Raw genomic sequence first — 57,671 nt, 5'->3', positions numbered from 1 at the left:
CGTGTGATTAACCCAGAAGGGGCAGATAAGACTAAGTCTCGCATTTCTTTGCCTTTGTTCTTACATCCTCATTCTGAGGTTGTACTATCAGAACGTCATACCGCTGGCAGTTACCTACATGAGCGTCTTGTTGAGCTAGGTGTAATCTAAGCTGATTGATCTGGCTTAATTGCCATTAAGTTGGTAAACAAAAGTCCTTTAATACTGAGTATTGAAGGGCTTTTTTATTGCCCTTAATTTAGTGCGTTATCAAGCCATAAACCAAAAGGTGAAAATATCGACGGTATTTAAAGCGCCAAAACTTATTTATACTTTGTTTTGTTGCCTGATTTTAACCAGAGATTGCTAAGTAACATGAGCCTTAAAGAACAAAATAGTGGTGAGTTTAAGCCTCTCTATCAAAAAATAGAGCAAGTAATTACCAATAAGATAATTGCGGGAGAGTGGAAACCAGGTGAAATGCTTCCTAGCGAGTTTCAGTTAGCGGATTCACTTAATGTGAGCCAAGGTACCGTTCGTAAAGCGTTAAATTCCCTAGGGGAAAGTAACATTGTTTTTCGCCGCCAAGGGGTTGGCACCTTTGTATCTGAAAACACCTTGAAAGACATGCTCTTCCATTTCTTTCATTACAAGGCCAATGATGGCGAAGAGAAAGGCTTACCCAGTGCTGAGCTCATCGATATCAAGCTCATTGATGCGAGTGCAGAGCTAGCCTGTCAGCTAGAACTTGCCCAAGGGGATTCTGTTATTAAGATAATACGTATCCGAAAACTAGCTAAAAAGCCCTGTATTGCTGAGCAAATATACTTACCTCAATGCTTTTTTACTCAGTTAGACATAGCAGGGGATTTACCAAACTCCCTTTATCATTACTATCAAGAAAGCTTTAACATCACCATAAATAAAGCAGCAGATAAAATACGTGCTGTCATAGCGGATGACACTGACTATGAATTGATTGGTGTTACCCCAGGCATGCCTTTATTGGAAGTCTCGCGCCAAGCCAAGGCATTAGACGGCCGCTTAGTTGAGTACCGAATTAGCCGCGTAGATAGCGAGCAACTTCACTATCTAGTGGATCTTAATTAGCGCTCTTGTAGTGAACTACCAACCTTGTATGATCAGACTTATCCCAGACGCCAGTAATATGCCATAAGCACAACGGCGCATAGTATCGACAGAAATAGGAATAGGGTAATAGCGGGCAGCTAACGCCGCTAACACGACAGCAGGAAAGCCAATAGCGCTGAGTAAGTAGGTTTGCATGCTCACCTCTTGCGTCGCCATAACAAAGGATAAGCGCATAATTGAGGTAATAGCGAACACCAATAAAAGTGTGGTTCTAATGGTTCTTAAAGTATCTGGCTGTCGATACATAATATAGGTTAAGGGTGGACCAAAAGTAGAAAACAGACCACCAATCAAGCCTGATGAGAGGCCACCTAATAAAAAAACAGGAATCGAAGAGCCTTTCTTTGCCAAATTCGTCTGTAACATCATGACTAAACTACTGCCCACAATCGTTACACCTAAAATAATCTTAAGTATATTTAGCTGATTTTCACCTAAAAAGACTAATAGCCAAATGCCAACAAAGGTTGCCGGCAAACAAGGGATAGAAAAGTATAGGATGGCTTTAAAGTTTGCTTTGCGCCATTGTCCACCTTGCAGACCTATCATGGAATTCATCAAGCTTAGCAAGCTCACCACAAAGGCTGTAACTTCAATTGGTGCTAAGCCCAAGGCCGATATACTACTGATAACAATCAAGCCAAACGCAAAGCCAGTGCTCGCTTGTACATAGCTACCTATGGCGAATACCACCAGCAAAAACAAGATGTTTAAATCGAATACCATGCTTCTTCCCTAAATAGCTCTTAAGTACAGAATTAGTCTTATATAAGACTAGTTTTTGCACTATACGCTCTAAAGAAACGAAGAGATACGCTTTGTTCGACAAAAGACTTAAATTAGCCAGTAAAAGAAAAAAGCAGTTTTTACTCGAAAGGCTGATCGGATACCCAAAGCACCCAAGCATACATATTGATACTGTAATCGGTACGATCGACCGATTCATATAAGACTTGCACCGAACCCTGTTTCACCTTAGCTATTTTAGCTTCTGGTATTTGGATCGAATAAAAATTAGCGGCAGAACCGACAGCGGTGACAGGTTTCTGATTGAAAAGTAAGACCCCGTACAAAGGTTGATCGACAACAGGGTGATAAAGCCTCACTTTCTTAGCGCCATAAGTTAATGCATGGCTAGCAGAATCAGCGAGACTGGTGTCATATATAGAGCCGTCGGGGAGGGTTTCACTGTAAATAGACGTCCAAATAATGGGGGACATAGGCGTTGTTTGAAAGGGAGGTTCAAATTCACCCGGTACGATTTCAAATGACTTATCTTCAGCCATAATTTTGATATCTTGGCCTTCCAGTTTGGCGCTTTTATAAGGGCCGAACATGGCCTCAAAATCAGGCACGGCCACGCAAGACGCCAAAGACACCAACAACACACTCAAACAAATAAAACGCAATACAGCAGAAACAAACATCACACATTGCCCCTCTAGATACCCAGTACTCCCATTCAACGAGTAATTACACAGAACCTTACTCTTATCTTTCAGTTATCGACCGTTTTTTAGACAAAATTAGGCCTAAGCTGACTAACGACATATGAAATAGCTCAATTGTTTTATATTTCAATAAATTAGCATTATGGAATATTGATTAAGCTTTTGATTAAACAAGAGTAGCTTGCAGCTAATAAGCAAACTATTTGCATAAACTCAGTAAGTAAAAAACTCGAGTTACCTAAATCAACAGGAGGTAATGGGAAAACAAGGTATGGAGCGGGAGAGATTGTAATCAGATCTAAGCGCTTTACGGTTTGATCACGCTTAGACCCTCTTTGAGGCACTTTTAGTGCTTAGTTGTACTTGGGTTAGGTACAAATTGAATAACACTCGCTTCCGTTTCAGGCTCACTCACATGGGGCTGATTAACACGCGTTGTTAATTCGGTTGGTTGAGCTTGAATCACGGTGGATTGCTCGTCAGTGTAGCCACAAGACACACATTCACGATATTGAACTTCTAACTCATCATCACGCCAAGCGCGCAACTTATCCATCTCACTACAGCGTGGGCACACAGCACCCGCGATAAAACGTTTAACAGTCATAGCTATTTTCTCAAGCGCAAAACAAATTCAAGCCACATATTAACATATCCCACCTCTAAGCTGGGTACAAAAAAGGGCTAATGGATAAATTAGCCCTTGGTAAAGCACTTTATAAAGCGTTTGGTTTAAGCTGCTATGCCGTTGTGGCGAAGTAAGGCATCTATGCTAGGTTCGCGGCCTCTGAAAGCAGAGAAAAGCTCCGCAGCTGGGCGTGAGCCACCATTTTCTAGCACTGTACTTCTAAAAGCTAAACCTGTTTCAGCGTTAAAAATACCCTCTTCTTCAAACTTAGAGAAAGCATCGGCAGATAGCACTTCAGCCCATTTATAGCTGTAGTAGCCAGCCGAGTAACCACCCGCAAAGATATGAGAAAATGCCGTCTGAAAGCGATTAAATGCAGGCGCTTTAACAACAGCGACATTTGAGCGTACCTCATCTAGTAATCCCTGAACATCTGTACCCTCTTGATACTCTCTATGTAGTCTGAAGTCGAAGAGTGAAAACTCTAACTGTCGTACCATTTGCATGGCTGCATGGAAGTTTTTCGCTGCCAGCATTTTTTCAAGCAGTTCGGCAGGTAAGGTTTCACCGGTTTCATGATGGCAAGCAATGAAGGCTAATGCTTCTTCTTGCCAACACCAATTCTCCATAAACTGACTTGGTAACTCGACAGCATCCCAAGCCACACCTGAAATACCAGATACATCTAATACTTCCACTTGTGTCAGCATATGGTGCAGGCCATGGCCAAACTCATGGAATAAGGTCGTCAGTTCATTGTGAGTCAAAAGCGACGGTTTGCCATCAATTGGAGCGGTAAAATTACAGACAAGGTAAGCAACAGGCAGCTGTAAGCGACCATCTTCCATACGATAACGACAACGACAGTCATCCATCCAAGCGCCACCACGTTTGCCTTCTCGGGCAAAAGGATCAAGGTAGAAACGCGCCACATCCACACCAGACTTACTGACAGTGAAGAGCTTCACGTCTTCATGGTAAGTATCAAATTCAGCTTCTTCACGTATTTCCACATCAAATAGGCTATTAGCCACTTTAAAGAGACCAGCTAACGCCTTATCAATTGGGAAATAAGGTCTTAACACTTCTTGAGAAATGGCGTATTTATGCTCGCGAAGTTTCTCTGAGTAGTAGCCTACATCCCAAGCTTCTAACTCGGTAACTGCAAACTCATTCTTCACGTAATCACTCAACTCAGCTAAATCTTGCGCTGCAGCGGGTTTAGATTTAATCGCTAGATCTTCAAGGAAATCGATAACTTGCTGACCGTTATCCGCCATCTTAGTCGCGACCGATAACTCGGCGTAATTATCAAAGCCTAGAATGCCTGCCTTTTCTTTCTTAAGCGCCAACATTTCATCTATAAGAGGTGCATTATCAAATTCGTTAGCATTTGGCCCTTGATTAGAAGCGCGAGTAGAGAAGGCTTGATACATTTCAAATCTTAACTCTCGATTATCCGCGTAACTCATCACTGGCATGAAAGATGGAGCATCCAAGGTAAACAACCAACCGTCTAGCTCTTTTGCTTGAGCCATTTGTTTAGCTTGTGCCAGAGCAGACTCAGGTAAACCCGCTAACTCCGCCTCATCTGTGATCAGCTTAGTCCAAGCGCGAGTGGCATCTAAAACATTCTCACCAAACTTACTGCTTAGCTCTGATAAACGAGTACTGATTTCGCCATACCTTTGTTTTTCGTCGCCTTCTAACGCCACGCCAGATAATTCAAAAGAACGAATATTTTGACGCAGTGCTTCTTTTTGAGCGGTATCTAAATCGGTGCCTTGCTCAGCTAACGTTTTATAAGCTTGGTATAAGGCTTTATTTTGCCCAAGGTCAGTAAAGTACTGAGTCAGCTTAGGTAGGCAAGCGTTATACACATCTCTTAATTCAGGTGTGTTTTGCACCATATTTAAATGACTTACTGGTGACCAGAATTGGTTTAGTTCATCACTTAGGATTTCCATCGGGGCTGCAAAGTTTGCCCAGCTAATTTCGTTCAGTTCACGCTTAGTCAAAGTTTCTATTTTATCTCGGTTTGCAGCCAGAATAGCGTCTAGCCCTTGTTCTACTTCAGCCAATTTAATGCTGGAGAACTCAGGTAGTTTTGTTGCGTCCCATACTGATACAGACATAAACAGGTATCCTTATTTGTTTGGCTTTATCGCATTAAAGCAATATGTAAAAATTCATTATCTAAGATAGATTGGTGATAATTTTCTATTTTCAACGGCTAGTGTGATTTAAAATCATAGTCAAGAATGCCAATCTGCTCTTGATATTGAGACAGAAAGCGCTAGAACCCTTTATTAGAGAGACAATTAACATGGTGATGAAGTCCTTTCGTGGTAATACCCCCAAGCTTGCAGAAAGAGTCTGGGTGGATGAGTCTGCCGTTCTTATTGGCGATGTTGAAATAGGCAAAGACAGCTCAGTTTGGCCACTCGTAGCAATTCGTGGCGACATGCACCGTATTCGTATTGGCGAACGCACCAGTATTCAAGATAACTCTTGCCTGCACATCACACATGCCAGCAGTTACAAGCCAGACGGCCATCCGCTAGAAATAGGCGATGACGTAACCGTAGGTCATATGGCTATGCTGCACGGCTGTAAAATTGGTAATAAAGTCCTTGTTGGTATGGGCACGACAATTCTTGACGGTGCAGTCGTTGAAGACGAAGTCATCATAGGTGCAGGCTCATTAGTGCCTCCAGGGAAGCGTCTCGAATCTGGCTTTATGTATCTTGGGTCACCCGTTAAAAAGGTAAGAGCATTAAAAGAATCTGAAATTACCTATTTCCAATATGCTGGCCTTAATTATGTGAAGCTGAAAGACGAATACCTAGCAGAGCAAGCAGCAGACAAGTCATGATAGATACTTACAAAATCGTCTCACGGGGCCGTTTTTTATTCTTTTTTGTTGCATTAGTGGTACTTGGGGCTTGGGTCATTAATAAGGCTTACCAAAAGCACTTTAATAGCATCAACATCAGTGTTGAAGAACAAGCCGAACTTGGCATCTCCTTGTTAGAGTTTCCTCGTAATATGATGCCTATTGAAGGTTTAGTGGCAGAAAAGTGGGCGAGCTTTTATGTTCAGCCAAGCCAGTGCGATACTTTGTGCGTACGTACTTTAGCGCAACTAGAGCAAATCAAATTAGAGGCAAGCGGTTCTGAAGAAGCAAAAGAGCAAACTCAAGCAGGCTTAGCAATACAGATTATTACGAAAGATATGAAAGGATACAGTGATTACTGGTCTTTAATTAGATCCGAAGGTTACGCTAACCACTTTGATCGTATCTTGATGGTCAATAAGTCAGGGCAGTTTGCCGGAAGCATAGTTGCCCCTTATGACTTAAAACATTGGCAAGCTCTCGATAAACGCTTGAATCAATAGGTTTTTTTTAAAGCTTACAGGATTAATTTCTGCGCTTGCCTCCAAAAGGCAAGCTGTAAGCAAGTAAAAATAAAACAGCTGCACACACAACCACACTTGGCCCTGCTGGCGTATCCCACTGATAAGACACATACAAGCCACTCGAAACCGCTAAACAACCAATAAGGCTGGCAACCGAAGCCATTTGTATCGGTGAACGCGACAGCTTACGTGCGGTAGCAGCGGGAATAATCATCAAAGAGGTAATCAGTAAGACTCCCACTATTTTCATCGCTACAGCAATAACAAGCGCCACCAAGAGCATTAGCAAAAGGCGGATAGCTTCGACAGGGTAACCCTCAACTTTAGCCAACTCTTCATTCACTGTTACTGCTAACAAAGGCTTCCAGAAAGCAACTAATAAGGCTAAAACGAGAAAACCACCACCATAAATCCAAAACAAATCCTGCTGACTAATGGCGAGTAAATCACCAAACAAATAGGCCATTAAATCGATACGGATATTATCTAAAAAGCTGACAGCCACTAAACCTAAGGACAAGGAAGAATGGGCAAGAATACCTAACAAGGTATCCGTAGCGATAATATGTTTCTTTTGCAAAGTCACTAATACCAAGGCTAAACCCACGCAAAGTACGATAACAGCAAGGTTGAGGTTGATATCAAACAGAAGGCCCAGAGCCACACCTAATAATGCCGAATGAGCCAAGGTGTCACCAAAATAGGCCATACGTCGCCACACCACAAAAGCACCTAAAGGGCCAGCTACTGCAGCCACCCCTAAACCGCCTATTAAGGCTCTGAACAATAGATCAAACATAACAAGTTATTCCAAATATAAGTCGGTTACTTAGTGATTGCAGTGAGAATGCGAGTCATTCGGCATCACCTTGCCATGCTCATCATGGGTGTGATCATGATGGTGTGAATAGATGGCGATAGAGTCTTCAGCACCAGGTACACCGAACAAAGCTTGGTATTCTGGGTGCTCTTTAACATGTTGAGGAGAACCTGAGCAGCACACATGTTGGTTAATACATACCACAGTATCTGTTTTCGCCATGACTAGATGCAAATCATGAGAAATCATAAGCACCCCACAACCTAGCTCATCTCGAATAGAGGCAATAAGGTTATATAGCTCAATCTGGCCATTCACATCCACCCCTTGTACTGGTTCGTCCAGTACTAACAAGCTAGGACGATTAAGCAGCGCTCTCGCTAACAGCACCCTTTGAGTTTCACCACCAGATAAGAAGTGTACCTGTTTATTTGCCAGCTTATTTATCCCTAAACGCGTCAGTACAGCTGGAATATCCTGCTTCTTAACGCCTTTAACCAAACCTAAAAAGTGGTTCACACTTAATGGCAAAGTTGGGTCTATATGCAGCTTTTGAGGCATGTAGCCAATACGTAATTGAGCGTGGCGCTGAATACGCCCAGAGGTGGCTTGTTGTAACCCAAGCAAGGTTCTAATAAGCGTACTTTTACCACTGCCATTAGGGCCGATAAGGGTAACTATCTCGCCCTTATGTATGGTCATATTGATATCACTCAGTAAAGTACGACCATCAAACGCTATGCCGATATTATCAAAGCTAACCAAGGCATTATTTGCACCTGCTGACATTAGTGTCCTGCCTTATCAAGGTTCTCTGGGGTTGGCTCTTGGCTTAAACAAGATCCGCATAAGCCTGTTAGCTCTATGGTATTGGCTCTAATTTCAAAACCATGCTGTTTTGCTTTTGCTAACAATGAGTTATGAATGTCTTGATACTCTAACTCCATCACATTATGACAAGCGTCACAAATCAGAAAGTAGCCTTTATGGGCTTTATCCGCATGGGCACAACCCAGATAAGCATTCATAGATTCAACTTTATGAATCAAGCCTGCTGACAATAAGAAATCGAGCGCTCTGTAGACAGTCGGCGGCGCAGAGTTAAAACCTTCTTCGGCTAACTTTGCTAATAATTGATAAGCACCTAAAGGTCTATGACTTTGCCAAATTAACTCTAATGATCGACGTCTCACTTTAGTCAGCTTTTGCCCCTGACTTTTGCAAATGGATTCAGCCGTTACTAGCGCCGATTCAATACAGTCACCATGGTTATGATCATGGCTATGGGTTTCTGTCATTAAGCATCTCCAAGCCCATCGCTCTTTGCGGGCAGGCGGTAAAAATATATTACTTCTATGTTATAAGATAACAAATAGTGCCACAAGAAAAAGCCAGTGAGATGCCTTATCTCACTGGCTTTAATCAAAAGCGATAAAACGGTTTAATCGCAGGTTCCCTAGCCTTGAACCAAAGGTGTTAAAAACCCCATTACCCCGCTCATAAAAATTTGTGCCGCCATGGCAGATAGGACTAAGCCGGTAATTTTACTCAAGATATTTAATCCTGTTGGCCCTAATAGTTTTTCTATCAAAGAGCCGGAGTAGAGGATAATACCGAGAGATAAAAGGGCTAAAAATAATCCCATCAAACCTATGAGTAAATCCCAGCCCTGAAAGTCTGCACCATAAACCAAGATAGTACCTATGGTGGCAGGCCCAATAATTGTCGGGACTGCCAGAGGCACGACAGAGATATCTTCTCTTTGCTCATTAGGCATACCAGTAGCGTGGTTACGAGTACCATCTTTTACTAGGCTTAGAGCCGACATAAAGAGCAATATACCAGAGCCAATACGGAAGGAATCCAAGGTAATGCCTAACACAGCGAATAAGCTGCCGCCAAAAAAGATTAAGACAACTGAAATTGCCGCTGCAGCAATAATCGCCTTATTAGCAACTTGTCTTCTTGATTTAGTGGTTTCGCCTCGGGTTAAGGCTAAGAACATGGATAACACAAAAAAGGGAGCAAACAGGAAAAAGAACTTAATCCAAGTAGCGAATAGCAAACTCATTAGTACAACTCATATCGAATTTCATAAAATACATACCTAGCTTATGGCTAAATATCTGACACTATTTCATCCATGAAATCAGACTCTATGGATAATAGAGCCTGTCATATAATTCTTAGTAGTGATAACCACTAAGAATTAAACTTTTAAGACTCTTGTAACGCTAAACGTGTACCAAAGCCTAATAACAAGGTACCGCTCAAACCATCAATTACACGAGAGACTTGAGGTTTTGCTAACCAAGTTTTCGCTCTATGGACCAATAGCGCCAACACACCCTGCCAAATCATAGCAATAGAGAAGTGCATAAACGCCATAAACAAAGACTGTTGTAAGGCAGAATATTCAGGGTTAATAAACTGAGGTAAAAATGCCATATAAAAAATAATTGGCTTAGGGTTCAATACGTTAGATAGCAGACCTTGTCTAAAGGCTGCGAAATGACTCAAAGCAGACATACCTTCTTGAGACACAATTAAGCCTGTCGGTCGTGCCGCACTTTTTAAACTTTGATAACCCAGATAAATAAGATACGCCGCACCAGCAAGTTTCAATGCAGTAAACATGCTAGCTGAACCCAATAAAATAACCGACAAACCTAAAGCAGAAACTGCAGCATGGCCAAATAAGCCCAAACAAATCCCTAAGCTGGTTAATAATCCTTTTTTATAACCCGCAACAGCAGAGTTACGCATAACGATAATAGTATCGACACCAGGACTCATGGTCAGTAGGGTGATTGCCGCTAAAAAAGGTAACCATTGGAATTGTTCTAACATAAGCATTTCTCTTTAAACTTGCAGTGAATTACTGCGCTTATCGACTACAAAAAACCTGCTGCCAATTATGACTGTCTACAGGCGGATTTTCGAGTGTTTTTACACTGCAATTCTTCGCCAGCATGCCATTAATTTGAAACTTCATAGAGGACTGATCAATTGCGACTCTTTCACTTGGAATAAATGCCAGACTTAGCCCAGTTGTTTGTAAATTAACAGGCTCAGCTAAGGACACGCCAAATTGCATAGAAACGAGAGAGTCGAATACATTTACCCGAATCGCCGTAATGGATTCAGGCTTAATCTTTAACGTCTCGGCTTTGAGATGAAGAAAGTAATCTTGGGGCTCAAATTGCTTCAACATAGCAATTAATTCCACTTTTTCTTTGCCGCTAAATCTGCCATCTGAGTTAGTGTCGTAGGCAATCAATAGGCTAGTGCTCGCACTCTTATTAAAGTACCAACTTATTTCAAATGCCTTAATTTGCGCTTTATTCACACTGATATCGAATCCAGTGCCCAAAGTAATCAAGGGTTGGGCCTGAATAAGAGAAAAAGAGAGCAAGAGTGCAGTGGTTAAAAAATATCGGAACATAAGTTTGTATCCTTTATTTACTTTTAACTAAAACTGCACCTAAAGCAAAAATGAAATAAATTAGAGTGCAGGTGAAAAGTCACATCTGGCTTGTAAAATACGCTTAAACTCTTTTGGATCATGTTGCTGTGCAAGACGCTCAGGGTCATTGATCGCACCATACCAAGCTTCCAAACGAGATAACCAAAAGCGCATTGCTGCCACTTTTAGCATATGATCCCACGCATCAATTTCATCTTGAGATAGCTCACGTTCAGCACGATAAGCCGTAATTAGCGCCTGATACTTGTCCATATCTAGCTCACCAGTCGCTCTATCAGTACACCAGTCATTAACCACAATGGCAAGATCGTACATTAACCAACTGTGGCAAGCATTGTAGAAATCGATAATGGCAGATAAGGATTCACCTTCAAACAAGGTGTTATTAAAGAACAAGTCCCCATGAATAGTACCCATTGGTAAGGTATTCGCTTTCTCCAGGAAGGCATCAAAGCTGGCCACTTGTTCTGATAACAGCTTAGCTTCATCTTCAGGCAACTGAGCACTTAAAGATTGGCTAGTCGATTGCCACCATTCAACCCCACGGTGAGACGGTCTTTGATCTGGGAAAGATTGACCAGCAAGATGAAGCAAGCCCAGTTGCTTGCCCATTTGACGACACGCATCAGTAGAGGTTTTCGCAAGTTCATCACCATTAAAACAATCTACTAGAATTGCTGGCTTATTTTTAAGTGTTTTAAGGCGCTCACCCTGTTTATCGAAAATAGCAGCAGGTACATTAAATCCACCTTGCTTAAAGTGTGCGACCACATCTAAAAAATAAGGTACTTCTTCTGCTTCAAACTCTTCAAAAATAGTTAAAACATATTTACCTTGCGAGGTGTTCACAAAGTAATTGGTGTTTTCGACTCCTCCCGAAATGCCCTTAAATGACACTAGGTCACCTAAATCATAATCTGCCATTAAGGCCAACATGTCATCTTGTGTGAGGGAAGTGTAAACAGCCAATTTGTTACCTATTCTAGTGTCGAAGTTAAAAGCATTTATCGCCCTAAAAAATGAACGAAAGCCCAGAAGTCGCCTATGCTCCACAATCTTCTCCTAAAGGTCAATCAAGAAGCTCTATTTCCTACTGCATATTGCCTATAATTTTGTTTTATCCTTTGCATATTATAAAAGCCAATAATCACATCAGCTTGCTACGTCTTACACCCACGCCTGTGTTAACCTAAGCCCCAATATTTTTAAATTATTTTCTTTTTGATTAGCACCCTGATGGAGACAGTTTCCATGTCGGCCGAAGACAAAGCCTCAAAACCTGCAACAGCCCCTATGATCCTTGTGGATGGGTCGTCTTATTTATATCGTGCATTTCATGCCATACCACCTTTAAGTACCAGTGATGGCCAGCCTACTAATGCCATTCGTGGTGTGACTAGCATGATTAAAAGCTTGATTAAGACCTATGCGGACTCTCCCATAGTCGTGATTTTTGATGCTAAAGGTAAAACCTTCCGAGACGACATGTATCCTGAATATAAGGCTCAGCGTCCTTCCATGCCAGATGATTTACGTCTACAAATAGAACCTATTCATAGCATCATAAAGGCAATGGGATTGCCTTTAATCAGTATCGGCGGCGTAGAAGCAGATGATGTGATTGGTACCATTGCTAAAATTGTTGGTGAAACAGGTCGAGAAGTAATCGTTTCTACTGGTGATAAAGACATGGCTCAATTGGTTACAGATAAAGTAACCTTAGTAAATACCATGACAGATACAGTAATGGATATTGAAGGTGTTAAAAATAAGTTTGGTATTGGTCCAGAGCTCATTATCGACTTCCTTGCACTTATGGGAGACAAGGTAGATAACATTCCTGGTGTGCCTGGTGTCGGCGAAAAAACAGCACTGGGCCTACTGCAAGGCCTAGGTAGCCTAGAAAGCATCTACTCTCGCCTTGATGAGATTGCTGGGCTAAGCTTTCGCGGCGCAAAAACACTGTCTAAGAAAATGGAAGATAACAAGGACATGGCGTTCTTGTCTTATCAACTGGCAACCATTAAATGTGATGTTGAATTAGATTTTGATTCTACCACTTTAAGTAACTCTCCACGAAATAAAGAAGAGTTAAAAGAATGGTTTAGCAAGCTTGAGTTTAAAACTTGGTTAAAAGAGCTAGATAAACCAACAGCGGATGAAGAAGGCGGCGCCGAAGCAGAAGAAGCCAAAGTTGAAGCGGTCGAGATTAGTTATGAGACTGTGTTAGATAAAGAACACTTCGCTATTTGGCTTGATAAAATCCAGCAAGCACCTCTTTTCGCCTTAGATACCGAAACCTCCAGCCTTAACTATATGGCTGCAGAACTCGTTGGCTTATCTGTCAGCGTTGAAGCAGGCAAAGCAGCCTATATTCCTGTTGCCCATGATTATGAAGGTGCGCCAGAGCAGCTTGATAGAGATTGGGTATTGGCACAAATTAAGCCGGTTTTAGAAGATGCGTCTCAATTAAAAGTGGGCCAGCACCTAAAATATGACGCCAATGTTTTAGCTAACTATGACATTGAGCTTAAAGGTATTGAGTTCGATACCATGCTTGAGTCTTATATTTTTAACTCAACTGCAAATCGTCATGATATGGACAGCTTAGCGAAGAAGTTCCTTTCCCATAAATCTGTCAGCTTTGAAGAAATTGCAGGTAAAGGTGCCAAGCAAAAAACCTTTAACCAGATAGATCTAGAAGAGGCGGCTTTTTACGCTGCTGAAGATGCTGATATTACTTTTAGATTACATCAGGCAATTTGGACAAAGTTAGAAAAAACACCAGAACTAGTTTCTGTATTTAAAGAGATAGAGCTACCACTGGTACCCGTTTTGGCTAAGATGGAGCAAACTGGCGCACTGATTGACCCAGACCTGCTACATGAGCAAAGCAGTGAAATCGCCACTCGTCTTGAAGAGTTAGAAATTAAAGCCCATGAAGTGGCTGGACAAGCGTTTAATCTAAGCTCACCAAAGCAGTTACAAGAAATTTTATTTGTGAAGTTAGAGCTGCCGGTACTAAAGAAAACGCCTAAGGGACAGCCTTCTACAGCTGAACCTATCTTACAAGAACTGGCATTGGACTATGAGCTACCACGTTTGATCATGGAGCACAGAAGTCTGTCTAAACTGAAATCGACTTATACTGACAAGCTACCTGAAATGATCCAAAAAACAGGCCGTATCCATACTTCCTATCATCAAGCGGTAACAGCTACAGGTCGTTTATCCTCTACGGATCCAAACTTGCAGAATATCCCTATTCGTACTGCTGAAGGGCGTCGTATTCGCCAAGCCTTTATTGCACCAGAAGGCTATAAACTAATCGCTGCCGATTACTCTCAAATCGAACTGCGTATTATGTCGCACCTGTCGCAAGACCCTGGTTTGTTAGAAGCCTTTGCAAATAACAAAGATGTGCATAAAGCCACAGCCGCTGAAGTCTTTGAGGTCGCTCTAGATGAGGTAACAGGTGAACAAAGACGTAGAGCTAAAGCCATCAACTTTGGTTTGATCTATGGCATGTCTGCTTTTGGTCTTGCTAAACAATTAGGTATAGGTAGACCTGAGGCCCAAAAGTACATACAGAGATACTTTGAGCGTTACCCAGGAGTAAGAACCTATATGGAAAACACACGTGAAATGGCACGTGAAAAAGGCTATGTTGAAACCTTATTTGGTCGCCGTCTATATTTACCAGATATTAAAGCCAGCAATGCCATGATGCGCCAAGCAGCTGAAAGAACAGCGATTAATGCTCCTATGCAAGGTACAGCAGCTGACATTATTAAGCGCGCTATGATTGAGATGCATACTTGGTTAAAAGACACCGACCTTGATATCAAAATGATTCTTCAAGTACACGATGAATTGATTTTTGAAGTCAAAGAAAGTGACTTAAGTGCCGCACAAGAAAAGATCTTAGACATAATGGAAAACACCAGCAGTATAGATGTCCCCCTATTAGTCGAAGCAGGTATTGGTGACACTTGGGATCAAGCTCACTAACAGGCTAGGCATTGAGTTTTAGGAGCCGGATTCGTCCGGCTTTTTTACGCTCAAAAAGCACCACATTATGAAAGTTTTTTGAACGTTGAAAGTTGGTGAATTTAAGTAAAAATTAATAGAATTTTTACTTGTTTAGATACAAAAAACCACATAACCTACACGGATAATACAACAATAAATTATCCAAATAAGTTATAGCGAAATAAAACCGAGTGAATCCTATTAGATTCCTTGAAATAGGTAAGTATTTCAATTCGATAGAGCATTATTGTCCTTTGCTATGGATACTAACGGGAGCTTAAATGTCGCTTTCAGATCTCATATCTATTGGTATGACCCTAGGCACAGGCATTATTATTTTGGCCAACATTATTCTAATGAACCTAGTGGCTTACTATCGTGAAGAACAGGATAGCTTAAAAGTTTTCTGCATCTCCTTTATGATCTTTGGCGTTGCCTGGGTTTTATATATCAGCCGAATCTTCGACTTTTTTTATGTGCCTATCTCTCTCGCCGCAGCCTTTTATTACGCCGCCATTATTATCTACTATATTGCAACAAGCCGCTTTCTCAGACACGCAATCAATTATTATTTGATTGCCGCGACACTGTTAGCTTACTGCATTATTTATTGGTCACCAGGGGCCAGTGATGACATAAGCTTACGCAGTTATGGCCAAGCATTAGTCTCGGGCTGCATCCACAGTTACTTTGCGTTTATCTATTACAAACAATTCAAAAAAGAAAAGAACATTGGGCATTTCATTACCTTGAGCGCCCACTTCATTATCTTGTTAATTGAAATATTACGTTGCTATTTACTTCTTGAATCGATAGAACCCATGCTGATCCTTGGCATAGTGGTGGTAGCTCATACCATATCCTTAATTCTTAATAACATTGGCATAATGACAGCGTTTAGCTTTAACCACTATAAAGCGGTAAGAAGCTTAAGTAAGAAAGATTCACTAACTGGTCTCTTAAACCGACGAGGCTTTTTCGAGCTCTATCAAGCTAAGTCTTGTCGTTACCAAGAAGTGGCGATTATTTCCTGCGACATCGATTATTTCAAAACCATTAACGACAACCATGGCCATAGTTATGGTGATCAAATACTGGAACAAATAGCACATGAGCTGAAAGAGCATACCAAGCTTAACTTCACGAAAGAGAGCTTGGTTGCAAGATGGGGAGGGGAAGAGTTTGTTATCGCCTTATTTGATTGCTCGATTAATCAAGCCCATGCCTTAGCGGATACATTAAGGGAAAACATTCATAATAATGAGTATGAAATTAACCAAGATAGCTTCCGTATTTCTTTAAGCTTTGGCGTTGCTCATCATCAGGTGAACGCCAATGGGATAGAGCACTTAATTCGTCAATCAGACAAGGCACTCTATCAAGCTAAATTACTTGGCCGTAACCAAGTCGCATGTCATACCTAATGGTCCATTAGGTATGCTGCAACATTTCATATAAATATTCCTTATCAGGAATAACAGCTATAACTTCTCTATTCATAAAAATGCTAGCTACACTCTATAGAACAATTAGATAAATTGATTCTCGGAGGTTAACTATGGCAACTATCCTGTGTTATGGCGACTCTTTAACTTGGGGAGCATCACCTAATGGCGGACGTTTTCCAACTCACTGCCGCTGGCCAGAGATGCTTAATGAATTATTAGGCACTCAGCATAAAGTTATTAACTTTGGTTTACCTGGTCGAACAACCATTTGGGATGACCCCTTTAATGAAGGTCGAAATGGTGCTCGCTTTGTACAATCAGCTATGGAGATTTTTGGCCCTGTTGATCTGCTCATCATAATGTTAGGAACGAATGACCTAAAACGTTATTTCAATGCCAGTGCCTATGAGGCTGCGAAAGGGGTAGAGCAGATTATCAAGAAAGTAAGAGAACCAAATAACCATCAATTTCCTAATCCACATATCATAGTAATTGCCCCGCCGAACATTTTATCCCCAATAGGCGAAGCTGCTGATATCTTTAAAGGCGGAGTAGAAAAGTCTCGTGGCTTCCACCAAGCCTATCAGAAGGTTGCATTGCAGAATGACTGTGTTTTTGTGAATGCGGCTGGCCTGCTACAGCCTAGTGTTCAAGACGGTGTTCATCTAGATACTGAGGGAAATAACACCTTAGCCGCTACTTTATTTCCTATAATTACCGACTTAATTAGAGCCTAACTCTTTGTTTTTCAATCCTAGAGTTAAGTTAGTGAGAATGAAAACGAACTTGCTTTCATTCTCACTAACTTAAGCGTTAAAAATTATAATGTTTCTTTATAGCCCTCAAGTAACACTTATAAGTGAGTACTTACCGTTAAGCTTTTATGCTAGAAATCTTACTTTCAATATTTTACCCGCCGATTAAAACAAAACTCATATGTGTATATTTTTTGTACTAACAAAAAATTTCGTTAACATTTTTATCCACAGGCAAAGTAGGCCTACTTTTTGCGTAAGCTTGAATCTTTTAACACAATAACAAGGCACGATTGATCTCAATAAAAATAGCTAGATTGCTTTCATTATGTTGAAGTTTGCATTCAAATTTGCAAAGTTTGCTTATATGTATGCCATAAAAATCAGTGAAATAAGCCCTTAGCATTTTACTCTTTTATCCCTTTTCTCAGTCAGATCTCAACTAGCTATAAACACATAAAAATACAATATGAAGCCATAACAAAACGGATTAGTCTGAGAATAAATAAATAGTGATTAGGTCTGATTTTTAGCTTATTTTTCTTATTAGTTGCAAAATCTGACGCTAAATTGAATAAAATGAGACTCTTTCAGTTTTTTCCAAAATATCTGTAAAGCCTTTAATCATCGAACCTTGGCACACCTTATTCATTCTTTCTATTCATTATCTGCATAGCGCATATCGTTATTTCGATTGGTCTTGGCGATGGGCTTAAGTAGTCTTCGAACAGGCCTTAGATCTTGCCTCTGCATAGGAGAGGTTAGATTTAGGCTAAAGAGGGCTCAAGGATGAGAGCTTTACCACCCTGCTTTGTATGTCGAAGTGCTGAGCAGGGTGCTTTAGTTTAAGTACAGGGCGAACTTCCTTCTATAAAAATACATATCAAAAGTAATACCTGATTCGACTTCTTCGTTTTTCACATAATAATAAGTTTTGGAGATAGAAAATGAAAAAAGGGTTAACAGCATTGTCGCTGGCTATTTTAGCCTCCTCCGCAATTTCAACATCAGCAAGTGCAGCATCTACCTTCGTATATTGCTCTGAAGGTAGCCCAGAAGGTTTCAACCCAGCGTTTTACACAGCGGGAACAACTTTTGATGCGTCATCAAAAAGTATGTTCAACCGCTTACTAGAATTTAAACTAGGTACGACTCAAACAGAACCTGGTCTTGCTGAAAGCTATGAAGTTTCTAACGACGGTAAAACCTATACTTTCCACCTACGTAAAGGTGTGAAGTTCCATTCTTCAAAATCTTTCAAGCCAACCCGTGACTTTAATGCAGATGATGTAATCTTCTCATTCGCTCGTCAGTGGGACACAAACCACCCTTACCATAAAGTATCTGGCGGCTCTTATGAGTACTTCACAGGTATGGGTATGGATAGTTTGATCAAAGACATAGTACGTGTTGATGATTACACAGTGAAATTTGAGCTTAACCAGCCAGAAGCGCCTTTCCTAGCTAACCTAGCAATGGACTTTGCATCTATCTTCTCTGCTGAGCAAGCAGATTACTTGATGAAAAAAGGTACGCCTGAAAAACTAGATATTGACCCAGTAGCAACAGGCCCTTTCCAAAAAGTTCAGTATCAAAAAGACTCTTTGATTCGTTACACAGCTTTTAAAGATTACTGGAAAGGTAAAGCAAAAATTGATCGTCTAGTGTTTGCTATCACACCTGATGCTTCTGTTCGTTACGCTAAACTGAAAGCGGGCGAATGTCATGCTATGCCTTATCCAAATCCTGCTGATTTGGATCAAATGAAAAATGACCCAAGCATCAACTTGATGAGCCAAGAAGGTCTGAACGTAGGTTACCTAGGTTTCAATACGCAAAAAGAACCTTTCACTAACCCGAAAGTGCGTCAAGCCTTGAACTACGCAACCAACAAGCAAGCTATTATCGATACCGTTTTCCAAGGTTCTGGTAAAATTGCTAAAAACCCACTGCCACCAACAATGTGGTCATATAACAATAAAGTTATTGATTACAACTATGACCCAGTGAAAGCCAAGCAGTTGTTGAAAGAAGCGGGTTATGAAAATGGCTTCGATACCAATATTTGGGCAATGCCTGTTCAACGTCCTTACAACCCAAATGCGCGTCGTATGGCGGAAGTTATGCAGGAAGACTGGGCTAAAGTTGGCGTTAAAGCTGAAATTGTTTCCTATGAGTGGGGTGAGTATCTAAACCGTTCTAAGAAGGGTGAGCATGATACCGTACTACTAGGTTGGACTGGTGATAATGGTGACCCAGACAACTTCCTATACGTACTACTTGGTTGTGATGGCGTAGGCGGTTCTAACCGTGCACAGTGGTGTAACACTGACTTTGACAATCTATTGATCAAAGCTAAGGAAACCTCTAACCAAGCACAACGTACAACTTACTATGAAGAAGCACAGCAAATCTTCAAGCAAGAAGCGCCTTGGATCACAGTGGCACACTCTGTTGTGTACGAGCCAATTCGTAAAGAAGTTAAAGGCTACAAGATTGACCCACTTGGCGGTCACCACTTCTATAACGTTAGTTTAGAGAAGTAGTAGCAAGAATTCTGGGGAATCAAGCGTGGGGCTTGGTTCTCCAGTTTTTTTATTATCCCTCCTTTTTCTTAGAGATCAGTTTCTTACAAAGAAACTCACCATCTAGAGATTCACTATGTTTCAGTTTATTTTCAAACGACTCAGCTTAGTAATACCAACATTTATTGGTATCACATTACTGACTTTTACCCTTATTCGACTTATTCCAGGCGACCCTATCGAGGTTATGGCTGGTGAGCGTGGCGTTTCAGCGGAGAGACACGCCAAATTGAGTGCAGAACTTGGCTTAGATCAGCCGCTCTACATTCAATACTTCCAATATGTAAAAGGGATTTTTCAAGGTGATTTGGGCAATTCACTTGTTACACGCGAGCCAGTCTTAAGTGAGTTTTTAACCCTATTTCCAGCTACGGTCGAGCTGGCTTTTTGTGCCGCTATTTTTGCTATCCTAGTCGGTTTGCCTGCAGGCATTATTGCGGCAGTAAGGCGAGGCACCTTATTTGATCACTCGGTGATGACGTTCTCACTTACTGGGTATTCCATGCCAATTTTCTGGTGGGCATTGCTTCTTATGCTGGTGTTCTCGGTTAATCTGGGCTGGACCCCAGTATCGGGGCGCATAGACGTCGTTTTCTGGATAGAAGATGTCACCGGCTTTATGTTGATTGACTCTCTATTGTCTGATGAAGAAGGCGCATTCAGTTCAGCCGTTTCTCATCTCATATTACCTAGTATCGTACTCGGCACCATCCCTATGGCGGTAATCGCCCGTATGACACGTTCTTCTATGCTAGAGGTTCTGAGCGAAGACTATATACGTACCGCTCGCTCTAAAGGCATAGCACCTTGGCGCGTCATCGTCATTCACGCGCTACGTAATGCGCTTATTCCTGTGATAACCGTTATCGGTCTCCAAGTCGGCATACTGTTAAGTGGCGCGATTTTAACGGAAACTGTTTTTGCTTGGCCTGGTATCGGTAAATGGTTAATTGAATCTATTGGACGTCGTGATTATCCCGTTGTTCAAGGAGGCATACTGATCGTTGCCACCATCATTATCATAGTCAATCTGTTAGTCGACCTGACCTACGGCATCATTAACCCGCGCATTCGACACAGTAATTAATTACGTATCAATGCAATTAGGAAAAGTCACTAGGAATAAATGATGAATCAAACACAAACATCTGACAGTGCAAGCACAAAAGAACAAGATGCAGCTTACGATAATGCACCCGTACCTATGACGCCATTTCAAGAGTTTTGGCATTATTTCAGTGCAAACAAAGGCGCACTCGCTGGTTTTATCTTTATTGTTTTTATCTGTTTTATCGCCCTTTTTGCCGATTGGATCGCGCCCCACACGCCATCCATACAAAACCGCTCGGCGTTGCTACTGCCTCCCGCATGGCTAGAAGGTGGAAACTGGCAATATATCTTAGGTACTGATGACGTTGGTCGTGATATTTTATCGCGTCTTATGCATGGTGCCAGATTGTCACTTTCTGTCGGACTAGTTGCAGTATCAGCGTCTTTGGTTGTCGGCATCTTTCTTGGCTTAATCGCCGGTTATAACCGTGGCATTGTTGATACTGCCATTATGCGTATTGTTGACATTATGTTGGCGATGCCTAGCTTACTTTTAGCAATCGCTATCGTTGCGATTTTAGGACCAAGCATAGTCAATGCTGCACTAGCCATCTCGGTGGTCTCTTTACCTCATTATGTCAGGTTAACGCGTGCCGCAACCTTGGCAGAGATGAGTAAAGACTATGTCACCTCTTCACGCGTATTAGGTGCAAGCCCGCTTCGCCTTATGTTTGTATGCGTTTTACCTAACTGTTTAGCGCCCTTAATCGTACAGGCAACCCTTGGTTTCTCCAGTGCCATTCTAGATATGGCAGCCCTAGGCTTTCTAGGTTTAGGTGCACAGCCTCCTATTCCTGAATGGGGCAGTATGTTGGCGGATGCTTTGCAGTTCGTACAACGTGCATGGTGGGTCGTTACCTTCCCAGGTCTTATGATACTTATCACAGTATTAGCCTTTAACCTCATGGGCGATGGTTTACGCGACGCTCTTGACCCTAAGTTGAAACAGTAGGAGGTTGTGATGTCACTGTTACAACTCGAAAACCTTTCCGTCACCTTTGGTAAATTCAAAGCGGTAGACAATATTAGTTACAAAGTAGAAGAAGGCGAAGTATTAGGTATAGTAGGTGAGTCTGGCTCAGGTAAAAGTGTTAGCTCCTTATCTATCATGGGCTTGATTGACTTCCCTGGTAAGGTGGAAGCGAAAGAGCTGAGCTTTCAGCAGCAAGATCTACTTAGTATGCCTGAGAAGCAGAGACGTCAGCTTACTGGTTCTGATATTGCCATGATATTCCAAGACCCTATGACAAGCTTAAATCCTTGTTTTAATGTGGGTTATCAAATAATGGAAGCGTTAAAAACCCATCAGGGTGGCAGCAAAAAAGAGCTCAAGGCACGTACTATAGAGCTACTTACTCAAGTGGGTATTCCTGCCCCTGAGACACGTTTAAGCGCTTATCCGCATCAACTATCTGGCGGTATGAGCCAACGTATTATGATTGCTATGGCGATTGCCTGTAATCCTAAACTTTTGATTGCTGATGAACCGACCACAGCCTTGGATGTTACCATTCAGGCACAAATTATTGACCTCTTGATTGACCTGCAGCGCAAAAAGAAAATGGGTCTGGTTTTGATTACCCACGACCTTGCCCTCGTTGCTGAAGTCGCTCATAAAGTCATCGTTATGTACGCTGGTCAAATTGTTGAATCAGGCCCAGCTAGCGAAGTCTTTAAAAGTCCTAAGCACCCTTACACTCAAGCTCTTTTGAAGTCATTACCTGAATCATCTAGTGGTGCTTCACGCTTAGAAGCCCTTCCAGGTGTGGTGCCTGGCCAATATGACAGACCTAAAGGCTGTCTTTTGAGTCCACGTTGCCCTTATGCAAGCGCAGAATGTCGTGAAATCGAACCGGCAACACAAGGTGAACTTGATCGCCAAGTTAAATGTCACACACCTCTAAACAATGAAGGGAGACCAAGTCTATGAGCCAGTTAAATACATCGGCTGAGGTCATCCTTAAAGCCAGCGAACTAAAACAGCATTACCAAGTTAAACAAGGACTGTTTAAAGACGATGCTGTCGTGAAAGCGGTAGATGGCGTTAGCTTTACTTTGGAGAAAGGACGTACGCTTGCCGTAGTAGGTGAATCAGGTTGTGGTAAATCGACTCTAGGTCGCATGCTTACCATGATAGAAACACCTACAGCAGGCGAAATCGACTTTGAAGGAGCTGATCTACTTAATTTGAATAAATCTGAGCAAGAAAAGCTGCGTCAGAAAATTCAGATCATATTCCAAAACCCTTACGGCTCACTTAACCCTCGTAAAAAAATTGGTGCGATTCTAGAAGAACCTCTCGTTATCAATAGCAATATGGGTAAAGCGGAACGTAAAGCTAAAGCCTTGAGCATGATGGCGAAAGTAGGACTTAAGCAAGAACACTATGATAGATACCCTCATATGTTCTCTGGTGGTCAGCGTCAACGTATTGCGATTGCTAGAGGCCTGATGCTAGACCCTAACATTATCGTCGCTGACGAGCCTGTGTCAGCCCTTGATGTATCCGTACAAGCTCAGGTACTCAATCTGATGATGGACTTACAGCAAGAGTTTGGTTTGAGCTATGTGTTTGTTTCTCATGACTTATCAGTTGTTGAGCATATCGCTGATGATGTCATTGTCATGTATCTAGGTAAGGTCGTTGAGCAAGGTAAAAAAGAGGATATCTTTAGATCGCCTAAACATCCTTATACTCAAGCACTATTGTCTAGTACACCTCAACTCAATGCTGATAAACGCCGTACTCGTATCAAACTTGAAGGGGAGCTGCCATCGCCACTGAATCCACCTGCGGGTTGTGCTTTTCATGGTCGTTGTATGCATGCTAATGACAAGTGCAATCAAGAAGCACCTGTTTTAAAAGCAGCAGAAAACCAAATGATTGCCTGTCATGCAGTTGAAGAAGGTCGTTTAGCAGAGTTTGTTTAATACCAGCTTAGATTGAAAAAGTGCAGACAATAAAAAAGCGGCTTGTTTAATACAAACCGCTTTTTTTATACCTTGAACACCTGAGACTCTATTTAGGCTTCTTCTGACGGGCGTGGTAGATAGCAAAACCTTGCGCACGATTAAGACGGGTATGCGTACCTAAAGCCGCATCTATGATAGATGGATAACGTAAGAAATCATTGGCGACAATAAACAGCTCACCATTTAAAGTTAAATGCTGCTTCGCATTCATAATGAAATTCTCAGCAATCGAATAGTCTGTATCAGTCCCTTTATGAAAAGGAGGATTAGAGAAGATGTAGTTAAATCTGCCCTTCACTTCAGTCAGCCCATTAGAGCCTAAGAAGGTCATTTTCTCTAACACGCCATTGGCTTCACAACTCATTTTAGTTGCTTCAATCGCCAAAGCGCTATCATCCAATGCCGTAATGCGGGCATTAGTATGCATGGCTAACCAAATAGAAATGATACCGTCGCCACAGCCAAAATCTAGCATGCGAGCATCGCTCACTTGGCTCATAAATCGGTGTTGATCAAGCTGCTCTAAAAAGAGCTTAGTACCTAGATCCAACTTACCGTGGCCAAAGACACCAGGAAGACTCTTTAGAATGATGCTTTTACCCGCAACCTCTTGAGTCCAAGTTTTCACCCAGCTCTCATAGTTAAAAGCAGGGGACTCTGCTTGTTTATCCCCCACATATAATAGGCAGTGTTTCGCACCTTCTACCTTGCCCACATTTTCTAGACCGGTATTTAGCTTCTTATAAGCCGACTTAACACCACTTTTGTTGTCTCCAACTAACCAAACCTGTCCACCCATTTTTAATAGAGGTAAACAAACCGCAAGCAGGAAGTCTAAAAGCTCTTTCGCTTTCGGTTGATAAATAATGATATGGTCAAAATCGGCTGTGTCATGCTCCCAAGTGGCTGCAAAAGCCATTTTGCTCTCATCCATACCAGCACGAGACAGTTGATTAAACACTGTCTTAGATTGGCACCAAGCAAAGCAGTCAGCTTGATCGAGGAGAGTAAGTGGGAAGCTGTCTTCCGGATTGGCAAATAACACCTTGCCTGTAAATTGCGAAGCAGAACGCTCAAGCAATAAACTGGTTGAATTAAGACTCATAAGATACAGATAACTCTTGTTTAGATTTTTTAGTAACAGACTCTAATAGCGAAATAAAGTCATTGGTATTCAATTCTGGTTGAACTCTAGGATAGCGTGGGGCTTGTCTATCGTTTATCAAAGGGTGGTGCCAACCTTTTGTGAGAGATAAGAAATCTTGCACAAAGCTTTCACCTAAGGACAAGCAGCCAGACAAAATCACATCAACATAACTCAAAGCAATGGGGCAATCTTGAGTCGGTTGAGCGATTTCGTGACTATGATAAATCCAGATAGTCCCTTGAGGTAAACTTTGCCCTTGATATGCAGTCAGTTGCTCTAAACTCACTTGAGAGCGTTCATAACCCCTTTCTCTTTCATCAAAAGAAGGGATTTCTGACTCATCAATTTCAATCAGAACACCATTACAATAGGCGTCTTTCACAGGAATCACTGCCACAGAGCTCATACCATACTCGGTTGACATAACCGACCAATTTCTTTGGTAACCCGCAATTCTCACAGGCCACACTTGCCCTGTTTCACCTGTTTTTGCTCGACTGGTAGCATTGATCAAACTGCCATAGCCAAAAATAAAGTGTCGATTCTTATCTGTCATGGAAACTATCTACTTTCTAACGATTTCTAGGAAGGAGTATTTAAGCTGTTTAGCCAGTATAAATTGAACAATTTGCTTATTTCAGCCTCTTTTCAATGGCTAATGTATATAAGGCCCATCATACGCGTTTACTCTGCAATAAGGGATATCTAGCCAAAAAATAGTCCAATAAGGGCTTAAAGCCTCAAAATTAACGCACTTAAAAAGTGCGTTAGCATAAAAAAGCCCTGATGCAATATCAGGGCTTCTCATACAAGCACATACCGAGTCTAGGTTAGTGGTTCATAGAATGGTTAGCGTGCTTGTCAGATGTTGCCGCTTCTTTAATATCTGCAGGCATAACAATATCCGCTTTAACCATCATGCTTTCACCATTAGCAAGATTCAGCTGAATGGTTACTTGTTCACCCGGTTTCAAGTTTTGAGTTAAGCCAATTAGCATGACATGATAGCTACCTGGCTTGAAAGATAAGCTCTCACCTGCTGCTATCTCTACGCTAGGTACTTTACGCATACTCATAGCACCATCAATCATCAAATGATTATGGAACTCAGTTACCTTAGATACATCACTTTTAGCACTCACTAGGCTAATTGCCTCTTGCTTATGATTCATCAAGGTAAAGTAAGCTGCACTATTTTTTGAGCCAGGAGGCATAGCTCTCGCTTGTGCGTCCATAACCATCACACCCATGTGACCAGCGGCTACAGCATTAAAAGTTAAAAGGGTACAGGTTAATACAGTTACAAAGGTAAGCATTTGCTTAAACATCTTGTTTTATTCCTCTAAATATTAAAATCAAAATTTGTTAAACCCTGTAAGGAACTAGCTGCGCCTATCATAACTTAGTTTGCCAAAGAGGCTTGTGTTTATTTGAATCAGATTCACAACTTTTTGATAAAGATTACCTTGCTTACAACAAAAGCCAGTTGGTTTTATCGTCTGCTTTCCTCTAACTCATTGGACTCTAATGAGAAATACCTATTTAGATAAAAAATACAAACTCATTTAAATACTTAATACCTAAGTAATAAATAAACAAAGTAGTAATTTTTTGTTCTATTTCACTAGTATCATCATTTGTATCAAATCTGATAGACCATGACTTTTATATAATAAAAAGCAACTTGTCATATTAATTAAATATAATCCAAACCATTGTTTTTTAATAAATTGGAAAAATAAAAATAACTAATCGTGAATACTAATTCACAATAAATACATTGAGTTACATTTATTCTCATGCACAAAAAATGTGCATTTAAATGTATTTATTTCCCTTATTAAAAGTAATGAAATTTAATGAGTTTAAATTTTTAAGAACAAATTAAATAAGTTTAATTCTAATATAAGCTCATGTTTTTGTTACAGAATTTATCACTAAAATAATCACTATATAAATAAAATATTACTCAATGATTTTAAAATGGCTTATAAATTGCCTGACTAAAGATGTCAATAAATTGAAATATTTTATCCGTATAAATGATGTAGACGATTTATTACCCAAAAAACTTAGTCTGACAACGAGTCAAAGGATGGAATTATGAATAACTTTACACCTATCGCTCTAGTAACTGGCGCTATTGGCGGAATAGGCAGCATTACATGTAAGAAGTTAATCGAAGAAGGCTATCAGGTAGTCGCTATATGTCGTCAAAAACCTGCTGACGTTTTATCACAGTGGTTGAGCGATTATGACATTGATAAGGAGAGTGTAAAGTTCGCCTTTATGGATGTAACTGATAATGAAGAATGTTCAGTTGAGTTAGAAAAACTTTACAAAGAGCTAGGACGTTTTGATGTATTAGTCAATAACGCAGGTATTACACGTGATACTCAGTTTAAAAAAATGGACTATAAACAATGGCGTGATGTTATTGATACCAATTTAAATAGTTTATTTAATGTTAGTCAGCCAGTTTTTAATGTTATGTGTGAAAAGGGTTATGGCAGAATAATTAATATCTCTTCAATAAATGGATTAAAAGGTCAGTTTGGTCAAACTAATTATGCAGCTGCAAAAGCAGGCATGATAGGTTTTACTAAAGCACTTGCAATGGAAGGTGCTCGTAAAGGCGTTACAGTAAATGCTGTAGCCCCGGGTTATACAAAAACCCCTATGGTTGAAGAATTAAAAACCAGTGTAATCGAATCTATTACCGCTCAAATTCCAGTTAACCGTTTGGCTGAGCCAAAAGAAGTTGCGGCAGCCGTTGCTTATTTAGCAAGCAAGGATAGTGGTTTTATCACAGGTGAAACCTTATCAATCAATGGCGGACAATACATGCATTGATGATAACCAGTTTGGCCTGTTAAACAGGCCAAAACCTTTCTTGGATTAGGTATCTAGGTCTGGCCAGCATTAATCGAAAGAATAATAACCCTCTGGACCAGATCAGCCTACATACCAACAAGAAAGATGATTTATGGAACAAGCAGAAATTAAGTAGCAAAAACCATCGTATACCAGCAATTAGGAGTGATTCAGTATGTATAGCGAACTATTTAAAACATTTTCTTCACAAACAGAAAATATGATGTCCCCTTTTACTAGCTACAACGAGATGTTAGTAAAAAACATCGAAGAAACCACTAACTTACAGCTTGAAGCTATGAAGAAATACGCTGATATTGGCATTAACCAAATTAAGAACGCAACGGCTGTAAAAGACGTTACTAGCTTAATCGAGTTTAATACCAAACAAGCTGAAACCTTCACTGAGCTGAGCCAATCATTAATTGAAGACGGCAAACGTATGTCTGAAATCGCACAGTCATTCAAGGGCAACCTAGATGAACTAGCGGCAACAGCTATGAAGAAAGCAGCACCAACTACTTAATCTAATCCCGTGTGGGTGATGGGGCAGCAAAATTTGTTGCCTATCACCTTTTTTCAAGATGAGCTGCACGCACAGCAAATCAGGAGGTGCAAATGTTCAGCCCAAATATGTATGGAGAGATTTTCGAGAAACTGTGTGAGTGCAATGCTGCCATAGTTAAAAATATGCAGCAAAAGCCCGTCAACAACCCCATGCAAGAAGCCTTAGTTCAACTTAACAGCCAAGATTTAGGTCAGTGGGTTGAAGAAGCAGCACAAAACCCATTAAAAATGATGGATACACAAATTCAGTGGTGGCACGATCAAATGAACATTTGGCAAACCTCCCTGATGCAAGCAGTTCACCCAGAAATAGATGATGCCATTAGCATTGAAAAAGGCGATAAGCGCTTTGATGACCCAGCTTGGAAAGAGCAGGTTTTATTCAATGTGTTAAAACAGTCCTATCTACTCTTTAGCCGCAATATGCTGCAAATGATAGATAATTCTAACGGACTAGAGAAAGCAACCAAAGAACGCCTTAACTTTTTTACTAGGCAGATGATTAATGCACTTTCTCCTACTAATTTCCTTTCAACCAACCCAGAGCTGATCCGCTTAACCTTTGAATCTAAAGGTGAAAACCTAGTGAAAGGCATGTCTCAATTACAAGAGGACATGAAAATCAGTGCGGATGTATTAAAAGTACGCCTAACCAAACAAGACGCCTTTAAAGTCGGTGTTGACCTTGCTTCAACACCAGGGGAAGTCGTGTTTCGTAACGAACTAATCGAGTTGCTTCAGTACCACCCAAGTACAGAAACGGTTGCTAAACGTCCTATTTTAATCGTGCCGCCTTTCATCAATAAATACTATGTGATGGACATGCGCGAGCAAAACTCACTGGTACGCTGGCTGGTAGCCCAAGGCCACAGTGTCTTTATGATTTCTTGGGTTAACCCAGATGAATCACTCGCTGAATACGAGTTTGGCCACTATGCTACTCGTGGCGTGATTCCTGCCCTAGAAAAAATTGAAGATCTAACGGGCGAGCAACATGTTAATGCTATCGGTTACTGTGTAGGCGGTATGCTGCTTTCAACAACAGCAGCTTACATGGTCAGTAAGCGAATGAAGCAGCGTATTAAGAGCATGACTCTCTTAACCACCATGCTTGAATTCAGCAACCCAGGTGAAATTGGTGTTTTCATCAATGAGCCAACCATTACGGCGATAGAAACCCAGAATAAGATACGTGGCTATATGGACGGTCGCCTGATCGAATCTACCTTTAGCTTATTACGAGAAAACAGCTTGTTCTGGAATTATTATGTGAAGAACTATCTCAAAGGAGAGAGTCCGCTAGACTTTGATCTTCTCTATTGGAACAGTGATTCCACTAATATTGCAGCCGCTTGTCATAACGATATTTTGCGAAAACTCTACCTAAATAACCTGCTAAAAGAACCTAAAGGGTTAGAAATTGACGGTGTTGGTATCGATCTTTCTAAGATCAAGGTGCCTGTTTATTTCCTCTCTGCCAAAGATGATCACATTGCAGGTTGGGAAAGCACCTTTAGCGGCAGTAAATACCTTAAAGGCAAGGTTACCTTTGTACTTGGCGAGTCTGGCCACATTGCTGGTGTAATTAATCCACCCGCTAAAAACAAGTATGGCTATTGGGCAGGTGGTGATATCAATGCCCAAGATGCGCAATCTTGGGTGAAATCAGCAGACCATCACACAGGTTCTTGGTGGACTCACTGGCAAAGCTGGAGTGAAGAGCAAGATACGGCAGAAAAAGTACCCGCGAGAGAGATTTCCAAAGATATCTCATTGGCCGCGGCACCAGGTTCTTATGTATTACAAAAGCTTCCAATAGAAGCCAGTATGGATAAGGTTGGTTAAGCTAATTAAAAGTGCCGGGGTAACTCGGCATTTTTTATTTTTGTTGTAAAAAAATGCTTAGCTGCTTCTCTGCAGCCGCTAATATAGTATCAATATCTGTTTTGCTAGGCTCAGTAAACCCCAATACAAAGCCTTGTTTTATATTGTTTTTTTCAAAATAATATGGACTAAGAGCAGAAATATGCATTCCCTTTTCTAATAAACTTTCCATCAAGGCCTGATCCAAACAAGCTAGTTTATTGTGCTCTAACTCTCTCCACTTTTGTGTCCATTTTTCTTTTAAATAAACAAGTGTATGCATGCCACCGTTTGGCTTTTGCCAATCACAATATTTCCCTAGATAGTGGTTAATTTGTATCTCTAGATAATCACGTTTATCACGATAAAGTCGCCTCATACGACGTAAGTGCGCATTAAAATGGCCATGCTCCATAAAGTCTAACAAGGCTGACTGCATAGGCAGAGAAGCACTTGGACCTAATTGCCTTTGGCTCTTCTTAATACGCTCAATATGAGCTTTGGGAGCAACAATATAGCCTAAGCGTAAGCCTCTAAACATAATCTTAGAAAAGCTGCCTAATAAGAATGTTCGCTGGCTCTCATCTAGATTCATCAGAGGCACACCGAGCCGACCTTGATAATAAAACTCATTGTCGTAGTCATCTTCTATGACCCAGAGTCCGGCATCTTTCACCTGAACCTTACCTTCTACGTGAGAGTTAACCTGAGATAAAAGCGTTAACCATTCTTGTCGCCTTAAAGAGCTCATCGCCATACCTAATGGATACTGCCGATTAGGTGTAATCAAGGCTAGGTGCAGATGGTTAGGCTTGGCATGTGTTAGCTTAGGTGTCGCAGCCCCTTCTTGATCAACAGGTAAAGGCTTTAAGTCTCGCCCAAGCCATTGAAAAAAGCGGGACATAGCAGGGAAGCAGGGGTTTTCTAGCCAAACTCTGGCCTCATCTTGATAATCAGATAATAGAGCATGGCTCATAATGCTTAATGCATCTCGATTACCTGATGTGATAATAATTTGTTCTTGATCGCACTCTAATCCACGCACGTTGGCGAGGTAGTCCGCTAGATACTCTTTCAATCTAGGTAGACCGTTATGATATTCCCCTTGAATCACACCTATATCTGGATTTAGCCAGCTACGGCGCATCGACGCTGCCCATGCCTTATGGGGAAAAGCACTCACATCTATGCCTGACCCTAATTGAATAGGTTCATTCAACATCGATTTTTTATTTTTTGCTCGCTTAAGAGGAGGGCGCTTAGCTAGTTCAAGCTCACCCGGTAACAAAGCTGCCATATGGGCAACATACAAGCCTTTTTTAGGCTGGCTTACTAGGTAACCTTCACTGATTAATATGTCATACACCTTAATCGTGGTAGAGCGAGAAAGCCCTAACATAGAGGCAAGTTCACGGCTGGAAGGGAGCTTGTCTCCTTCTTGCAAATACTGGCCACTAAAAAGCCCTTTAAATTGCTCCAGCAACTGGCGATACCTAGCCACACCTGATTGATGATCAATTGTTAGCCTTAAAGTTGCATTTGATTCATTCAATCTGGTATGCCTTTTTTTATTTATTCTGGATATTTTTAATATATCCAGAAGTTCATATTCTGTTCAAGTCCTTTCATCATTCAATTTAACAGGAGGTTTTATGGCTACCCAGATTAAAAGTGTCACGCAAGATGAGTTAAACCAAGTGACAGCCCTATTTAACCAATACATGATTTTTTACAAAAAAGAGTCCAATCCAAACAAGTATCGCACTTACCTAAAAGAGCGTTTGGATAACCAAGAAGCAGACATATTTATTGCCTATGACGAGAACCAAGAAGCACAAGGTTTTGTCTTGAATTACACCACTTTTTCATCGACGTCTTTAGGAAAGATCATTGTTTTAAATGATTTATTTGTTATGCCTGAACACAGAAAAAAGGGTGTTGCAGAAGCTTTAATCTCCAGAGTCAAAGAATTTGCTTTAGAACGCGGAGCTATCCGAGTTGATCTGAGTACAGCTAAAGACAACTTCAATGCCCAAGCCTTATACGAAAAAATAGGCTTTGAGCAAGGTACAAAATTCTTTAGCTACAGCTTAAGAGTCGAATAGTTAATAGATACAAAGGGGGATAAGTATGTGGTTTGAGATAGACAAGCTTGAAGATGATTTTTTACAGCTTGAGAGACTAAAGCATCAACATAGTCATGAGATTGCAGAAGCTGTCTCAGATCAAGATGCAGAGCAGCTCTGGTTCACCAGTATTCCAACTAAAGCAAAAGCAGCCACTTATGTAGAAAAGGCTCTTTCTGCGAAGGACCAAATTTGCTTTGTGGTTCGATTAAAAGAGACAGGTGAACTAGTCGGCTCGACTCGTTTTTATGATATTAAGGCTGAACATAAAAGGGCCATGATAGGTTACACCTGGTACCTAGAACCAGCCCGTCGAACAAGTGTTAATACTCGTTGTAAGCTTTTGCTGTTACAGCATTTGTTTGAATCTAATCAAGCGATTGCTGTGGAGCTTCAAACCCACTTTATGAATCAGGCTTCAAGAGCAGCGATCGAAAGATTAGGCGCAAAACAAGACGGCATACTACGTAATCATCAAATCATGCCAGATGGCTCTTTAAGGGATACGGTTTGCTATTCCATTATTCAAAGTGAATGGCCAGCAGTACGTAATCAGCTACAGGCTAAATTATTAAAATACGCGACACTAGAACGCAGATTAGGGGGATAGCATGAGCCAGTCTGACGAATTAAAAACAGAGAAGAGCAAGGTTAGGCGTGGGGCAAAACGAGCAAGTTACGATAAAGAAACTATGTTCGAAATATTGGATGCCTCTCTTATGTGTCATGTAGCGCAGAGCATCAATGGTCAACCCTTTGTTGTACCCACTTGCCATTGGCGTGATGGAGATTACTTTTACTGGCACGGTCTGGCTTCGGCTCGCAACGTCAAAAATGCGGTGAATCAAGCAGTCTGTATCAATGTGACTCACTTAGATGGCTTAGTAATGGCTCGCTCTGCTATGCATCACTCAGTTAACTATCGTTCTGTAACCTTATTTGGTACCCCAGAAACGATTACTGATCCAATTGAAAAAGAGCGCCAACTTAAAATCTTTCTCGATAAGGTGTCTCCAAGTCGTTGGGAAGCCCTAAGACCGGTGAACGAGCAAGAACTTAAAGCAACAGGCCTAGTCAGGATTCCAATCAATGAAGCCTCAACAAAAGTCAGAGCTGAACCTCCAGTTGACGATGAAGAAGACTATGACTGGCCCGTATGGGCTGGAGTGATTCCCTTAGAGCAATCTTGGGGCCAAGCTGAAACAGACCCAAGGCAAGTAGTGGATTTTGAACGGCCAAAACTCCCTGACGCATTTTGATCACCGCCTTTCTAACATCATTAGGGAAACTGTCTTCCCTAATGATTTCATCTCCTGCAATTTTATGAGTATTGTTCACCTCTTTGCATAATTCTGCTCATCCCCTATGTTAAGATTCGTCCTCTTTATTCAATATGATCTCTTTTAAACATTAGGATCTCATCCATGATGGATTTATTTCTTTGGCAGTACATTGCCATTGGTCTGGTTTTTATTTGGAGCGGCTTTGTCAGGAGTGGATTAGGTTTTGGTGGCGCTGTCCTCGCTTTACCCTTCTTATTATTAATCCATAACGACCCCTTGGTATATTTACCTGTTATCGCTATTCATCTGCTTATTTTCTCTAGCTGGATCGCCATCAAGGGACATAGACAAAGCAAGAAGCAGGCAAAGTTAGACCCAGAAGCAGGTCAAAGCAATATTGATTGGGCTTACCTGAAAAAGTCTCTGGGCATCATGATAGTGCCAAAACTCATCGGCGTATTTGGCTTATTAACTCTGCCATCCAACCTGATTACTGGCATTATTTTTGGCATTGTCATCTTTTTTGCCATTTCTTATATTTTGGATAAGCCCTTCAAAAGTAACAATAAATGGCTAGATAATGTTTTTCTGATGATGGGTGGTTATGTCAGTGGCACATCATTAATTGGCGCCCCTTTAATTGTGGCCGTATATGCAACCCATGTGGCTAGACAACAGCTCAGAGACACCTTATTTGTACTCTGGTTTATCCTAGTCATGATTAAAATGATTTCCTTTTTAATCGCAGGTATCGACTTACAGTTAATCCATCAAATTTGGTTGCTTCCTTGTGCCTTTATCGGTCATTTATTAGGGCAAAAATTCCATAATCATATCCAAGCACAAGACAGTAAAGTTTTCTTCAGAGTACTAGGCTTTGCCTTACTGATTATTTGTATTATCGGTTTATACATGAACTTTATTGCCTAAATGCAATAAAGATAAAAGCACTTAGCATAAAAAAACGAGCTCTAACCACAGGTTGAGCTCGTTTTTTTATTGTCTTAAGAAAGCGATTAAAAGTAATAAAACACAGAGGCGGTGTGGCTTGTTTCTTCTCTTTCTAGCTTAACGGCCTGATACTCAAGGGCGAAAGAAGAATTGAGCCTTTTATAAAAACTTAACTCATGATCAAGCAGATCTTTATTTTCATAAGCTAAGGAGACAAAGCCCATATTGGCTTCAAAGCCTGAATAGACAGGTAATTTCGTGGCGCTAGAGATCTCAATACTTGGCAGAAGATAGAATTTAGCGCCAAAGACAGACACGCTACCTCCTAACCCAAAGTTTAAAGAGGTCTTAAGCTGATCATCTTGATTGCGCTGCGCATCTATGCCAAAGCGCCAAGATGCATTTTTTGACACCCCATTGAATGGCTTTAAGCTAGTTATTTCTAACAAGGTCACACTCTCTACTCGACTCGTATCCTCAATGCTAGAAAGCTCAAGGACACCCGCCGCTAAACTTGCCGAATTAATGCTCTCTTGTCTTTGATAAAAAGAACGGTAATCCAGTAAAGCAAAACGAGCAGAGTGTTTATCCTCATTAGTAGAAAGACCAAAAGATGAAAGATAAAGTTGATCTCGCATTTTATCATTAGGTTGCTGAGTCTCTGGCAAGCTAGCCAATAAACCAGATGCATCACCATAAGTATCCAGTAAACCAGAATAAGATGGGTAAGGTGTTTTGTAGGTTTCAAAGCTCAATCGAGCCCCTAACACAGCCACATTCCCTAGATCTTGGTGAATACCTTGATATTGAAAGCCCTGATCTAGAATCATTTGTCTAACCGTTCTTTGTTCAAAGCTGTTTAGTGGCTCATAAGCTTGGTGGAACTTAGCCAACAGAGATTTAAGTTCAAAAACTTGAGTCTCTGGTGCTTGTTGATAAATCTGAGCTTCCATCAAGGCAGGCGAGATTATGCTTCTGTCTTCATCTAAACAATCACAAGCCTGATCAAGTGCCTCATAAAGGTAGGTCGCGCAGTTTTTAACAAAAAAGTTATACCTTAAAGGGTCATTCAAAGCCTGATCGAAATAATCGATTAGCTTTTCATTATCAAACTTATCTTCAGGTAGCTTAATAAAACGTAAGGAGCGTGATTCATAGTTATTATAAAAGGAGATAACTTGGTGCAAGGGTGTCAGGTTAATTTCTGCCTTGATACTAGAGAAGCCACCGTTGAGGGTTTGAGAGAAAAGCTGCTTACTTTCTAGCGGGGCTAACACAGACAATACAGGTGAAAAGTAAAAATCATCCTCATCTAGAAACAGAAGTAAAGAATGACCAAAATAGGACATAGGAGCATTAAGGCTTTCACCCGCGACTAATAAATAGGGTGTTTTACCTTGCAAAGTCTCAGTAAAAGTTGGCTTTTTTAGTTGGCTGCTATGATCCGTTGAACAAGCATTTACTTTTCCCATCAAGTAAGAAAAAAAATCATAGCTTGTCTTTTGTTCAATTAATGCATTATCAGATAATAAATGCTCGTCACAACCTCGTAATTCCAACTGAGCTTTTAAGCTGTCATAACCAACACCTGATTGTCGTTTGATCTGAGAAATAAGGGCAGGTGCATTTTTTAGGATAAATTCTGACATACCTGCATCAAACTCAATAGAACGTGCTACTGAGTTTGATGGTAAGAATAAGCAGACAAAGGCAAATATTAAGCTAACTTTAGCCATGAAAGAATCTACCTTTGTCATCATATAAACTCTTACTTTTCTTCAGCTGTTTCTTCGTTTTCAGTCTTAGGCATCTGAACATAAATTGCACCTGGCTCATACTCAAAAGCAGCACCAGAAATCATGTCAGTTGTAGATAAATCCCAAAATACACTTAGCAAAGCAACATTATCATAAGATGTCGTAATTTGACGTGTTACCGCTTCGTAGCCAGACTTTTTGAACATCACTGATTTAACTTTATTCTTTTTAAAGCTAGCGCTTACAGGTGTTTTACCAATTAAGGCACCATCAACATATACTTCAACATCGTCTACATCTGAGTTAAAAGTTAGTGTTTGATTAGTACCTGAAATGATTGTTGCACAACCCGTTAAAAATAAAGCGGCAATAGTAAAAGCTGAGATAAGTAATTTTTTCATTCTAGTTCCATTTAAAATTTAATATGTTGATTTAGTTACCAAAAAGGCGGGCAAATCTTACACAAAGTTGAAATTGAACGATACTCATACTTACCTTGTTTGCTAATTAATTATCGACAAACCATTTGCCTTGAGCCAAATTACGGCGATAAAGCCAGTACATGCTCGCTCCTCGGGCAACAAATAAAGCCGCCTGACTCAGCCAAAGTCCATGGTTACCCATGCCTAATTGCTGCGTGATATACCAGCAGGGGAAGAAGACAAGCACAACTGACACTATCATGGCATCTTGCATCTGTTTTACTTCAGTGGCACCTATAAAGACACCATCCAGCATAAAGGACCAAACCCCCAGAAGTGGGAAGATAATCAACCATGGCAGATATATCGCCGCGATACTTTTAACCGATTCGATACTGGTTAATAGAGAAACGATATGGTTTCCAAACAGCCAAAAAACACAGACAAGGCCAACCGCAGCCACCAAAGCCCAAACGCTCGATAAAAGCACTACCTTTTCGAATTGCGTTTTGTCTTTCTGACCGATTGCCTCGCCACATAAGGCTTCAACAGAAAAGGCAAAGCCATCTAAAGCATTGGAAATTATCATTAAAAATGTCAGTAACACGGCGTTTGCAGCAAGAATATTATCCCCTTGAGCCGAACCTTGAGCGGTAAAGAAAATACCAACCGCTAATAACAAGATAGTTCGTACAAATAGATAGCGATTTACCTGAATCAGAGCAATGTATTCAGAGAATTTTAATAAACTTTTTGCTACCTCAGAGGAAATATTAATATTCAGCTTTTTCAACTGCTTACTTGCCAAATATAAAGCAAGAGCCAAGCCAGCATATTGAGAGAAAACGGTTGCCCAAGCGACACCATCACTGGCCATATCCAAATGGTAAACTGCGTAATAATCCAACACCATGTTCACCACATTAATTAATAACATGATCCAAAGTGGTCCACGGGCATTTTGTACCCCATAAAACCAACCAACGACGGCATAACCTGCCAAGACCGCTGGCGCGCTTAGAATACGCACCTCACAATACAACCTTGCCCAAGGTTCTACTTGAGCACTGGGAGACATCATCCATAACATGACATCAATAATGGGTTCTCGAAATAGGATCAAAAGTAAGCCAATCAAGATACCCAGTAAAACAGACTGTAATAGAAGCTCTAATACTCTTTGATCATCCTTACGACCTAAGGCTTGAGCGGTTAAACCTGTCGACCCCATTCGTAAGAACCCAAACGCCCAAAAAACTAAGCTAAAAATACTCGCGCCAATCGCTACAGCCCCAAGGTGACTTTCATTTGCTAGGTGTCCTACCACAGCCGTATCTACCAAACCTAAAAGCGGTGTGGTGATGTTAGATAACATAGGAGGCCAAGCCATATGCCAAATGCGTTTATTTAACTGCTTCTCTTTACGAAAAGTAGGAATAAGAGTTAACAAGCTGGACATACTAAATTTAATACCTTGGGTAAAAGTGTGAATTATGGGCTAAAAAGCGGCTATTTATACTTAAAAACAGCCTATTTTGGCTAGAAGTTTCGTTTTCACTGTGGATAAAAACATCAATTACACACAAGTTTGTTCATATAAAGCCGAATATACACATTCAATTTCTCTATAACAGATATAATGTGTATTAGTATCTCATTTATCCACATATTATTTTGCTAAATAACGAAGAAAGGTTATCCACAAATAGAGACAGGTTCATTTCTAAAACAAGGAAGACGAGCATTCATATCTTGTTTTGATTAAACTAGGGCAAATTTATTGGTGATAGTGCCAACTTAAAATATCTTGGAGCCCTATATGAAAAAGTATGCAAAACCCCTAGCTGAAGGCCTAGCTGTTGGTATTGTTTTTGTCAGTATCACCATGCTGTTTCAAATTCCCTACTATATGAGCGCAATTATAGGCGTTTTGGCAGCAATCGGTGGTTTTAGAAATTCAATCAAGATGGATGCCGAGAAAAAAGCCAAAAAGTCAGCACCAGCTTCATCCGAAATTAAAACAGAAAAAAAAGAGTCAGATGATGTCTGAATCAAACAAATCTTATGGAGAAGGGGATAGCACCTTCCAAGCAGTAGGCGGTAAAGAAGGGCTGCATGCACTTGTATCAGACTTCTTCCACTTTATGGGGACAGAGCCTCAATTCAAGCGCCTTTATGATATGCACCCAGCCGATACAGAATTATCCATTGACAAGCTGTATCGCTTTTTAACAGGCTGGATGGGGAGCGATAAGCTCTATAGTCAAAAATATGGTTCAATCCAATTGCCTAGAGCTCATATGCATTTAGATGTTATAGATGAAGACAAACAGGCTTGGTTAGATTGCATGGCAATGGCGATGGATAATCAGGGCTTAGACGCTGATTTAAAAGAATACTTATTGATTCAACTAGCTGTGCCTGCAGAGCGTATTAGACAAGTTAGCCAGGCAAGACAAGCGCAAGAGTCATAAACAAGTTCTGATTGCTAACCCATTATTGATAAGGCAACACATTGAGAAAATAGAAAAAAGTAGGGACAGTGATGGAGACAAGGGAAGCACTCGGCCAGCAAAATCAGCAATCAAATTTTTTTTGGATGGGCATGGTGAGTTTCTTTACCGACATGGCCAGCTCCATTGTTGTTCCTCTCATGCCATTTTTTCTTGTTTTAATACTGGACCAAGGCATCGATAAACTCGGCTTAGTATTAGCTATCACCACACTTGTATCTTATCTTCTGCGAATTCTTGCTGGTATTTTCGCCGACAGACGTGGAAGAAATAAACCTTTCCTAATACTAGGGTATGGCCTTTCAGCCATCTCTAAACCACTCTTTGGTATGGCAGATGGATGGGGGAGTATTGCTGCTTTTCGTTCATCTGAGCGTCTTGGAAAAGCCATTCGTTCAGCACCAAAAGACAAACTACTTTCAGCTTCTGTACAGCAAAAAAATCATCTTGGTAAAAGCCTTGGCCACCACAAAACCCTTGAAAAAATAGGGGAAGTGCTTGGCTTACTTATTCTACTTGCCACCATATCTTATTTTGGCATGTCAGAATCTGTATTTCGAAGCCTATTTTTAGCAAGCATTATTCCAGGGGTATTGGCCATATTAGTCCTAATAATGTTCATACAGGATACGCAAGGCCTGCCCCAAAAAGCATCACCTTCCTTTTCAATTTTGCTTGAGCCCAAACTAAGAGGTGTGATTGCTGCTTTTGTCATTATCACCTTGTTCACCTTCAATGAAGCCTTCTACTTATTACTCGGAAATGAATATGGCTTAGAGCTTAATGAAATCCTTATGATTTTGATTTTGGTGAAAGGCACTCAGATGCTAATAGGCAAAAGTATTGGCCGCTTTGTAGATAGCTATTCAATCAAGATTCAACTTGGGCTTGGTTATGGAGCAGGCCTTTGTTCTTTACTTCTTTTACTCACTTCGACATTTGAAGCCTATCTGGCCTCTTTCCTCCTATTCGGCATACATGAAATTATTATGCTCATGACAATTCGTACTTTTATTGGCAAAAAAGCGAGTGATAAAGGTACAGCCTACGGCTTTCTTTATTTCGCTATTGCTATTTTTTCTGCCCTTAGCGCCTATGTAATAGGCCTAATTTGGCAAGTCTATGGGGTCGATACAGCATTACAAGTAAGTGCTATAGGCATGTTGTTAGCAGGCTTTGTACTCTTTAAACATAGAGCACATACACAATAATTTTGTAATAAAAGCAAAGAGGACGAATCCATGCCCTCTTTCTTGATTTACTGATATTAGGTTCGCTTCAAATCAAACAGACTTGCCATCTCATAGTTTCGATAAATTCCTTGCATCGCTGCTTCGGTTGCTTGGTTTATCTCTTCAATAACAGGATTTAAACCCGTGCCATCTACTGTGGTTCTAAAAGGGCGATTTTCAGGGGCCGTTTCTAATAAGTTAAGTACTGCTTCAGCAACTAAATTAGGACTTGGGGCATCTTCTGCATCATGTCCTTGCTCTGTGCCAGCCCACATTTGTTCAGGTGCATCAGCATAATTACCATAGCTTTGGGCAACTTGGGTATCACTTGCCTTGAGAAGGTTAGAACCAAAGTCAGTACCAAAGCCACCAGGCTGAACAATCAAAGACTGAATACCAAATTGAGATAACTCTACACGGTAGTTTTCCGCCAAACCTTCAACGGCATGTTTAGTGGCATTGTAAGAACCTAAAAAAGGTAAAACAAATTTACCCAGAATACTCGAGATCTGAATCAGGGTGCCTTTACCGTCTTTTTTCATCTGAGGTAACACAGCCCTTGTCATACGTTGCACACCGAAGACATTGATATCAAATACTTTTTTAAAGTCATCTATGGTGAAGCTTTCTTGCCAACCTAATGTCCCTACACCGGCATTATTAATCAGTACATCAATACTACCTGTCAACTCAAGCGCTGCGGCAACACCTTTTTCTACACTCTCATCACTGGTAACATCAATATCAACTATGGTCACGCCCTTAGCTTTTAGTTCATTTGCGATGGATGCATTACGACCATGAGGGTCACGCATAGAGCCGATTACTCGGTAACCCTTTACAACTAATGCATTAGCGATTAAATAGCCAAAACCACTATTAGAGCCAGTAATTAAAACGGTTTGTGTCATCATTATTTCCTCAATTTCATTAAAACTATCCGCTTTAATGGCAAATTAAATACCGCCCTAAAATCATCATGATCAGAAAAGACTGAGCTTATAAACAGATATTATAATTAGCCATTAAAGGGTATAAATAGGTGATACTTTGATGTACCTATTGTTACTTTTAAACGCCTCAGGCTAATCCAGCATCTTAAGTAGAGCTTGCGCTACACCTGTAGAAGACTTGTTGTTTTGCCCTGTAATAAGCTCTCTATCGACAACTATGTGTGGCGCCCAATCCTCTTTACTGCGAGAGTACTCTCCACCCGCTTTAATCAAGGCGTTTTGTGGCCAGAAGAAAAGACCATCACCACCTAGGTAATACTGAGTCGCCGTTGTCTCTTCTGAGTTACTGAAAGTGGTCATCTTATAGTCATCATAAATCCAACCTTCCGCTGGTGTGGCTTTAGAGCCATCCTTCATTTGTGCTTCAAATTCAGTGCTATTAGGTAAAGCAGAAAGCAATGCAACAGGACCATGGCAAACCAATGCAGTAGGTTTTGACTCACTATTGAAGTGACGTAAGAAGCTTCCTAGCATGTCGTTCGAAACAAGGTCACCCAAAGGAGCGTGGCCTCCAGGCACAAAAACAGCGTCAAACTTTTCAACACCCATTTGCTCAATACGTGCAAAGCTCACCACTGGACTATGGGTTTTGTCTGTCAACATTAGGTTATTAAACAGTGCTTTATGAGTGTTGTAGTTAACTTGGCTCACATCTAAAAAGTGATCTGGGGTATCAGACACAGGGTCCAAAGTTGGTGCCAAACCAGTCGGTGTAGCATAGGTTAAAGTATGACCTGCATCTAAAAAGAGTTTTACAGGTTCCATTAGCTCATTAAGATAAAAACCTGTTCTGTAATCAGAGCCCGCTTTTAACGTCATTTGTGACACATCTGACATAACCACCAGAATATCGTCAGCGATAACCATTGGGCTCATAACCAGACTTGTAAGGGCAAAAAATTTTTTCAACTTCATCATCATTTCCTTCAAATATTGGTGTTTATTGATTTCCAATACAGAATAAGATCTCGATTATCATTATTGAAATTAATTGATGTAATATAGTCATGAACAGATTTAATGACCTTGGATAGACAGAATGAGTAATATTTCCGATATAGAATTAACCCAATTAAGGCTGCTACAACTCATATTTGAAACAAAGAACCTAACCCGTGCAGGAGAAAGAGCAGGTTTGACTCAGTCTGCCGTGAGTCACACGCTAAAGAAGTTGCGCCATAGCTTTAACGATTCTCTGGTAATTAGACAAGGTAACAAGCTGGTATTAACACCGAGAGCTGAGTCATTACACACTCAGTTAAAGCGCTGGCTTAATGACTTTGAGCGCAACATTCTAGCCCAGGAAGCATTTGATCCCTCCACGTCAGAACGTACCTTCTATATCGCAACTAGTGATTTAGTTGAACAAATTTTAGCACCGAGTTTAATCAAGCACCTCAATAAGGTGGCACCCAAGATCCATCTCATCTTTGTCAAAATAGATAAGCGTAGCCTTGCCAGCCAGATAGAAACAGGAGAAGTAGATTTTTCAATCAGTATCATAGAATCAAGCCACCCAAGCCTAATGGTGACAACACTGTATCGAGATGATTTTGTATCGGCAGTTAGAAATGAGCACCCTTATTTAAACTCAAAACAAACAGCATTAGACTTTTGCCAATATCCTCATATATTAGCAGGAACAGGCACAGGTACCCGGGGCATGATAGATGAAGCATTAGAGCCAGTAGGCTTAGCTCGAGATGTTCAGTTCAAAGTCGCCAACTTCTCCAGCGCCCCTTATATTGTTGAATCCTCGGAAGGTATTTTGACTGCACCCCGTAAGTTCTTAAACACTGTTGTCAATAAGTTTGATATTCAAGTCTTTGAAACCCCAATCCCCCTTGATAACTACTCAATGAAGCTTTATTGGGATATTAAAAACAAAGATGACAAGGCAAATCTTTGGCTAAGACAAGAAATTACTCGTATTTGTAGGCAACCCGAATAGAAATAGGTCAAGCTTTAACGACAAGAGTGAGGTTATTTCAACTGTTTCTTTACTTCTATACCAAGTCGTTTTGCTAAGCGAACTAGGTTTGCTCTATCCATATCCAGTACTCTTGCAGCCTTAGACCAGTTGTAATCTGAACTTAGCAGGGCTTGATGAATTTTCTGGCTTTGAAATGCCGCGGTAGCATCTTTAAGGTTTGATACCTGCCAAGCTTGTTGAACTAAAGCATTGCTATTATCAAAACTCTCTTCCGGAGCCTTGATGCTTTGTGTTATCGCCTGAGACGTGCTTTGTAACTGGCCTAGGTGATAGGTTTTGATCCGCGTCATCCCAGTTTGACCTTGTCCATCAGACCGTGCCATCAGAGCTGCTCGGTTCATTACATGTTCAAGCTCACGGACATTCCCAGGCCAATCATAAGCTTCTAATCTGGCAATCACATCATCATCAATTAATAGGTGAGCTAAACCTAATTTACGGCGTGATTGTTCGGTAAAATAACCCGCTAACAAGGTGATATCACCCAGTCTTTCTCTTAAAGGAGGGATACAAATAGGGAATACACTTAATCTATGATACAGATCTGATCGAAAGCGATTGGCTTCCACTTCTTCTTTTAATACTCGGTTAGTGGCGGCAATCACTCGTACATCAACAAGCTCTACCTGATCCTTACCAACGGCTTGTATTTCTTGGCTTTGCAAAGCTCGCAGCAACTTACTCTGAGCTAAAAGTGGCAGCTCACCTATCTCATCTAAGAAGAGAGTACCACCATTCGCTAAGCTAAACTTACCCGCTCTGTCTTTATCTGCGCCAGTAAAGGCCCCTTTAACATGGCCAAATAACTCACTTTCAATCAGGTTTTCAGGCAAAGCAGCGCAGTTTACATAAACCAATGGACCCTCTGCACGAGTCGACTTTCTATGAAGAGTACGGGCAACCAATTCTTTACCTACGCCAGTTTCTCCCTCAATCAGAACAGCGAAATCAGAAGGGGCAACCAGACCTAACTCTTGCTGCATTTTTTGCATAGGTAGGCTTTGCCCAATCAGCTCACCTCCATCTTTTATCAAGGCTTCTTTGGTAAGCTCAGACACGACATTTTGAAAATGCTCGGTGTGAGATTCTAATTTTTTGAAGAGGATAGCGGTTTTCAAGCTGGCAGCGGATACCGCCGCGATGACCTCTAGGGTTTTAGCTGCAATATCGTCAAAAACACCAGGGGTCAGGCTATCTAAAGTCAAAATACCTATCAGTTGCTCATCCGCATAAAGGGGAAAGCCCATGCATGCATGCACAGGTAAATCACCAACAACCCCTTGTAACATACCATCATAAGGATCAGGTAAATCACAATCACTGGCAAAACGCACTGGCGTTTGGCTATCACAAATGGCTTCAAACCTAGGCTGAGAGGCTATTTCAAAACGACGGCCCAATAACTCAGGGTTAACACCAGTCTGTGCTAGCGGCTTAAGTTCTTGCCCTTGACGCTTAAGCAAAACCACAGCATCACAAGGAATAATGTTACGTATGGTATTTAGCAGACGATCAAACCTGTCCTTGGTTGTGACGTTTTGTGCCATATCTATCGCCAGTTCCAATAAATCACCCGATGTAATCACATTCCTACTCCTCAGATTAAAGCTATCAATAAGTATAGGTCATATTGACTCTAATAGGTATTTTTAACTCTTTCATAATTGAGTCATATTGACTCTATAAAAATTTATAAATTTCATAAAGCACTGATAAATAACAAATAAATTTATTGGCATCAGATGTGCAATAACGAATACAAGAAAGAGATTTAAATGACGACTAGATGTCAAAAGGACATCAAAGGAGACAAATATGTTCGGCCATCATTTCAAACTATTACCTATTATGAGCCAGCAAAGATTGACCCGTTACGAGCTGGAAGAGAACTTTAAAAGTGTATTTTTCGCAGGCAATAGCTTGATGCTAGCGTCTCTCATCGTAGTACTGGCAACGGTTTTCATTGGTTATCTAAAACCTGAGGACTTTAGTATTGCCACTCAAGTTGTGAGCCATATTGCTCTGGTAGTGTTTGCGGCTTTTCTAAAGGTAGGTTATGTGATGCGTCTAATCGGCCAAAACGGAATTAAGGCTGAAATCCTATGATGAGCAAGATACATCCAGATCAGATTAAGCATAAAGGGCAAGGGAAAGCAGGGTTTGATTTATTTGATTTGGCCTTTCGCCCTGGTTTTTTAGGGGCGAGTGCTTTCTCATTAATCGCTTTAAGCCTATGGCTATTCATTTTGAGTGGACAAGTAAGCTTGCCCACTCAAGGTTTATCCAGCCTAGTTTGGCACTTTCATGAGATGGTCTTTGGCTTTGCCGCTTTTGTGGCTTTGTCCTTTTTGCTTACCGCATCACAAACATGGACTCAGCTTCGTAGCTTACATGGTAAACCACTCATTCTATGGTGTCTTATTTGGGCTTCTGTACGCATATTGTTATGGCAAGAGAGTGTGTCACTGCAATATTTAGCCTTCGGTCTACAGCTTGTCTGGTGGCTAATTGGCATTGGCTTTTTGGCTCAGCTCTTGTACCGCGCCAACAATCGAAATCTCATGTTATTACCTTTGCTTAGCATCATGATGCTAGTCAACATGGGCATTATTCTTGCCGACCTAGCAGGCAAGACAGAACTGGCCCTACACTTTGGCCGTACTGGTGTACTTTTATTTGCGCTTTTAGCCGGCGTTTTGGGGGGTCGTCTTATCCCTATGTTTACTCGCAATGGCACTAAAGCACTGCCTCTTGCTGCCAAGGTGATAGCAACCCCAAGATTAACCAAGTTACTGATAGCAACGGCGTTAATAAATAACCTATATGCTTTTATCTACCCATTTTTTGAGTTTGCGCTTGTGCCTGGTTTCATCATGATTTTGTTAGGTAGTTTGCAGCTTATCCAGCTTTATCACTGGCATCCAAGAGCCAGCTTACAAGTTCCACTTTTATGGTCCTTGCACCTAACTTACGGCTCCCTTGGTTTAGGGTTTATTTGTCTAGGCGCTAGCTTTTTCACTGAGCTAATCCGCTTTGCTGACGCACTACACTTGATTGCGATCGGCGCAATCGGCGGCATGATACTCGCCATTATGTCTCGAGTGTCTTTAGGCCATACAGGGCGCTTGATTCAATCGGCTCCTCTTATGTCCTTGGCCTTTTTAACCATATTTATTGCGGCCCTAGCCCGTACTTTTTTGCCTGCTTTAGGCCTAGTGATAGAGGCATGGCAAGTTAGCGCAGCCCTTTGGATAGGGGCCTTTGCTCTCTTTATTTTGCACTACAGCAGCATTCTCATTCGCCAGCGTTTATAGCGCACTTTTTATCAACTCAACCAAAATACGTCACGCATTAAGAGCGTTAGTTTAATAAGGATACAAAATGTTAACAGATCAACAAATAAGCACAGTAAAGAGCACAATTCCCTTACTTGAAAGCGTCGGGCCTTCACTTACCCAACACTTTTATAAGCGCATGTTTGAGCATAACCCTGAGCTGAAGGATGTATTTAATATGGCCCATCAGGCTGAAGGTACTCAGTCTTTAGCGCTTTTTAACGCCATTGCAGCTTACGCAAAGTACATAGACAACTTGCCAATGCTGACTTCAGCCGTTCAACGTATCGCCCATAAGCATACAAGCTTGGATATCAGACCTGCTCACTATGACATTGTAGGATTACACCTCATTGAAACACTTAGAGAGCTTGCTGGTGATGTATTCACAGCTGAAATTGAAGATGCTTGGGTTGCCGCTTATGGTCAACTAGCAGAGGTCTTTATCTCAGTTGAAAATGGTTTGTATGAATCAAACGAAGCGCAAGAGGGCGGTTGGCAAGGGCCAAGAAAATTTAAGCTAGTAGAGAAGCGTATCGAATCTGAATTAGTTAAAAGTCTTGTATTTGAACCAGTAGATAGAAAAGCCGTTATTACCTATCAACCAGGACAGTATCTTGGTATCAGAGTGAAGCCTATTACCTCTGAAAACCTAGAAATGCGTCAGTATTCGCTTTCTGATCAAGCCAATGGTGAAAGCTACCGTATCTCAGTAAAACGTGAAGCCATGGGTGTACCTGGCTTAGTATCTAACTTCCTACATGACGGTTTACGCCTTGGTGATGAGGTTGAACTTTTTGCTCCAGCGGGTGATTTTGTCTTTAAAAACAAGGGCAAACCGGTTGTTGCTATCTCTGCGGGTGTGGGTCTTACACCTATGCAGGCCATATTAGAGAGCCTAGCAGAGCAAAGAAGTGAAGCTGAGGTACATTATCTTCATGCTTGTGAAAACCATGAACAGCACTCCTTCAAAAAGCGTGTGAAGCAACTCGCGACCAAGCTTAATCTGATTCATCACACTTGGTATAACCAAGACCATGATCCAGAGGAGAGCGTACATCATGGCTTAATGGATCTAAGTACGATTACCACCTTGCCATTAGAAGACGGCGACTTTTATCTATGTGGGCCTGTGGGCTTTATGCAGTTTGCTAAGCAGCAGTTGCAGAACTTAGGAGTAGATTCTGATCGTATCCATTATGAAGTCTTTGGACCGCACCAAGACTTCTAATCAAAGAGAGAAGAGAGAAATAGCAGGTGCCCAGCATCTGCTATTTATTCAGAACAAGGTAAGAAAAGTTAACTGGCGGTTTTTTTAAAGCTAAAACCTGTTGTTTTCACTGTGCCAGCTATGACTAATAAAGTCCCTATTAACGTATGCCAGCCTATCATCTCATCAAGGAAGATCACGCCCCACATAACGCCAAAAACCGGTACGAGAAAGGTTACCGTTAGAGTAGAGGAGGTACCTATTTCATTGAGTAGTTTAAAGAAAATAAGATAAGCCACACCCGTACAGACAACACCTAACATGATGACAGCCAGCGAGATTTCAATACTGGGTTCAGCCAAAGGTTGATAGAAGAACAGCATTGGCAAGATTACCAAGGTCCCCATTAACATGGTGCCATAGGCATTAGGCAAGGGCTCAACGCCTTTAGATACTTGGGTAAAGGTACTTGCCAGCCCATAACAAAAAGGTGCACCAAGAACGATTAATACTGACAGCCAAGCATCGGTTTTAAAGAGTTCTGCATCAAAGCCTACAATCACAGAAACACCCAGAATACCGAGCGCCAAGCCGATCAAGGTTTCACGCGCTAGTTTCTGCTTGAAATAAATCGCACTGATTACAGTACCAAATACAGGCGTAGTGGCATTAATAATGGACATGAGAGACGCGGTTAAATCCCCCGCAGCAAAGCCATAGCACAAGAAGGGTAAAGCTGCGCTTAAAAGACCTAAAATTAAATAGTGACGCCAATGTTTAGCTAGGTACAGACGCTTTTTGAAGGCAAAAGTAACAACAGCTAGAAAAAGAGCAGCGAAGCCAATGCGCAGTTCTATCATCCAAACAGGGCCAAATACTGGCGCACTGATACGCATAAACAAAAAGGAGCTACCCCAAATAGCGGCTAATAAGAGTAAATAAAACGCACTTCTAATGCCCATAGGAAATTCCACGCTATGAAAGAAAAAGAATAAGTGAGCACAAAGAGAAGATGCACTCTAGGATTTTTGCAAGGCAGGATAATACCAGTTCACATAAAGCTACGTATAGCAAAATTGATTGATAAAAGAACACAAGATTCTGCTGAGTTTTCACCGATTAATACAATTATGTTACTTTCTCCTGCTAACCTAAAACTTAGCTTTAATAAAAAAGAGGTAAAGCAATGTTTAGATTCTTATTTGCTACCTTTTGTCTGTTTATCAGTACTTTAGGTCAAGCCGACCAAAAACCCAGTGTGAAAATTACCTTAGGCGAATGGCCCCCTTTTATTACTGAAAGCCAGCAGCATAGAGGCTTTGTAACCCATCTGATTCATGATGTATTGAGTGAAGCCGGCTATGCGCCTGCTTTTGCCTTCTACCCTTGGACTCGCGCTTATAAAACAGCGGCCTTAGGCCGTGCTAATGCCGCCGCAGTTTGGATGCATAAAGCCGAACGCGAGCAAGATTTTTATTATAGTGAACCAGTACTAAATGAAGAGTTCGTCTTTTTCCATCTTAAGGCTTCGAATTTTGAATGGTCTGAAATAGCCGATCTAAGCCAATACAAGCTTGGTGGTATATTAAGCTCTAGTTATGGCAAAGAATTTGATGATGCCCTTAAGCAAGGCAAGATAAACATAGATTTAGCACCTAATAATCAGGTCGCTTTTCTCAAGCTATTAGCGGGTCGTATTGATGCTTTGCCTTTAGAAAAGAGTGTCGGTTTGGCGAGTATCAGAGAGCAGTTCACGCCGGAGCAGCAGGCTCTCATTACTTTCCACCCAAAAAGGCTTTTAGAAAATCACAGCTTTTTACTAGTCTCAAAAGCGTTAGAAAACAGCCCTCAAATCATAGAAGACTTTAATCAAATACTAATGAAATATCGTAAAGATGGTCGTTATCAAGCCTATTTTGATCGATTTGAAGCAGGGGAATATGATTTAGAGCCAAGCAACTAGTGATCAAGCAGAGATATAAACTTAGGCCAACTCCCTTTCAATTAGCCTTAACTTAGTTAGCAGTCCGCTTTTTTAAAGGGAAGTTGTTGCTCAATCTCTGCCTTGTACTGATCCACAGCCTTACCTTCTTCAACACAAAATTGCGCGATCGCATCACGAAAACCAGGGTGAGCAATATAGTGCAAGCTATGGCTATAAACTGGCTCAAATCCTCGAGCAATTTTATGTTCTCCTTGAGTACCCGGATCAAAGTGTTGCAAACCTTGCTCTAAACAAAACTCGATACCTTGATAATAACAAGCCTCAAAATGCAGGCAATCAAACTCTTCTACACAACCCCAATAACGGCCGTACAAGGAATGCTTATCAAAGAAGCACCAAGACGCCGCAATCCAATCATCACCTCTGGATGCCAGCACCAGAAGAATTTGATCTCCCATATGGCTGATCAAACTTTGAAAAAAGTCGCGAGTTAAATAACCCTGTTGGCCCCGTTTAGCATAGGTTGATTGGTAACAAATATAGAAGAAGTCTATCTCTTCTTTGCTGAGATCTTTGCCCAATTTACGTTCTAAACTTAAACCCTGATCCAATACCTTCTTACGCTCTTTTTTAGCCACTTTTCGCTTGCGACTAGAGAAGTAAGATAGGTAATCATCCATATCCTGATAATCACGATTAAACCAGTGAAACTGGCACGCGGTTCTATGTAATAGATATTCGCTTTTTAGCCCATCAAGACGCTCTTCTTGATTAAACAGAAGATGCCAACTTGAAAGCTTTTGCTCGCTTGTACGGTCAGTAAGTACTTGCGCTACTAGCAAGTGTAAATGATCTAATTGTTCGGATTGAGTCGTTGAATCCAGTCCAGAGAAAAGCCTAGGGCCAGTAACAGGAGAGAAGGGAACAGCCCAAATACGCTTAGGAAAATAGTCTAAACCATGCCTTTGGTACGCTTCCGCCCAGCTCCAATCAAAGACAAACTCTCCTTGAGAATGGGTCTTTAAGAAGGTAGGGGCGATAGCAACGGGCGTATCATCATCTTCCATTAACAAGAGGTATTCTGGATACCAACCAGAGGCTTCACCAAGACTTTGGCTAGACTCTAAAGCATGAAAAAAACCATATTGTGCAAAAGGGTAAGTGGTACTGCCTATGGCTTCTTGCCATCTTGCTTCACCAATTTGTTCCACTTGATTAAACCACTGGGCTTTCATTACTTACCTTTTCACCTCTTCTACCTAAGCTGCTAGCTATTGCCTTTATAGACTCAGCACAACCAATTACAGATCAGCATGCATCTTTTTAATTAAGCTTTGTGTTTCAGGGCGCTTGTTACGCCACAAGGTAAAAGCTTCTGCCGCTTGTTCCACCAGCATACCTAAACCATCACAACCTTTTGCACCTAGGTTTTGTGCCCAGTTTAAAAAGACCGTCGGCTCTTTCGCGTACATCATGTCATAACACCAAGTATCAGCTCCAATAACAGAGTCAGGTATTGGCGGTAAGTCACCAGACAAGCTCGCGGACGTACCATTAATGATCATGTCAAACTCGCCTTCCACCTCAGCAAAGCCCATAGCGGCACGCTTAGTATCTGGGAAGTCATCTGGGCCAAAAATATCCACCAAGGTTTGGGCTTTAGACACAGTACGGTTAGCAATCACTAATTCGCTAGGTTGCTGAGATAAAACAGGTTCTAAAATACCTCGTACAGCACCACCAGCCCCTAATACCAAGATGCGCTTAGCTTTCATCGTTTGGCTATTATTCACTGTGATATCTCTTACCATGCCAATACCATCGGTATTGTCACCATAAATCTCACCATTCTGGTTCTGTAATAGAGTATTTACCGCACCGGCTGTTTTCGCTCTGCTACTAAGTACATCACACAAGGCAAAGGCCCTTTCTTTAAAAGGCACAGTGACATTAAAGCCCTTGCCACCCTGCTCGAAGAAGTCTTTTATCTGAGCTTCAAAGCTCTCTAAGTCGCCAAGAAAACGCTCATAGGAAATATCTTGCTGAGTTAAACGGGCAAACTCTGCGTGAATATCAGGTGACTTACTGTGGGCAATTGGATTACCAACCACTAGATATTTGTCCATTAAACCTCTCCTTCAACCTTATCCACTACAGGGCGATTCAACCAATTGCGGCCCGTTAGGTAATAGTCCGTTAACTTCGCTTCTTCACTGCCTGCTTGAGCGTCATAACCATAGCTCCATTTCACCTCAGGCGGTAAAGACATCAGGATAGACTCGGTGCGCCCAGCACCACTTTGCAAACCAAAATGCGTGCCACGGTCAAATACCAAGTTAAATTCTACATAACGGCCGCGTCTGTGTAGTTGGAAGTCACGCTCACGTTCACCATAAGGGGTATCTAAGCGTTTTGCCAAAATAGGGTGGTAAGCCTTCATGAAGGAGTCACCAACAGAGCGCATTAAACCAAAGCTTTGCTCAAAGCCTAATTCAGAAAAATCATCGAAGAATAAACCACCAATGCCACGTGGCTCCCCCCTGTGTTTCAAATAGAAATACTCATCACACCAGTCTTTAAACTTGTCATAGTATTGGTCACCAAAAGGCTCACAGGCTTCTAATGCTGTTTGATGCCACTGGGTACAGTCTTCATCAAATCCATAATAAGGTGTTAGATCAAAGCCGCCACCAAACCACCAAACAGGATCCATGCCTTCTTTATGGACCACAAACAAACGTACATTAGCATGAGACGTCGGCGCGTAAGGGTTTTTAGGGTGAATTACCAGAGACACGCCCATGGCTTCAAAACTGCCACCTGCAAGCTCAGGTCTTGCGGCTGTTGCAGACGGAGGAAGTTGACTTCCCATTACATGGGAGAAATTCACCCCACCTTTTTCAATCACTTCACCATCGGCGATGACACGGGTACGACCACCGCCACCGTTTTCACGTTCCCAAGCATCTTCTTGAAAACGCGTTTGCGGCTCGAACATCTCTAACGAAGCACAAATACGGTCCTGTAAATCCATTAAAAAGGCTTTAACATCGGCGATCTCTTTGGCACCAATGGCGGTTTGCCTTGGGTGTTTCTCACTTGAAGGTGTGTTTGAAGCTGACAAGGTGAAGACTCCGGTTCTAATATCTAAAAACGTGCTTATAAAAGTGTCTTTAAAATAGCGAATTAAAGGTCTTAATAGAAATTGAGTAAGACCATAAAAATAATGGCAGCTAGTCTAACACTCAATGAAGAAGCAGGGTATTAGCACAGGAAGATGAAAAGCGAAGAGAGCAAGATAACAGACATTTATCATTTCAGGGTTTGCAAAAAGAACAAAGGCCTCAGTTGAGGCCTTTGTTTTTCACAGAGTTAGAATTCAGTTAGCTCTGATAGCGCTTCAGAATCAAAGCGGCATTCACACCACCAAAGCCAAAGCCGTTACAAAGCACATGCTCTACTTGCTTTTCTCTGGCTAGGTTAGGAACCAAGTCTAGGTCGGCCATAGTCGGGTCGACATTTTCAAGATTTAAGGTCGGAGGCAGCACACCTGAACGCAAGGCCATGGCGCTGAAGATAGACTCTATGCCGCCAGCGGCACCGAGTAAGTGGCCCGTTGCGGATTTAGTGGCTGAGATAGGCAAAGCCTGTACTCCGTCAGCAAATACCTCAGCATTGAAAACATGTCTTAAAGCGTTAATTTCCCCTCTATCTCCTACTGGGGTCGAGGTCGCATGGGCATTCACATAGCCAATATCATTTGGGCTTATCTGAGCCATCTTCATAGCGGCTTTCATGGCTCTGGCAGCCCCTTCACCGCTTTCTGGACCTGACGTTAAGTGATAAGCATCGGCACTGGTGCCATAACCAACAATCTCAGCTAGGGGCGTCGCGCCACGAGCTAGGGCATGCTCTAAGGTTTCGATAACGAGCAAACCCGCACCTTCTCCCATCACAAAACCTTCGCGGTTTTCATCAAAGGGGCGAGAGGCCCCTTGTGGGTTGTCATTATTGGTAGAGAGAGCTTTCAACGCCCCAAACCCTGCGTAAGATAAAGAGTCTATGCAGGCTTCCGCACCGCCAACTAGAGCGACTTTTGCTTCACCACTGCGAATCATACGCATGCCATCGCCAATAGCTTGTATCCCAGCGGCGCAAGCCGTAACAGGTGTACCTATGGGCCCTTTAAAGCCGTATTTAATAGACACGTTTCCCGCCGCTAAATTGGCTAAAAATGCAGGCACAGTAAAGGCGGATACTTTTCTAGCCCCTGATTTATCTAGTACTTCTTTGGCGTGAGTAATGGTTGGCAAGCCGCCTATGCCTGTGGCAATTATGGTGGCCGTTGCTTCTTGCTCTTCTAGATCCGTTGGTTGCCAGTTAGCCTGAGTTAAGGCTTCATCAGCAGCAGCGAGAGCAAACAGGGTAAAGGCATCTACACGGCGACGCTCTTTTGCCGACATATAGTCTGTTTCCACTAAGGCGTTGCTAAATTCTTCAGCCTTAGCATTTTTACCTTGGATTGGGACTTGCCCACCAATTCGTGTACTCACGCTATCATTTAATTTTAGGTTGTCATCAAGGGCACGAATACCTGACTCACTGGCGATCAGCTTCTGCCATACGCTGTCGACACCACAGCCTAGAGGTGAGACTAGTCCCATTCCAGTTATTACGATTCGATCAAGCATGGTCTTTCCTCATGGTTATTCATTCTATGGGGAAGATGCTAAAGTAAGCCTTTATATGATCAAGATAATATTTAGATTTTAAGTACTCAGCTTAAAGAGGAAAGCCAAATGCCTTATTCAGCCGACCATAAGCTGCAAAGCCGTGAACGTATTCGACGAGCAGCCGCTGATCTCTTCTGTCGCCAAGGATATGACAGTGTTTCCATTAGTCAGGTGATGAAGCATGCAAAGATGACCCATGGGGCCTTTTATGCGCATTTTAGTTCTAAGGGTGCACTTTATTCTGAGGCTATAAAAAGTGCGGCAGAACAGTCTCTCTTTACCCGTGAAAGTGGCGATTTAACCTTAGCCAAGATAGTAAATTTAATTCGACAATACTTAAGTTTAGAGCATGTAAATCAAGAGGTTCCACCTTGTCCATTAGCTTTTTTAAGTACTGATATCGCCCATAGAGACAAGCATGTTAAAGCCAGTTATGAAGCGGTATTTAATGGCATGATAAAAACACTCAGCAAAGCATTATTAGAACAAGTTTTAATGGTGGGTGAAGCGAATAATGAAAAATCAAATAACAAATACACTAATGATTCAGCAGAAAAACAGGGTATAGTAGCGGCAAGAGCACTAGCCCAGCAATTGATGGTCAATTTAGTCGGCACGGTTTCCATAGCCCGCAACATCACAGACCCTGATGCCCAAAAAGCCTTGTTAGATAATACGAAAACAGGGCTGATAAACCAGCTCACTGGAGGCCTAAAAGCCTAATTCATCATAATGGAGTATTAGTTTGGTGTTTTGCTAACCATTTGCTGAGCACAGGGTGTAGTGGCACAGCCGCCTTTTGCTGTACACCTGAGATCACTACTCATCTGTTTACCTATGGCTTGGGTTTTATCCACCAGCTCATCAAATGGAATCACTGCAGAAAAGCCACCCAAAATTGCGATGGAGGCAGACCAAGCGTGAGAAACACCCGCAATATTACGAGCATGACAGGGAATTTCGACCTCACCACCCACAGGGTCACACACTAAACCTAGGGTATTCATTAAGCACATAGCCGCGGCATCAAATGCCTGCTGAGCACTTCCTTGGTAATAATGTACTATGCCTGCTGCTGCCATAGCGGCAGAAGCACCTATTTCAACCGAGCAACCACCAGTTTCTGCTGCAAATGAACCTCTTGCAGCGAATAGCGCCCCTACAAGCGATATCACCATGAGCACTTGGACTAGCTCATCCTGACTGGCACCTTCTTGCTTTAGAGCGTAAAGGCATCCGGGGACAATACCTGCACTGCCCGCCGTTGGGGCCGCGCAAACCACACCTCGACTGCTGCTAACTTCCATCACAGCAAGGGCACCTGCTATGGCGTTTTTCATAAAACCAGATTGCATCGCCGAAGGTAGTTCTGCTTGAGCAAAAGACTGGGCAGAGGCGGGTAAAAAACGCATGCTTTTTGTTTGCTTGTTTAATCCTTCATCCACCGAAGACAGCATGATATCTAGCCTTTGGATAAAGTAGTTTCTTACCTGAGAATGACTCTGCTGCAAACGCCTGGCTTCATAGGATAAGGCAAGATCTGCAAGGTGGGCCTCGTCTTTCACGTCATGCAATATCTTATCTAGAGAGGAATAAAGCACTTCTTCATTGATACTGGCATATTGTCTTGGCTGAGTTTGGCGGACTCTATCCACGAAGGGTGAAGACTGAATTTTGTCAAACACAGGGGGCGGGAGAGCACTTTCAAGATCAATCTGTACTAGGTTTTCTTCATGATAGATATCTATTGCTTTCGCTTTATTAGCCAAACTAGCTAATAGCTCAGCGTCCTCTAAGCCATGATGCTCAATCAAAATACTGACACATTTTCCCTTTAATCTAAGCCTGTGTTGATTCAGTTTATCAACACTAAACACACCGCCACCGGTTGATACTGCCGCATAGGTATCACACCTTATATTTCCTTTTGCGTCCGCAATTTCTATTTTTAAATCAACGCGGTTTGGATGCTCATTCAATTCAAGTGTTTGTAAGGATATTTCAAAACGAGGTAAGCCAGTGGTTTCTAACTGTTTTAATACCTCAGCATATTCAGGCGACATTAAAGCTAAGCCACAAAGGCCTGCCGCAAAGCCTTGGTCACTGCCTTGGTTTTGATATACCTGAGCAAATGAGCCAGCAGGGTCAAAGTAAATATTTACCCCCATAAGCTGCTCATCAGGTCCTAGAGATAACTCACGTATGGTGCGATATAAGGCGCAGCAGAGTGGGAGCTTGAAGGCCCTCTCATTACAGGACCAATGGCAGTATTTAACAGGCTAATATCTTGGTCCATGCGCTTTCCCCGTAAGTTTGGTTAATGTTTCATCCTGTCATAAAGCAAGGAAGCGCGGCAACTAAACCTAGTGTGTGCTTATGAAAGTTTGAAGTTCATCAAACATTAAAGCGATTTAACAGCATCTTCTTTCGCTTTAGCTTTGACTAGTATCGAAGACACGTCATTATCAATGTACCTAAACCCTATGATCGAATTTAGAAACATAAATTCTGACCCATAGACATTGAGATAAGAATTTAAGTCTGGAGTAGACGATGCAAACTTCACAAACAGCAATTAATTTAGCGAACCAAAGCCTTTTCAAACAAGAGTCTTATGTTAACGGCCAATGGGTAAGTGCCCAGTCAGGCAAAAGCTTTGCCGTTACCAATCCAGCCAATGGCGCCTTTTTAACAGAAGTTGCTGACCTTGGCGCTAGCGATACACAGGACGCAGTGACTGCAGCAGAAGCCGCACTTAAACCTTGGCAAGCACAAACTGCAAAAGAGCGTGCAACACTCCTACGTCGCTGGAATCAGCTTATCTTGGATAACCAAGAAGATTTAGCTCTCTTGATGACACTAGAACA

Annotated in this window: 56 protein-coding genes (2 of these 56 only partly in view); 29 read left to right on the top strand and 27 right to left on the bottom strand. The window is 41.5% G+C overall.

The window, feature by feature from the left end; genetic code table 11:
* On the top strand, positions 1-150 hold the final stretch of the coding sequence (locus TW85_RS02495) for a 2OG-Fe(II) oxygenase family protein (protein WP_046015497.1). 690 nt of this gene lie to the left of the window's left edge; only the last 150 of its 840 coding nucleotides appear in the window; its start codon lies beyond the left edge, outside the window; it ends in the stop codon at positions 148-150.
* Between the two features lie 204 nt (positions 151-354).
* On the top strand, positions 355-1,089 hold the full coding sequence (locus TW85_RS02490) for a GntR family transcriptional regulator (RefSeq protein WP_046015496.1): 735 nt from the start codon (positions 355-357) through the stop codon (positions 1,087-1,089).
* A gap of 15 nt (positions 1,090-1,104) precedes the next feature.
* Here the strand turns inward: TW85_RS02490 and TW85_RS02485 are convergent, their stop codons facing one another.
* The 4 genes from TW85_RS02485 to prlC form a co-directional block, all read right to left on the bottom strand.
* Positions 1,105-1,857, bottom strand: a complete 753-nt coding sequence (locus tag TW85_RS02485; protein ID WP_046015495.1) for a TSUP family transporter — start codon at positions 1,855-1,857, stop codon at positions 1,105-1,107.
* 140 nt (positions 1,858-1,997) lie between these two features.
* Complete coding sequence (locus TW85_RS02480; protein ID WP_157196875.1) at positions 1,998-2,561, bottom strand: hypothetical protein; 564 nt, start codon at positions 2,559-2,561, stop codon at positions 1,998-2,000.
* A 367-nt stretch (positions 2,562-2,928) separates the two neighbouring features.
* Positions 2,929-3,189, bottom strand: coding sequence for a YheV family putative zinc ribbon protein (locus TW85_RS02470; RefSeq protein ID WP_046015492.1), 261 nt, complete (start codon positions 3,187-3,189; stop codon positions 2,929-2,931).
* Positions 3,190-3,314: 125 nt separating this feature from the next.
* On the bottom strand, positions 3,315-5,345 hold the full coding sequence (prlC, locus tag TW85_RS02465) for an oligopeptidase A (RefSeq protein ID WP_046015491.1): 2,031 nt from the start codon (positions 5,343-5,345) through the stop codon (positions 3,315-3,317).
* Between the two features lie 191 nt (positions 5,346-5,536).
* On the opposite strand from prlC, the gene TW85_RS02460 reads away from it, so the two are divergent.
* Positions 5,537-6,085, top strand: a complete 549-nt coding sequence (locus TW85_RS02460; protein ID WP_046015490.1) for a gamma carbonic anhydrase family protein — start codon at positions 5,537-5,539, stop codon at positions 6,083-6,085.
* On the top strand, positions 6,082-6,609 hold the full coding sequence (locus TW85_RS02455; protein WP_046015489.1) for a hypothetical protein: 528 nt from the start codon (positions 6,082-6,084) through the stop codon (positions 6,607-6,609). The genes TW85_RS02460 and TW85_RS02455 overlap by 4 nt, the downstream gene beginning before the upstream one ends.
* Before the next feature lie 22 nt (positions 6,610-6,631).
* On the opposite strand, the gene znuB is transcribed toward TW85_RS02455, so the two are convergent.
* The 7 genes from znuB to TW85_RS02420 form a co-directional block, all read right to left on the bottom strand.
* Positions 6,632-7,429, bottom strand: coding sequence for a zinc ABC transporter permease subunit ZnuB (gene znuB, locus TW85_RS02450; protein WP_046015488.1), 798 nt, complete (start codon positions 7,427-7,429; stop codon positions 6,632-6,634).
* Between the two features lie 30 nt (positions 7,430-7,459).
* Positions 7,460-8,239 (bottom strand): zinc ABC transporter ATP-binding protein ZnuC, encoded by a 780-nt coding sequence (gene znuC, locus TW85_RS02445; protein ID WP_046015487.1) that lies wholly within the window; start codon positions 8,237-8,239, stop codon positions 7,460-7,462.
* Positions 8,239-8,748, bottom strand: a complete 510-nt coding sequence (locus tag TW85_RS02440) for a Fur family transcriptional regulator (protein WP_046015486.1) — start codon at positions 8,746-8,748, stop codon at positions 8,239-8,241. The genes znuC and TW85_RS02440 overlap by 1 nt, the downstream gene beginning before the upstream one ends.
* A 158-nt stretch (positions 8,749-8,906) precedes the next feature.
* Positions 8,907-9,521, bottom strand: coding sequence for a MarC family protein (locus tag TW85_RS02435; RefSeq protein WP_046015485.1), 615 nt, complete (start codon positions 9,519-9,521; stop codon positions 8,907-8,909).
* Between the two features lie 146 nt (positions 9,522-9,667).
* Positions 9,668-10,300, bottom strand: coding sequence for a LysE family translocator (locus tag TW85_RS02430; protein WP_046015484.1), 633 nt, complete (start codon positions 10,298-10,300; stop codon positions 9,668-9,670).
* Between the two features lie 37 nt (positions 10,301-10,337).
* Positions 10,338-10,895 carry a DUF1007 family protein gene (locus tag TW85_RS02425; RefSeq protein ID WP_046015483.1) on the bottom strand — a complete coding sequence of 186 codons (558 nt, stop codon included), beginning with the start codon at positions 10,893-10,895 and terminating at the stop codon, positions 10,338-10,340.
* 60 nt (positions 10,896-10,955) lie between these two features.
* Entirely contained in the window at positions 10,956-11,990 is a 1,035-nt protein-coding gene (locus tag TW85_RS02420; RefSeq protein ID WP_238326155.1) for a homoserine kinase, read from the bottom strand.
* A 198-nt stretch (positions 11,991-12,188) separates the two neighbouring features.
* On the opposite strand from TW85_RS02420, the gene polA reads away from it, so the two are divergent.
* The 8 genes from polA (at position 12,189) to TW85_RS02380 (ending at position 23,798) form a co-directional block, all read left to right on the top strand.
* Entirely contained in the window at positions 12,189-14,948 is a 2,760-nt protein-coding gene (gene polA / locus TW85_RS02415) for a DNA polymerase I (protein ID WP_046015482.1), read from the top strand.
* A gap of 302 nt (positions 14,949-15,250) precedes the next feature.
* Entirely contained in the window at positions 15,251-16,393 is a 1,143-nt protein-coding gene (locus TW85_RS25290; protein WP_052701791.1) for a GGDEF domain-containing protein, read from the top strand.
* A gap of 134 nt (positions 16,394-16,527) precedes the next feature.
* The gene (locus TW85_RS02405) at positions 16,528-17,154 is read left to right on the top strand and encodes an SGNH/GDSL hydrolase family protein (protein WP_046015481.1); all 627 of its coding nucleotides are present in this window, start codon (positions 16,528-16,530) and stop codon (positions 17,152-17,154) included.
* Between the two features lie 965 nt (positions 17,155-18,119).
* Positions 18,120-19,718 carry an ABC transporter substrate-binding protein gene (locus TW85_RS02400; RefSeq protein ID WP_046015480.1) on the top strand — a complete coding sequence of 533 codons (1,599 nt, stop codon included), beginning with the start codon at positions 18,120-18,122 and terminating at the stop codon, positions 19,716-19,718.
* Between the two features lie 115 nt (positions 19,719-19,833).
* Entirely contained in the window at positions 19,834-20,844 is a 1,011-nt protein-coding gene (locus TW85_RS02395) for an ABC transporter permease subunit (RefSeq protein WP_046015479.1), read from the top strand.
* Between the two features lie 39 nt (positions 20,845-20,883).
* Positions 20,884-21,819 carry a dipeptide ABC transporter permease DppC gene (gene dppC / locus TW85_RS02390; RefSeq protein ID WP_082827981.1) on the top strand — a complete coding sequence of 312 codons (936 nt, stop codon included), beginning with the start codon at positions 20,884-20,886 and terminating at the stop codon, positions 21,817-21,819.
* Positions 21,820-21,828: 9 nt separating this feature from the next.
* Positions 21,829-22,797, top strand: a complete 969-nt coding sequence (gene dppD, locus TW85_RS02385; protein WP_046015478.1) for a dipeptide ABC transporter ATP-binding protein — start codon at positions 21,829-21,831, stop codon at positions 22,795-22,797.
* Positions 22,794-23,798 carry a peptide ABC transporter ATP-binding protein gene (locus tag TW85_RS02380; protein WP_046015477.1) on the top strand — a complete coding sequence of 335 codons (1,005 nt, stop codon included), beginning with the start codon at positions 22,794-22,796 and terminating at the stop codon, positions 23,796-23,798. The genes dppD and TW85_RS02380 overlap by 4 nt, the downstream gene beginning before the upstream one ends.
* Before the next feature lie 88 nt (positions 23,799-23,886).
* On the opposite strand, the gene TW85_RS02375 is transcribed toward TW85_RS02380, so the two are convergent.
* The 3 genes from TW85_RS02375 to TW85_RS02365 form a co-directional block, all read right to left on the bottom strand.
* A complete protein-coding gene (locus tag TW85_RS02375) occupies positions 23,887-24,945 on the bottom strand; it encodes a class I SAM-dependent methyltransferase (RefSeq protein ID WP_046015476.1) in 1,059 nt (352 codons plus the stop codon).
* A complete protein-coding gene (locus TW85_RS02370) occupies positions 24,935-25,543 on the bottom strand; it encodes a gamma-glutamylcyclotransferase family protein (protein ID WP_046015475.1) in 609 nt (202 codons plus the stop codon). The genes TW85_RS02375 and TW85_RS02370 overlap by 11 nt, the downstream gene beginning before the upstream one ends.
* A gap of 274 nt (positions 25,544-25,817) precedes the next feature.
* A complete protein-coding gene (locus TW85_RS02365) occupies positions 25,818-26,315 on the bottom strand; it encodes a copper chaperone PCu(A)C (protein WP_052701789.1) in 498 nt (165 codons plus the stop codon).
* A 775-nt stretch (positions 26,316-27,090) separates the two neighbouring features.
* Between TW85_RS02365 and TW85_RS02360 the strand changes: the two genes are divergently transcribed.
* The 3 genes from TW85_RS02360 to phaC all read left to right on the top strand — a co-directional run bounded on the left by TW85_RS02360 (position 27,091) and on the right by phaC (position 30,273).
* Positions 27,091-27,840 carry an SDR family oxidoreductase gene (locus TW85_RS02360; protein WP_046015474.1) on the top strand — a complete coding sequence of 250 codons (750 nt, stop codon included), beginning with the start codon at positions 27,091-27,093 and terminating at the stop codon, positions 27,838-27,840.
* A 196-nt stretch (positions 27,841-28,036) separates the two neighbouring features.
* Positions 28,037-28,387 carry a phasin family protein gene (locus tag TW85_RS02355; RefSeq protein ID WP_046015473.1) on the top strand — a complete coding sequence of 117 codons (351 nt, stop codon included), beginning with the start codon at positions 28,037-28,039 and terminating at the stop codon, positions 28,385-28,387.
* Positions 28,388-28,479: 92 nt separating this feature from the next.
* Positions 28,480-30,273 (top strand): class I poly(R)-hydroxyalkanoic acid synthase, encoded by a 1,794-nt coding sequence (gene phaC, locus TW85_RS02350; RefSeq protein ID WP_046015472.1) that lies wholly within the window; start codon positions 28,480-28,482, stop codon positions 30,271-30,273.
* 34 nt (positions 30,274-30,307) lie between these two features.
* Here the strand turns inward: phaC and TW85_RS02345 are convergent, their stop codons facing one another.
* Complete coding sequence (locus tag TW85_RS02345; RefSeq protein ID WP_046015471.1) at positions 30,308-31,843, bottom strand: PLP-dependent aminotransferase family protein; 1,536 nt, start codon at positions 31,841-31,843, stop codon at positions 30,308-30,310.
* Positions 31,844-31,943: 100 nt separating this feature from the next.
* Between TW85_RS02345 and TW85_RS02340 the strand changes: the two genes are divergently transcribed.
* The 4 genes from TW85_RS02340 (at position 31,944) to TW85_RS02325 (ending at position 34,630) form a co-directional block, all read left to right on the top strand.
* A complete protein-coding gene (locus TW85_RS02340; protein ID WP_046015470.1) occupies positions 31,944-32,396 on the top strand; it encodes a GNAT family N-acetyltransferase in 453 nt (150 codons plus the stop codon).
* Positions 32,397-32,421: 25 nt separating this feature from the next.
* Positions 32,422-33,027, top strand: a complete 606-nt coding sequence (locus TW85_RS02335) for a GNAT family protein (protein WP_046015469.1) — start codon at positions 32,422-32,424, stop codon at positions 33,025-33,027.
* Between the two features lies 1 nt (position 33,028).
* Complete coding sequence (locus TW85_RS02330) at positions 33,029-33,676, top strand: pyridoxamine 5'-phosphate oxidase family protein (RefSeq protein WP_046015468.1); 648 nt, start codon at positions 33,029-33,031, stop codon at positions 33,674-33,676.
* A 165-nt stretch (positions 33,677-33,841) separates the two neighbouring features.
* Entirely contained in the window at positions 33,842-34,630 is a 789-nt protein-coding gene (locus tag TW85_RS02325; protein ID WP_046015467.1) for a sulfite exporter TauE/SafE family protein, read from the top strand.
* A gap of 86 nt (positions 34,631-34,716) precedes the next feature.
* On the opposite strand, the gene TW85_RS02320 is transcribed toward TW85_RS02325, so the two are convergent.
* From TW85_RS02320 to TW85_RS02310, 3 genes are all read right to left on the bottom strand, one after another.
* Positions 34,717-36,411 carry a DUF4105 domain-containing protein gene (locus TW85_RS02320; protein ID WP_046015466.1) on the bottom strand — a complete coding sequence of 565 codons (1,695 nt, stop codon included), beginning with the start codon at positions 36,409-36,411 and terminating at the stop codon, positions 34,717-34,719.
* Between the two features lie 8 nt (positions 36,412-36,419).
* The gene (locus tag TW85_RS02315; protein WP_046015465.1) at positions 36,420-36,809 is read right to left on the bottom strand and encodes a PEGA domain-containing protein; all 390 of its coding nucleotides are present in this window, start codon (positions 36,807-36,809) and stop codon (positions 36,420-36,422) included.
* Positions 36,810-36,915: 106 nt separating this feature from the next.
* Positions 36,916-38,289 carry an MATE family efflux transporter gene (locus TW85_RS02310; RefSeq protein ID WP_046015464.1) on the bottom strand — a complete coding sequence of 458 codons (1,374 nt, stop codon included), beginning with the start codon at positions 38,287-38,289 and terminating at the stop codon, positions 36,916-36,918.
* A 360-nt stretch (positions 38,290-38,649) separates the two neighbouring features.
* On the opposite strand from TW85_RS02310, the gene TW85_RS02305 reads away from it, so the two are divergent.
* From TW85_RS02305 to TW85_RS02295, 3 genes are all read left to right on the top strand, one after another.
* A complete protein-coding gene (locus tag TW85_RS02305; RefSeq protein ID WP_046015463.1) occupies positions 38,650-38,880 on the top strand; it encodes a hypothetical protein in 231 nt (76 codons plus the stop codon).
* Positions 38,873-39,304 (top strand): group II truncated hemoglobin, encoded by a 432-nt coding sequence (locus tag TW85_RS02300; protein WP_046015462.1) that lies wholly within the window; start codon positions 38,873-38,875, stop codon positions 39,302-39,304. The genes TW85_RS02305 and TW85_RS02300 overlap by 8 nt, the downstream gene beginning before the upstream one ends.
* Before the next feature lie 71 nt (positions 39,305-39,375).
* Positions 39,376-40,554: an MFS transporter gene (locus TW85_RS02295; protein WP_046015461.1), complete on the top strand. Its 1,179-nt coding sequence runs from the start codon at positions 39,376-39,378 to the stop codon at positions 40,552-40,554.
* Between the two features lie 56 nt (positions 40,555-40,610).
* Here the strand turns inward: TW85_RS02295 and TW85_RS02290 are convergent, their stop codons facing one another.
* Positions 40,611-41,486, bottom strand: a complete 876-nt coding sequence (locus TW85_RS02290) for an SDR family oxidoreductase (RefSeq protein WP_046015460.1) — start codon at positions 41,484-41,486, stop codon at positions 40,611-40,613.
* Between the two features lie 174 nt (positions 41,487-41,660).
* Entirely contained in the window at positions 41,661-42,503 is an 843-nt protein-coding gene (locus tag TW85_RS02285) for a type 1 glutamine amidotransferase domain-containing protein (protein WP_052701787.1), read from the bottom strand.
* Positions 42,504-42,627: 124 nt separating this feature from the next.
* On the opposite strand from TW85_RS02285, the gene TW85_RS02280 reads away from it, so the two are divergent.
* Positions 42,628-43,539 (top strand): LysR family transcriptional regulator, encoded by a 912-nt coding sequence (locus TW85_RS02280; protein WP_046015458.1) that lies wholly within the window; start codon positions 42,628-42,630, stop codon positions 43,537-43,539.
* Between the two features lie 32 nt (positions 43,540-43,571).
* Here the strand turns inward: TW85_RS02280 and norR are convergent, their stop codons facing one another.
* On the bottom strand, positions 43,572-45,167 hold the full coding sequence (norR, locus tag TW85_RS02275) for a nitric oxide reductase transcriptional regulator NorR (protein WP_272947146.1): 1,596 nt from the start codon (positions 45,165-45,167) through the stop codon (positions 43,572-43,574).
* 229 nt (positions 45,168-45,396) lie between these two features.
* On the opposite strand from norR, the gene TW85_RS02270 reads away from it, so the two are divergent.
* From TW85_RS02270 to hmpA, 3 genes are all read left to right on the top strand, one after another.
* The gene (locus TW85_RS02270; RefSeq protein ID WP_046015457.1) at positions 45,397-45,687 is read left to right on the top strand and encodes a hypothetical protein; all 291 of its coding nucleotides are present in this window, start codon (positions 45,397-45,399) and stop codon (positions 45,685-45,687) included.
* Positions 45,684-46,895, top strand: coding sequence for an NnrS family protein (locus tag TW85_RS02265; protein WP_202904823.1), 1,212 nt, complete (start codon positions 45,684-45,686; stop codon positions 46,893-46,895). Before TW85_RS02270 ends, TW85_RS02265 begins: the two co-directional genes overlap by 4 nt.
* 67 nt (positions 46,896-46,962) lie before the next feature.
* The gene (hmpA, locus tag TW85_RS02260) at positions 46,963-48,147 is read left to right on the top strand and encodes an NO-inducible flavohemoprotein (protein ID WP_046015456.1); all 1,185 of its coding nucleotides are present in this window, start codon (positions 46,963-46,965) and stop codon (positions 48,145-48,147) included.
* A 68-nt stretch (positions 48,148-48,215) separates the two neighbouring features.
* On the opposite strand, the gene TW85_RS02255 is transcribed toward hmpA, so the two are convergent.
* On the bottom strand, positions 48,216-49,088 hold the full coding sequence (locus tag TW85_RS02255) for a DMT family transporter (protein WP_046015455.1): 873 nt from the start codon (positions 49,086-49,088) through the stop codon (positions 48,216-48,218).
* Between the two features lie 224 nt (positions 49,089-49,312).
* Between TW85_RS02255 and TW85_RS02250 the strand changes: the two genes are divergently transcribed.
* Positions 49,313-50,089: an ABC transporter substrate-binding protein gene (locus TW85_RS02250; RefSeq protein WP_046015454.1), complete on the top strand. Its 777-nt coding sequence runs from the start codon at positions 49,313-49,315 to the stop codon at positions 50,087-50,089.
* 56 nt (positions 50,090-50,145) lie between these two features.
* Here the strand turns inward: TW85_RS02250 and TW85_RS02245 are convergent, their stop codons facing one another.
* The 4 genes from TW85_RS02245 to fabF form a co-directional block, all read right to left on the bottom strand.
* Positions 50,146-51,306, bottom strand: a complete 1,161-nt coding sequence (locus TW85_RS02245; protein WP_046015453.1) for a GNAT family N-acetyltransferase — start codon at positions 51,304-51,306, stop codon at positions 50,146-50,148.
* A 66-nt stretch (positions 51,307-51,372) separates the two neighbouring features.
* On the bottom strand, positions 51,373-52,197 hold the full coding sequence (gene aroE / locus TW85_RS02240; protein ID WP_046015452.1) for a shikimate dehydrogenase: 825 nt from the start codon (positions 52,195-52,197) through the stop codon (positions 51,373-51,375).
* Positions 52,197-53,144 carry an oxygen-dependent coproporphyrinogen oxidase gene (gene hemF, locus TW85_RS02235; RefSeq protein WP_046015876.1) on the bottom strand — a complete coding sequence of 316 codons (948 nt, stop codon included), beginning with the start codon at positions 53,142-53,144 and terminating at the stop codon, positions 52,197-52,199. Before hemF ends, aroE begins: the two co-directional genes overlap by 1 nt.
* A 310-nt stretch (positions 53,145-53,454) precedes the next feature.
* Positions 53,455-54,762, bottom strand: coding sequence for a beta-ketoacyl-ACP synthase II (gene fabF, locus TW85_RS02230; RefSeq protein ID WP_046015451.1), 1,308 nt, complete (start codon positions 54,760-54,762; stop codon positions 53,455-53,457).
* Between the two features lie 108 nt (positions 54,763-54,870).
* On the opposite strand from fabF, the gene TW85_RS02225 reads away from it, so the two are divergent.
* Positions 54,871-55,527, top strand: a complete 657-nt coding sequence (locus tag TW85_RS02225) for a TetR/AcrR family transcriptional regulator (protein WP_046015450.1) — start codon at positions 54,871-54,873, stop codon at positions 55,525-55,527.
* A gap of 17 nt (positions 55,528-55,544) precedes the next feature.
* Here TW85_RS02225 and TW85_RS02220 read toward each other — a convergent pair whose 3' ends face one another.
* Positions 55,545-56,972: an L-serine ammonia-lyase, iron-sulfur-dependent, subunit alpha gene (locus tag TW85_RS02220; RefSeq protein ID WP_202904822.1), complete on the bottom strand. Its 1,428-nt coding sequence runs from the start codon at positions 56,970-56,972 to the stop codon at positions 55,545-55,547.
* A 385-nt stretch (positions 56,973-57,357) separates the two neighbouring features.
* Between TW85_RS02220 and TW85_RS02215 the strand changes: the two genes are divergently transcribed.
* A protein-coding gene (locus TW85_RS02215; protein WP_157196874.1) for an NAD-dependent succinate-semialdehyde dehydrogenase crosses the window boundary here: on the top strand, positions 57,358-57,671 show its 5' portion. It continues 1,168 nt past the right edge of the window; the window shows 314 of its 1,482 coding nt (coding positions 1-314); the start codon lies at positions 57,358-57,360; its stop codon lies beyond the right edge, outside the window.

Source organism: Marinomonas sp. S3726 (assembly GCF_000967665.1).
GTDB lineage: Bacteria > Pseudomonadota > Gammaproteobacteria > Pseudomonadales > Marinomonadaceae > Marinomonas.
The sequence above is the reverse complement of the archived record's forward strand: the minus strand, read 5'-3'. Positions and strand labels throughout refer to the sequence as shown.

What these genes read in the sequence shown, in the direction of transcription:
- TW85_RS02310 (WP_046015464.1), bottom strand. Translation starts at nt 38,289, where the DNA reads ATGTCCAGCTTGTTAACTCTTATTCCTACTTTTCGTAAAGAGAAGCAG.
- TW85_RS02290 (WP_046015460.1), bottom strand. Translation starts at nt 41,486, where the DNA reads ATGACACAAACCGTTTTAATTACTGGCTCTAATAGTGGTTTTGGCTAT.
- TW85_RS02490 (WP_046015496.1), top strand. Translation starts at nt 355, where the DNA reads ATGAGCCTTAAAGAACAAAATAGTGGTGAGTTTAAGCCTCTCTATCAA.
- TW85_RS02280 (WP_046015458.1), top strand. Translation starts at nt 42,628, where the DNA reads ATGAGTAATATTTCCGATATAGAATTAACCCAATTAAGGCTGCTACAA.
- TW85_RS02245 (WP_046015453.1), bottom strand. Translation starts at nt 51,306, where the DNA reads ATGAAAGCCCAGTGGTTTAATCAAGTGGAACAAATTGGTGAAGCAAGA.
- TW85_RS02320 (WP_046015466.1), bottom strand. Translation starts at nt 36,411, where the DNA reads ATGATGACAAAGGTAGATTCTTTCATGGCTAAAGTTAGCTTAATATTT.
- hmpA (WP_046015456.1), top strand. Translation starts at nt 46,963, where the DNA reads ATGTTAACAGATCAACAAATAAGCACAGTAAAGAGCACAATTCCCTTA.
- TW85_RS02285 (WP_052701787.1), bottom strand. Translation starts at nt 42,503, where the DNA reads ATGAAGTTGAAAAAATTTTTTGCCCTTACAAGTCTGGTTATGAGCCCA.
- TW85_RS02355 (WP_046015473.1), top strand. Translation starts at nt 28,037, where the DNA reads ATGTATAGCGAACTATTTAAAACATTTTCTTCACAAACAGAAAATATG.
- TW85_RS02425 (WP_046015483.1), bottom strand. Translation starts at nt 10,895, where the DNA reads ATGTTCCGATATTTTTTAACCACTGCACTCTTGCTCTCTTTTTCTCTT.
- TW85_RS02375 (WP_046015476.1), bottom strand. Translation starts at nt 24,945, where the DNA reads ATGAGTCTTAATTCAACCAGTTTATTGCTTGAGCGTTCTGCTTCGCAA.
- TW85_RS02440 (WP_046015486.1), bottom strand. Translation starts at nt 8,748, where the DNA reads ATGACAGAAACCCATAGCCATGATCATAACCATGGTGACTGTATTGAA.
- TW85_RS02360 (WP_046015474.1), top strand. Translation starts at nt 27,091, where the DNA reads ATGAATAACTTTACACCTATCGCTCTAGTAACTGGCGCTATTGGCGGA.
- TW85_RS02250 (WP_046015454.1), top strand. Translation starts at nt 49,313, where the DNA reads ATGTTTAGATTCTTATTTGCTACCTTTTGTCTGTTTATCAGTACTTTA.
- fabF (WP_046015451.1), bottom strand. Translation starts at nt 54,762, where the DNA reads ATGCTTGATCGAATCGTAATAACTGGAATGGGACTAGTCTCACCTCTA.
- TW85_RS02455 (WP_046015489.1), top strand. Translation starts at nt 6,082, where the DNA reads ATGATAGATACTTACAAAATCGTCTCACGGGGCCGTTTTTTATTCTTT.
- znuB (WP_046015488.1), bottom strand. Translation starts at nt 7,429, where the DNA reads ATGTTTGATCTATTGTTCAGAGCCTTAATAGGCGGTTTAGGGGTGGCT.
- TW85_RS02220 (WP_202904822.1), bottom strand. Translation starts at nt 56,972, where the DNA reads ATGGGGGTAAATATTTACTTTGACCCTGCTGGCTCATTTGCTCAGGTA.
- TW85_RS02380 (WP_046015477.1), top strand. Translation starts at nt 22,794, where the DNA reads ATGAGCCAGTTAAATACATCGGCTGAGGTCATCCTTAAAGCCAGCGAA.
- TW85_RS02470 (WP_046015492.1), bottom strand. Translation starts at nt 3,189, where the DNA reads ATGACTGTTAAACGTTTTATCGCGGGTGCTGTGTGCCCACGCTGTAGT.
- TW85_RS02300 (WP_046015462.1), top strand. Translation starts at nt 38,873, where the DNA reads ATGTCTGAATCAAACAAATCTTATGGAGAAGGGGATAGCACCTTCCAA.
- TW85_RS02295 (WP_046015461.1), top strand. Translation starts at nt 39,376, where the DNA reads ATGGAGACAAGGGAAGCACTCGGCCAGCAAAATCAGCAATCAAATTTT.
- TW85_RS02405 (WP_046015481.1), top strand. Translation starts at nt 16,528, where the DNA reads ATGGCAACTATCCTGTGTTATGGCGACTCTTTAACTTGGGGAGCATCA.
- dppC (WP_082827981.1), top strand. Translation starts at nt 20,884, where the DNA reads ATGATGAATCAAACACAAACATCTGACAGTGCAAGCACAAAAGAACAA.
- TW85_RS02330 (WP_046015468.1), top strand. Translation starts at nt 33,029, where the DNA reads ATGAGCCAGTCTGACGAATTAAAAACAGAGAAGAGCAAGGTTAGGCGT.
- TW85_RS02315 (WP_046015465.1), bottom strand. Translation starts at nt 36,809, where the DNA reads ATGAAAAAATTACTTATCTCAGCTTTTACTATTGCCGCTTTATTTTTA.
- znuC (WP_046015487.1), bottom strand. Translation starts at nt 8,239, where the DNA reads ATGTCAGCAGGTGCAAATAATGCCTTGGTTAGCTTTGATAATATCGGC.
- TW85_RS02335 (WP_046015469.1), top strand. Translation starts at nt 32,422, where the DNA reads ATGTGGTTTGAGATAGACAAGCTTGAAGATGATTTTTTACAGCTTGAG.
- TW85_RS25290 (WP_052701791.1), top strand. Translation starts at nt 15,251, where the DNA reads ATGTCGCTTTCAGATCTCATATCTATTGGTATGACCCTAGGCACAGGC.
- TW85_RS02400 (WP_046015480.1), top strand. Translation starts at nt 18,120, where the DNA reads ATGAAAAAAGGGTTAACAGCATTGTCGCTGGCTATTTTAGCCTCCTCC.
- TW85_RS02430 (WP_046015484.1), bottom strand. Translation starts at nt 10,300, where the DNA reads ATGTTAGAACAATTCCAATGGTTACCTTTTTTAGCGGCAATCACCCTA.
- TW85_RS02325 (WP_046015467.1), top strand. Translation starts at nt 33,842, where the DNA reads ATGATGGATTTATTTCTTTGGCAGTACATTGCCATTGGTCTGGTTTTT.
- phaC (WP_046015472.1), top strand. Translation starts at nt 28,480, where the DNA reads ATGTTCAGCCCAAATATGTATGGAGAGATTTTCGAGAAACTGTGTGAG.
- TW85_RS02365 (WP_052701789.1), bottom strand. Translation starts at nt 26,315, where the DNA reads ATGTTTAAGCAAATGCTTACCTTTGTAACTGTATTAACCTGTACCCTT.
- TW85_RS02265 (WP_202904823.1), top strand. Translation starts at nt 45,684, where the DNA reads ATGATGAGCAAGATACATCCAGATCAGATTAAGCATAAAGGGCAAGGG.
- aroE (WP_046015452.1), bottom strand. Translation starts at nt 52,197, where the DNA reads ATGGACAAATATCTAGTGGTTGGTAATCCAATTGCCCACAGTAAGTCA.
- TW85_RS02370 (WP_046015475.1), bottom strand. Translation starts at nt 25,543, where the DNA reads ATGACAGATAAGAATCGACACTTTATTTTTGGCTATGGCAGTTTGATC.
- TW85_RS02435 (WP_046015485.1), bottom strand. Translation starts at nt 9,521, where the DNA reads ATGAGTTTGCTATTCGCTACTTGGATTAAGTTCTTTTTCCTGTTTGCT.
- TW85_RS02485 (WP_046015495.1), bottom strand. Translation starts at nt 1,857, where the DNA reads ATGGTATTCGATTTAAACATCTTGTTTTTGCTGGTGGTATTCGCCATA.
- TW85_RS02460 (WP_046015490.1), top strand. Translation starts at nt 5,537, where the DNA reads ATGGTGATGAAGTCCTTTCGTGGTAATACCCCCAAGCTTGCAGAAAGA.
- polA (WP_046015482.1), top strand. Translation starts at nt 12,189, where the DNA reads ATGTCGGCCGAAGACAAAGCCTCAAAACCTGCAACAGCCCCTATGATC.
- TW85_RS02270 (WP_046015457.1), top strand. Translation starts at nt 45,397, where the DNA reads ATGTTCGGCCATCATTTCAAACTATTACCTATTATGAGCCAGCAAAGA.
- TW85_RS02395 (WP_046015479.1), top strand. Translation starts at nt 19,834, where the DNA reads ATGTTTCAGTTTATTTTCAAACGACTCAGCTTAGTAATACCAACATTT.
- TW85_RS02225 (WP_046015450.1), top strand. Translation starts at nt 54,871, where the DNA reads ATGCCTTATTCAGCCGACCATAAGCTGCAAAGCCGTGAACGTATTCGA.
- prlC (WP_046015491.1), bottom strand. Translation starts at nt 5,345, where the DNA reads ATGTCTGTATCAGTATGGGACGCAACAAAACTACCTGAGTTCTCCAGC.
- TW85_RS02340 (WP_046015470.1), top strand. Translation starts at nt 31,944, where the DNA reads ATGGCTACCCAGATTAAAAGTGTCACGCAAGATGAGTTAAACCAAGTG.
- dppD (WP_046015478.1), top strand. Translation starts at nt 21,829, where the DNA reads ATGTCACTGTTACAACTCGAAAACCTTTCCGTCACCTTTGGTAAATTC.
- TW85_RS02255 (WP_046015455.1), bottom strand. Translation starts at nt 49,088, where the DNA reads ATGGGCATTAGAAGTGCGTTTTATTTACTCTTATTAGCCGCTATTTGG.
- TW85_RS02305 (WP_046015463.1), top strand. Translation starts at nt 38,650, where the DNA reads ATGAAAAAGTATGCAAAACCCCTAGCTGAAGGCCTAGCTGTTGGTATT.